Annotated in this window: 56 protein-coding genes and 1 pseudogene (2 of these 57 only partly in view); 26 read left to right on the forward strand and 31 right to left on the reverse strand. The window is 62.6% G+C overall.

The features are described from left to right. Positions 1-266 carry the beginning of a response regulator gene (locus CGZ66_RS32675; RefSeq protein ID WP_095090810.1) on the reverse strand. Its footprint begins 394 nt before the window's first position, so the window shows 266 of its 660 coding nt (coding positions 1-266); it begins with the start codon at positions 264-266; its stop codon lies beyond the left edge, outside the window. A 166-nt stretch (positions 267-432) separates the two neighbouring features. Here CGZ66_RS32675 and CGZ66_RS32680 point away from each other — a divergent pair, with 166 nt between their 5' ends. Beyond that, positions 433-699 (forward strand): PepSY domain-containing protein, encoded by a 267-nt coding sequence (locus tag CGZ66_RS32680; protein ID WP_095091693.1) that lies wholly within the window; start codon positions 433-435, stop codon positions 697-699. A 5-nt stretch (positions 700-704) separates the two neighbouring features. Continuing rightward, positions 705-1,313: a cytochrome b/b6 domain-containing protein gene (locus tag CGZ66_RS32685; RefSeq protein ID WP_095090811.1), complete on the forward strand. Its 609-nt coding sequence runs from the start codon at positions 705-707 to the stop codon at positions 1,311-1,313. A 61-nt stretch (positions 1,314-1,374) separates the two neighbouring features. Here the strand turns inward: CGZ66_RS32685 and CGZ66_RS32690 are convergent, their stop codons facing one another. Further along, on the reverse strand, positions 1,375-2,370 hold the full coding sequence (locus tag CGZ66_RS32690; RefSeq protein WP_095090812.1) for a GlxA family transcriptional regulator: 996 nt from the start codon (positions 2,368-2,370) through the stop codon (positions 1,375-1,377). 125 nt (positions 2,371-2,495) lie between these two features. On the opposite strand from CGZ66_RS32690, the gene CGZ66_RS32695 reads away from it, so the two are divergent. Continuing rightward, the gene (locus CGZ66_RS32695; protein WP_095091694.1) at positions 2,496-3,140 is read left to right on the forward strand and encodes a cysteine hydrolase family protein; all 645 of its coding nucleotides are present in this window, start codon (positions 2,496-2,498) and stop codon (positions 3,138-3,140) included. A 68-nt stretch (positions 3,141-3,208) separates the two neighbouring features. Here CGZ66_RS32695 and CGZ66_RS32700 read toward each other — a convergent pair whose 3' ends face one another. From CGZ66_RS32700 to CGZ66_RS32740, 9 genes are all read right to left on the reverse strand, one after another. Then, a complete protein-coding gene (locus CGZ66_RS32700) occupies positions 3,209-4,888 on the reverse strand; it encodes a formate--tetrahydrofolate ligase (RefSeq protein ID WP_095090813.1) in 1,680 nt (559 codons plus the stop codon). Positions 4,889-5,204: 316 nt separating this feature from the next. Then, positions 5,205-6,329 carry a DUF2333 family protein gene (locus CGZ66_RS32705; protein WP_095090814.1) on the reverse strand — a complete coding sequence of 375 codons (1,125 nt, stop codon included), beginning with the start codon at positions 6,327-6,329 and terminating at the stop codon, positions 5,205-5,207. A gap of 104 nt (positions 6,330-6,433) precedes the next feature. After that, positions 6,434-7,735 (reverse strand): DUF6638 family protein, encoded by a 1,302-nt coding sequence (locus tag CGZ66_RS32710; RefSeq protein ID WP_095090815.1) that lies wholly within the window; start codon positions 7,733-7,735, stop codon positions 6,434-6,436. Positions 7,736-7,836: 101 nt separating this feature from the next. Continuing rightward, positions 7,837-9,549: a P-loop ATPase, Sll1717 family gene (locus tag CGZ66_RS32715; RefSeq protein ID WP_095090816.1), complete on the reverse strand. Its 1,713-nt coding sequence runs from the start codon at positions 9,547-9,549 to the stop codon at positions 7,837-7,839. Between the two features lie 100 nt (positions 9,550-9,649). Beyond that, positions 9,650-11,560, reverse strand: coding sequence for an AAA family ATPase (locus tag CGZ66_RS32720; RefSeq protein ID WP_095090817.1), 1,911 nt, complete (start codon positions 11,558-11,560; stop codon positions 9,650-9,652). 24 nt (positions 11,561-11,584) lie between these two features. Beyond that, on the reverse strand, positions 11,585-12,730 hold the full coding sequence (locus CGZ66_RS32725) for a hypothetical protein (RefSeq protein WP_095090818.1): 1,146 nt from the start codon (positions 12,728-12,730) through the stop codon (positions 11,585-11,587). Positions 12,731-12,761: 31 nt separating this feature from the next. Continuing rightward, complete coding sequence (locus CGZ66_RS32730; protein ID WP_095091695.1) at positions 12,762-13,850, reverse strand: hypothetical protein; 1,089 nt, start codon at positions 13,848-13,850, stop codon at positions 12,762-12,764. 309 nt (positions 13,851-14,159) lie between these two features. Then, positions 14,160-14,549 carry a c-type cytochrome gene (locus CGZ66_RS32735; protein ID WP_095090819.1) on the reverse strand — a complete coding sequence of 130 codons (390 nt, stop codon included), beginning with the start codon at positions 14,547-14,549 and terminating at the stop codon, positions 14,160-14,162. A 189-nt stretch (positions 14,550-14,738) separates the two neighbouring features. Next, the gene (locus tag CGZ66_RS32740) at positions 14,739-15,350 is read right to left on the reverse strand and encodes a thymidine kinase (protein ID WP_095090820.1); all 612 of its coding nucleotides are present in this window, start codon (positions 15,348-15,350) and stop codon (positions 14,739-14,741) included. A gap of 259 nt (positions 15,351-15,609) precedes the next feature. Here CGZ66_RS32740 and CGZ66_RS32745 point away from each other — a divergent pair, with 259 nt between their 5' ends. The 3 genes from CGZ66_RS32745 (at position 15,610) to choV (ending at position 18,716) form a co-directional block, all read left to right on the forward strand. Beyond that, positions 15,610-16,545 (forward strand): choline ABC transporter substrate-binding protein, encoded by a 936-nt coding sequence (locus CGZ66_RS32745; RefSeq protein ID WP_095090821.1) that lies wholly within the window; start codon positions 15,610-15,612, stop codon positions 16,543-16,545. A gap of 138 nt (positions 16,546-16,683) precedes the next feature. Continuing rightward, entirely contained in the window at positions 16,684-17,538 is an 855-nt protein-coding gene (choW, locus tag CGZ66_RS32750; RefSeq protein WP_095090822.1) for a choline ABC transporter permease subunit, read from the forward strand. Continuing rightward, complete coding sequence (gene choV / locus CGZ66_RS32755; RefSeq protein ID WP_095090823.1) at positions 17,535-18,716, forward strand: choline ABC transporter ATP-binding protein; 1,182 nt, start codon at positions 17,535-17,537, stop codon at positions 18,714-18,716. The genes choW and choV overlap by 4 nt, the downstream gene beginning before the upstream one ends. Positions 18,717-18,776: 60 nt before the next feature. Here the strand turns inward: choV and CGZ66_RS32760 are convergent, their stop codons facing one another. Beyond that, complete coding sequence (locus tag CGZ66_RS32760) at positions 18,777-20,183, reverse strand: ATP-binding protein (protein WP_095090824.1); 1,407 nt, start codon at positions 20,181-20,183, stop codon at positions 18,777-18,779. Next, positions 20,180-20,896: a response regulator gene (locus tag CGZ66_RS32765; protein ID WP_095090825.1), complete on the reverse strand. Its 717-nt coding sequence runs from the start codon at positions 20,894-20,896 to the stop codon at positions 20,180-20,182. Before CGZ66_RS32765 ends, CGZ66_RS32760 begins: the two co-directional genes overlap by 4 nt. A gap of 234 nt (positions 20,897-21,130) precedes the next feature. On the opposite strand from CGZ66_RS32765, the gene CGZ66_RS32770 reads away from it, so the two are divergent. The 4 genes from CGZ66_RS32770 to clpS all read left to right on the forward strand — a co-directional run bounded on the left by CGZ66_RS32770 (position 21,131) and on the right by clpS (position 22,729). Beyond that, positions 21,131-21,433, forward strand: a complete 303-nt coding sequence (locus tag CGZ66_RS32770) for a hypothetical protein (RefSeq protein WP_095090826.1) — start codon at positions 21,131-21,133, stop codon at positions 21,431-21,433. A gap of 39 nt (positions 21,434-21,472) precedes the next feature. Beyond that, positions 21,473-21,706 (forward strand): hypothetical protein, encoded by a 234-nt coding sequence (locus CGZ66_RS32775; protein ID WP_095090827.1) that lies wholly within the window; start codon positions 21,473-21,475, stop codon positions 21,704-21,706. 214 nt (positions 21,707-21,920) lie between these two features. Beyond that, entirely contained in the window at positions 21,921-22,286 is a 366-nt protein-coding gene (locus CGZ66_RS32780; protein ID WP_095090828.1) for a hypothetical protein, read from the forward strand. Between the two features lie 137 nt (positions 22,287-22,423). After that, a complete protein-coding gene (gene clpS / locus CGZ66_RS32785) occupies positions 22,424-22,729 on the forward strand; it encodes an ATP-dependent Clp protease adapter ClpS (protein WP_095090829.1) in 306 nt (101 codons plus the stop codon). Positions 22,730-22,731: 2 nt separating this feature from the next. On the opposite strand, the gene CGZ66_RS32790 is transcribed toward clpS, so the two are convergent. The 4 genes from CGZ66_RS32790 to CGZ66_RS32805 all read right to left on the reverse strand — a co-directional run bounded on the left by CGZ66_RS32790 (position 22,732) and on the right by CGZ66_RS32805 (position 29,656). Next, positions 22,732-24,810, reverse strand: a complete 2,079-nt coding sequence (locus tag CGZ66_RS32790; RefSeq protein WP_095090830.1) for a hypothetical protein — start codon at positions 24,808-24,810, stop codon at positions 22,732-22,734. Between the two features lie 63 nt (positions 24,811-24,873). Continuing rightward, on the reverse strand, positions 24,874-27,693 hold the full coding sequence (locus tag CGZ66_RS32795; RefSeq protein ID WP_095090831.1) for a DUF4159 domain-containing protein: 2,820 nt from the start codon (positions 27,691-27,693) through the stop codon (positions 24,874-24,876). Further along, complete coding sequence (locus tag CGZ66_RS32800) at positions 27,690-28,652, reverse strand: DUF58 domain-containing protein (protein WP_095090832.1); 963 nt, start codon at positions 28,650-28,652, stop codon at positions 27,690-27,692. The genes CGZ66_RS32795 and CGZ66_RS32800 overlap by 4 nt, the downstream gene beginning before the upstream one ends. Further along, complete coding sequence (locus CGZ66_RS32805; protein WP_095090833.1) at positions 28,652-29,656, reverse strand: AAA family ATPase; 1,005 nt, start codon at positions 29,654-29,656, stop codon at positions 28,652-28,654. Before CGZ66_RS32805 ends, CGZ66_RS32800 begins: the two co-directional genes overlap by 1 nt. 157 nt (positions 29,657-29,813) lie before the next feature. On the opposite strand from CGZ66_RS32805, the gene CGZ66_RS32810 reads away from it, so the two are divergent. Genes CGZ66_RS32810 through CGZ66_RS32820 form a run of 3 tightly spaced genes read left to right on the forward strand, consistent with a single transcriptional unit; the run spans position 29,814 to position 32,337 of the window. Next, positions 29,814-30,443 carry a DUF1285 domain-containing protein gene (locus CGZ66_RS32810; protein ID WP_095090834.1) on the forward strand — a complete coding sequence of 210 codons (630 nt, stop codon included), beginning with the start codon at positions 29,814-29,816 and terminating at the stop codon, positions 30,441-30,443. Then, positions 30,443-31,075 (forward strand): CoA pyrophosphatase, encoded by a 633-nt coding sequence (locus CGZ66_RS32815; protein ID WP_095090835.1) that lies wholly within the window; start codon positions 30,443-30,445, stop codon positions 31,073-31,075. The genes CGZ66_RS32810 and CGZ66_RS32815 overlap by 1 nt, the downstream gene beginning before the upstream one ends. Further along, complete coding sequence (locus tag CGZ66_RS32820; protein WP_095090836.1) at positions 31,072-32,337, forward strand: CCA tRNA nucleotidyltransferase; 1,266 nt, start codon at positions 31,072-31,074, stop codon at positions 32,335-32,337. The genes CGZ66_RS32815 and CGZ66_RS32820 overlap by 4 nt, the downstream gene beginning before the upstream one ends. 2 nt (positions 32,338-32,339) lie before the next feature. Here CGZ66_RS32820 and CGZ66_RS32825 read toward each other — a convergent pair whose 3' ends face one another. The 3 genes from CGZ66_RS32825 to hemF form a co-directional block, all read right to left on the reverse strand. Next, the gene (locus CGZ66_RS32825) at positions 32,340-32,525 is read right to left on the reverse strand and encodes a DUF1059 domain-containing protein (RefSeq protein WP_095090837.1); all 186 of its coding nucleotides are present in this window, start codon (positions 32,523-32,525) and stop codon (positions 32,340-32,342) included. A 226-nt stretch (positions 32,526-32,751) separates the two neighbouring features. Beyond that, positions 32,752-33,012 carry a DUF1344 domain-containing protein gene (locus CGZ66_RS32830; protein WP_095091696.1) on the reverse strand — a complete coding sequence of 87 codons (261 nt, stop codon included), beginning with the start codon at positions 33,010-33,012 and terminating at the stop codon, positions 32,752-32,754. 250 nt (positions 33,013-33,262) lie between these two features. Next, the gene (gene hemF / locus CGZ66_RS32835; RefSeq protein WP_095090838.1) at positions 33,263-34,177 is read right to left on the reverse strand and encodes an oxygen-dependent coproporphyrinogen oxidase; all 915 of its coding nucleotides are present in this window, start codon (positions 34,175-34,177) and stop codon (positions 33,263-33,265) included. 124 nt (positions 34,178-34,301) lie between these two features. Here hemF and CGZ66_RS32840 point away from each other — a divergent pair, with 124 nt between their 5' ends. Then, complete coding sequence (locus tag CGZ66_RS32840) at positions 34,302-34,559, forward strand: hypothetical protein (RefSeq protein ID WP_095090839.1); 258 nt, start codon at positions 34,302-34,304, stop codon at positions 34,557-34,559. A gap of 145 nt (positions 34,560-34,704) precedes the next feature. Here the strand turns inward: CGZ66_RS32840 and soxR are convergent, their stop codons facing one another. After that, complete coding sequence (gene soxR / locus CGZ66_RS32845) at positions 34,705-35,169, reverse strand: redox-sensitive transcriptional activator SoxR (protein WP_095090840.1); 465 nt, start codon at positions 35,167-35,169, stop codon at positions 34,705-34,707. 163 nt (positions 35,170-35,332) lie between these two features. Continuing rightward, positions 35,333-35,803, reverse strand: coding sequence for a tRNA (cytidine(34)-2'-O)-methyltransferase (locus CGZ66_RS32850; RefSeq protein WP_095090841.1), 471 nt, complete (start codon positions 35,801-35,803; stop codon positions 35,333-35,335). Positions 35,804-36,087: 284 nt separating this feature from the next. Here CGZ66_RS32850 and CGZ66_RS32855 point away from each other — a divergent pair, with 284 nt between their 5' ends. Genes CGZ66_RS32855 through CGZ66_RS32875 form a run of 5 tightly spaced genes read left to right on the forward strand, consistent with a single transcriptional unit; the run spans position 36,088 to position 41,296 of the window. Further along, a complete protein-coding gene (locus CGZ66_RS32855) occupies positions 36,088-36,690 on the forward strand; it encodes a hypothetical protein (RefSeq protein WP_167392343.1) in 603 nt (200 codons plus the stop codon). 28 nt (positions 36,691-36,718) lie between these two features. Next, positions 36,719-38,602, forward strand: a complete 1,884-nt coding sequence (locus CGZ66_RS32860; RefSeq protein ID WP_095090842.1) for an ABC transporter ATP-binding protein — start codon at positions 36,719-36,721, stop codon at positions 38,600-38,602. 10 nt (positions 38,603-38,612) lie between these two features. Next, a complete protein-coding gene (locus CGZ66_RS32865) occupies positions 38,613-40,496 on the forward strand; it encodes an ABC transporter ATP-binding protein (RefSeq protein WP_095091698.1) in 1,884 nt (627 codons plus the stop codon). Positions 40,497-40,515: 19 nt separating this feature from the next. Continuing rightward, positions 40,516-40,983: a GNAT family N-acetyltransferase gene (locus CGZ66_RS32870; protein ID WP_095090843.1), complete on the forward strand. Its 468-nt coding sequence runs from the start codon at positions 40,516-40,518 to the stop codon at positions 40,981-40,983. Between the two features lies 1 nt (position 40,984). After that, on the forward strand, positions 40,985-41,296 hold the full coding sequence (locus CGZ66_RS32875; protein ID WP_095090844.1) for a DUF6665 family protein: 312 nt from the start codon (positions 40,985-40,987) through the stop codon (positions 41,294-41,296). Positions 41,297-41,353: 57 nt separating this feature from the next. Here CGZ66_RS32875 and CGZ66_RS32880 read toward each other — a convergent pair whose 3' ends face one another. Continuing rightward, a complete protein-coding gene (locus tag CGZ66_RS32880) occupies positions 41,354-41,698 on the reverse strand; it encodes a cupin domain-containing protein (RefSeq protein WP_095090845.1) in 345 nt (114 codons plus the stop codon). A 314-nt stretch (positions 41,699-42,012) separates the two neighbouring features. On the opposite strand from CGZ66_RS32880, the gene petA reads away from it, so the two are divergent. The 3 genes from petA to CGZ66_RS32895 are packed head-to-tail and all read left to right on the forward strand — an operon-like array spanning position 42,013 to position 44,777. Beyond that, a complete protein-coding gene (gene petA / locus CGZ66_RS32885) occupies positions 42,013-42,573 on the forward strand; it encodes a ubiquinol-cytochrome c reductase iron-sulfur subunit (protein WP_095090846.1) in 561 nt (186 codons plus the stop codon). A gap of 16 nt (positions 42,574-42,589) precedes the next feature. Further along, positions 42,590-43,891, forward strand: a complete 1,302-nt coding sequence (locus CGZ66_RS32890) for a cytochrome b (protein WP_095090847.1) — start codon at positions 42,590-42,592, stop codon at positions 43,889-43,891. A gap of 28 nt (positions 43,892-43,919) precedes the next feature. Further along, positions 43,920-44,777 (forward strand): cytochrome c1, encoded by an 858-nt coding sequence (locus CGZ66_RS32895; protein WP_095090848.1) that lies wholly within the window; start codon positions 43,920-43,922, stop codon positions 44,775-44,777. 193 nt (positions 44,778-44,970) lie between these two features. On the opposite strand, the gene CGZ66_RS32900 is transcribed toward CGZ66_RS32895, so the two are convergent. Next, entirely contained in the window at positions 44,971-46,341 is a 1,371-nt protein-coding gene (locus tag CGZ66_RS32900) for an IS1182 family transposase (RefSeq protein WP_095081263.1), read from the reverse strand. A 157-nt stretch (positions 46,342-46,498) separates the two neighbouring features. Between CGZ66_RS32900 and CGZ66_RS41600 the strand changes: the two are divergent. From CGZ66_RS41600 to CGZ66_RS32915, 3 genes and pseudogenes are all read left to right on the forward strand, one after another. Continuing rightward, positions 46,499-47,194: pseudogene (locus tag CGZ66_RS41600) on the forward strand (acid phosphatase). Between the two features lie 181 nt (positions 47,195-47,375). Next, positions 47,376-48,521, forward strand: a complete 1,146-nt coding sequence (locus tag CGZ66_RS32910) for an alpha-hydroxy acid oxidase (protein ID WP_167392344.1) — start codon at positions 47,376-47,378, stop codon at positions 48,519-48,521. A gap of 9 nt (positions 48,522-48,530) precedes the next feature. Continuing rightward, positions 48,531-49,076: an adenine phosphoribosyltransferase gene (locus CGZ66_RS32915; protein WP_095090850.1), complete on the forward strand. Its 546-nt coding sequence runs from the start codon at positions 48,531-48,533 to the stop codon at positions 49,074-49,076. A 44-nt stretch (positions 49,077-49,120) separates the two neighbouring features. On the opposite strand, the gene CGZ66_RS32920 is transcribed toward CGZ66_RS32915, so the two are convergent. The 7 genes from CGZ66_RS32920 to CGZ66_RS32950 all read right to left on the reverse strand — a co-directional run bounded on the left by CGZ66_RS32920 (position 49,121) and on the right by CGZ66_RS32950 (position 55,160). Continuing rightward, on the reverse strand, positions 49,121-49,591 hold the full coding sequence (locus CGZ66_RS32920; protein WP_095090851.1) for a MaoC family dehydratase: 471 nt from the start codon (positions 49,589-49,591) through the stop codon (positions 49,121-49,123). Next, on the reverse strand, positions 49,588-50,058 hold the full coding sequence (locus CGZ66_RS32925) for a MaoC family dehydratase (protein WP_095090852.1): 471 nt from the start codon (positions 50,056-50,058) through the stop codon (positions 49,588-49,590). The genes CGZ66_RS32920 and CGZ66_RS32925 overlap by 4 nt, the downstream gene beginning before the upstream one ends. 124 nt (positions 50,059-50,182) lie before the next feature. Continuing rightward, on the reverse strand, positions 50,183-51,157 hold the full coding sequence (corA, locus tag CGZ66_RS32930) for a magnesium/cobalt transporter CorA (RefSeq protein ID WP_095090853.1): 975 nt from the start codon (positions 51,155-51,157) through the stop codon (positions 50,183-50,185). 213 nt (positions 51,158-51,370) lie between these two features. Beyond that, on the reverse strand, positions 51,371-52,474 hold the full coding sequence (gene ychF / locus CGZ66_RS32935) for a redox-regulated ATPase YchF (RefSeq protein ID WP_095090854.1): 1,104 nt from the start codon (positions 52,472-52,474) through the stop codon (positions 51,371-51,373). A 98-nt stretch (positions 52,475-52,572) separates the two neighbouring features. Next, complete coding sequence (pth, locus tag CGZ66_RS32940; protein WP_095090855.1) at positions 52,573-53,295, reverse strand: aminoacyl-tRNA hydrolase; 723 nt, start codon at positions 53,293-53,295, stop codon at positions 52,573-52,575. Positions 53,296-53,318: 23 nt separating this feature from the next. Continuing rightward, positions 53,319-53,960 carry a 50S ribosomal protein L25/general stress protein Ctc gene (locus CGZ66_RS32945; RefSeq protein WP_095090856.1) on the reverse strand — a complete coding sequence of 214 codons (642 nt, stop codon included), beginning with the start codon at positions 53,958-53,960 and terminating at the stop codon, positions 53,319-53,321. 165 nt (positions 53,961-54,125) lie between these two features. After that, positions 54,126-55,160: a class I SAM-dependent methyltransferase gene (locus tag CGZ66_RS32950; RefSeq protein ID WP_095090857.1), complete on the reverse strand. Its 1,035-nt coding sequence runs from the start codon at positions 55,158-55,160 to the stop codon at positions 54,126-54,128. Between the two features lie 292 nt (positions 55,161-55,452). Here CGZ66_RS32950 and CGZ66_RS32955 point away from each other — a divergent pair, with 292 nt between their 5' ends. Further along, on the forward strand, positions 55,453-55,491 hold the start of the coding sequence (locus tag CGZ66_RS32955) for a putative bifunctional diguanylate cyclase/phosphodiesterase (RefSeq protein WP_095090858.1). 1,968 nt of this gene lie beyond the right edge of the window; the window shows 39 of its 2,007 coding nt (coding positions 1-39); its start codon is at positions 55,453-55,455; its stop codon lies off the right edge, out of view.

Genomic DNA, 55,491 nt, shown 5'->3' on the forward strand with positions numbered 1-55,491 from the left:
TCTATCCGGTCGGATAGCTGGTCGCGCGCGGTCAGGATGATGACCGGCGTATCGGTGCCTTCACGGCGCAGCGTCTTCAGGAATTCGAGCCCCTTGCCGTCCGGCAGATGGAGATCGAGCAGGACGAGTTCATAGGAGACGACATGAAGGTGATCGCCGGCATCGCCAAGCGTCGTGGTCCAGTCCACTGCATGACCGTCGGCGGCGATATGATCGCGCACCGCCTCGCCCAGCACGGGGTCGTCTTCGATCAGCAGAACGCGCACCTTGCCTCCGTGTTCAGCAACACGCCACCTTCATGCGGAACAAGGCTGACAGGAACCTGAACGAAAGCCAACTGCGGCTTTTGAGCGATACGATTCGTGTTCAGGCTGCTGTCAGGTTTCACGCTCAGGGTCCGCGACATCGGAATTGGCCGATGGAGAAAACAAGATGAAAACCTTGATCCTGACCGCGCTGGTGATGGCTGTTGCCGGACCGGCTTTCGCTGCCGACAAATGCGATGTGCCGACCGACCAGTGGCAACCACGCGAGGCGCTGCAGAAGAAGCTTGAAAGCGAAGGCTGGAAGGTTCGCAGCATCAAGACCGAGAACGGCTGCTACGAAGCCAAGGCACTCGATGCCAACGGCAAAAAGCTGGAAGCCGTGTTCAATCCCAAGACGCTCGAGTCGGTCGGCGCCGATTCCGACGACGGTTGATCGCCATGAACGCCACCGCTTCGACACGAGAAGGCTCGGTCGAGTCGACGCGAGAAGCCTCGGTCGGGTCGACACGAGAAGGCTCGGTCAGGGTCTGGAGCTCCTACGTCCGCCTCTTTCATTGGTCGCTGGTCCTGTGCGTTGCGGTGGCCTGGCTTTCCTCGGGAGAAATCATGAAGCTGCATGAACTGGCCGGCTACAGTGCGGGGGTCTTGATAGCTTCACGGCTGATCGCAGGGCTGGCGGGATCTGGTCACACACGCTTCCGTCAGTTCGTGCGTGGGCCGCGCACGGTGAGCTTGTACATAGCCGATGTGGCGCAGGGTCGCGAAAAGCGCCATCTCGGCCACAACCCTGCCGGCGGCGCCATGGTGCTGGCGCTTCTCACCTGCGTGGCGGGAATTGCGCTTACGGGCTGGATGCAGACCACCGATGCCTGGTGGGGCGTGGCCTGGGTGGAGGACACGCATAAGATCCTGGGCAATGGAATTCTCGTGCTCGTCGGGCTTCATGTCGGCGGCGTGCTGCTGGCCAGCCTGCGGCATCGTGAGAATCTGGTTCGCGCCATGCTCACCGGCCGCAAACGCGCGCCATCGCCGGGAGACGTCGCCTGACTGCCTGGATCAGGGAATACCAAAGGCGCCGCAGTGATGCGGCGCCTTTGGCCGTTCCTTCTCAGGAAGGCAGGGCGTGCGGCACTGGTTCGTCCTGACCGGCGCGCCTCGAGAACTCGCGCCGGTATTGCGCCGGCGACGTCTTGAGCCGCGCCGAAAAATGCTGGCGCAGCGACGTGGCACTGCCGAAGCCGACCTCGAAGGCCACCATGTCCATCGACTTCTCCGTTGCCTCCAGCAACCGCTGCGCCAGTTCGATCCGCTGGCTGGTCAGCCATTCGCCGAAACTGGTGCCGACCGATTTCTGAAAGCGGCGGGTGAAGGTGCGCCGGGTCAGGCCGGCGGCCTCGGCGACGCTGTCGAGGTTGTGCGTCTCGCCAAGCGTCGCGCGAACCGCGTCAAGCGCCTGGGTGAACCGGTCTGCATCAGCGCTTTTTGCCACCGGATGCTCGATGAATTGTGCCTGCCCGCCTTGCCGATGCGGCGAAAGGACAATCTGGCGGGCGAGCCGGAGTGCGGCTTCCGCGCCATAGCGGGCGCGCACGATGTGGAGACAGCAGTCGAGGCCAGCCGCGACGCCCGCCGAGGTCACGACGTCGCCATTGTCGACATAGAGCACCGTGGCATCGACCGCGATGTCGGGATGGAGCTTTTGCAGCCGCTCTGAATAGGCCCAGTGCGTCGCGGCACGGCGGCCTGAAAGCAGCCCGGCCGCGGCAATGGCGAAGGTTCCCAGACACAGGCCGACAATCAATGCGCCATGCTCGTGTGCTCTGCGCAGCGCCTCCATCAACACTGGCGCTGGCGCCTCGCCAAGATGATGCCAGCTTGGGATGATGACGATGTCGGCGCCGTCGAGCCCTTCGAGCCCATGCGGCGCGGCAACCGTCAGTCCGGCTTCGGTGTGGATCGGGCCGGCCTTGATCGCGCAGATGCGGAACTCGAAGCGCGGCAGGCCAAGCGATGTCCTGTCCTCGCCGAACACCAGGCATGGCACGGAGAGATGGAACGGGCTGATGCCGTCGAAGGCAAGGACGGCGATGATCGGGTCAGTCATGGCGCTTCCGCGAGTGGATGCGGATTGTCCCAATTCTTTCGAATGATGTCAATCGGGACACTTTCGATCGCTTGGCATGTCACCTATTTTCGATCCATCGCATTCAAGCCGGAAAGGAAGACACCATGTCTGACCCAGCCAACGCCACGCCACGTCGCGCGGTTGTCGTCGTCGACGTCCAGAACGATTATGATGGCGGCAATCTCGCCATCCAGCATCCTCCGTTCCGCGACAGCGTCGTCAATGTGGCACGCGCTATGGACGCGGCCGCCGCGGCCGGCGTCAAGGTGGTGGTAATCAAGCAACTGGCTCCCGAGACATCGCCAGTTTTCGCCAAGGGCAGCCATGGCGCCGAACTGCATCCCGAGATCGCCAAGCGCAGCCGCGACCATTATGTCGAAAAGACCATGCCAAGCGCTTTCACCGGCACCGATCTCGAAGACTGGCTGCGCGCCAACGCCATCGATACGATTACTGTCGTCGGCTACATGACGCACAATTGCGATCTGTCGACCATCATCCACGCGGTGCATATGGGCTTCGCCGTCGAGTTCCTGTCCGACGCGACGGGCTCGCTGCCCTACGCCAACAGCGCCGGTTATGCCTCGGCCGAAGAGATCCACCGCGTGGTGACGATTATCCTGCAGTCACGCTTCGCGGCGGTGCTCAAGACCACCGAATGGATCGAATGCCTGAACACGGGCGTGCTGCCCGAGCGCGATACGATCTATGCCTCCAACCAACGGGCGCTGGCGCGCAGCGCCGCGTAGCAGTATCCGCAAACGAAAAGGGCGCCGCATCGCTGCGGCGCCCTTTTCGCTGTCGAGACAGCAATATCTTAGAACAGGCCTTCGATCTGTCCTGCCTCGTTGAGGAAGATCTTTTCCGAGGATGGTGCCTTGGGCAGGCCGGGCATCGTCATGACCTCGCCGCAGATGATGACGACGAAGCCGGCACCGGCCGACAGCCTGACCTCGCGCACCGGTACGGTGTGGCCGGTCGGCGCGCCGCGCAGGTTCGGGTCGGTCGAGAAGGAGTACTGCGTCTTGGCCATGCACACCGGCAGGTGGCCGTAGCCGGCTTGCTCCCAGGCGTGCAACTGGTCGCGCACCGACTTGTCGGCGATTGCTTCCGAGCCGCGATAGATGCGCTGGACGATGGTGTTGATCTTCTCGAACAGCGGCATCGCATCGGGGTAGAGCGGCGCGAACTGCGAGGCACCGGATTCGGCCAGCGCCACCACCTTGTTGGCGAGTTCCTCGATGCCGGCCGAACCCTTGGCCCAGTGCTTGCACAGGATCGCCTCTTCACCCATCGAGGCGACATAGTCCTTCATCGCCTGGATTTCGGCGTCGGTGTCGGAATAGAAATGGTTGATGGCAACCACCGCCGGCACGCCGAATTGGCGGATGTTCTCGATGTGGCGGCCAAGGTTGGCGCAGCCCTTCTTCACCGCCTCGATGTTTTCCTTGCCGAGGTCTTCCTTCTTGACGCCGCCATTCATCTTCATGGCGCGCACGGTGGCGACGATGACGGCAGCGGCCGGCTTCAGGCCAGCCTTGCGGCACTTGATGTCGAAGAACTTTTCCGCACCGAGATCGGCACCAAAGCCGGCTTCGGTGACGACATAGTCGGCAAGCTTGAGCGCCGTCGTGGTGGCGACGACCGAGTTGCAGCCATGCGCGATGTTGGCGAACGGGCCGCCATGGACGAAGGCCGGGTTGTTCTCCAGCGTCTGCACCAGGTTGGGCTGCATGGCGTCTTTCAAGAGCACGGCCATGGCGCCGTCGGCCTTGAGGTCGCGGGCATAGACCGGCGACTTGTCGCGGCGATAGGCGACGATGATGTCGCCGAGGCGCTTCTCAAGGTCCTTCAGATCGGTCGACAGGCACAGGATGGCCATGACCTCCGAGGCGACGGTGATGTCGAAGCCGCCCTCGCGCGGAAAGCCGTTGGCGACGCCGCCGAGCGAACAGATCATCTCGCGCAGCGCGCGGTCGTTCATGTCCATGACACGGCGCCAGACGACGCGGCGGGTGTCGATGCCGAGCTCATTGCCCCAGTAGATGTGGTTGTCGATCAGCGCCGACAGAAGGTTGTGCGCCGTGGTGATGGCGTGGAAGTCGCCGGTGAAGTGGAGGTTCATGTCCTCCATCGGCACGACCTGGGCATAGCCGCCGCCGGCGGCACCGCCCTTGACGCCGAAGTTCGGGCCGAGCGAAGCCTCGCGGATGCAGACGATCGCCTTCTTGCCGATGCGGTTCAGGCCGTCGCCGAGGCCGACGGTGGTCGTCGTCTTGCCTTCGCCGGCCGGTGTCGGGTTGATGGCGGTGACGAGGATCAGCCTGCCGTCCTTGTTGCCCTTCACCGACTTGATGAACTCGGCGGAAATCTTGGCCTTGTCGTGGCCGTAGGGCAAAAGGTGTTCGGTCGGAATGCCGATCTTGGCGCCGATCTCCTGGATCTGCTTCTTCTTGGCGCCACGCGCGATCTCGATGTCGGACTTCACTTCGGCCATGACAGCTTTCCTCTGGATTGGTCGGTGGAGGGGACGGGGTTTGATCTCACTCGCATGCAGGCCGGAACCGGGGCGCGGGCATGTTTTAACCCTGTCGCTGCCGCGGCGTCAACTTGCATGCAACTATGTTTCCTATGAAGAAAATTCCTATGCGGACCGGCCGATCTTGTCATCGGATCTTCCCGGCTCCGTTGCCGCGCCGTATAGAAGCCAGAGGACGCGCCGTTCCGCCGTCTCAAAACAGCCGCACAATGCACCGAATGCGACAGAAGCGACGGCGCAAATTCGCCATCGCTTCGGCTGCGGCCGGCAAGCCTTACTGCGTCAGCACGTTGCTGATTTCGACCATGTTGGAGCGCACCCTGAGCACGTAGAAGCCCATCGTCGTCAGATGCGTCGGCAACAGCCAGCCGTCTTCGCGGCCATTGGCGATGATGAAGGGCTGGATGCGCAGCGCCGAGACGAACTGCGCGTCCATCGTGTCCCACAGGCTCTGCAGGTGCTTTTCCTTGATGACGTCGTCGAAGTCGGCCTGGGCACCCTTCATCAGGCCGTAATAGGCGTAGAGCTGGCCATAGGCGAACCAGTAGCGGTCGTCGGCGCGGAAATCGAACCAGCCGTCATTGTGGTTCTCGGCGCGCTCCTTGAGGATCGCCGACGTCGAGCCTATGTCGGATGAGATACGATCGATATATTGCTTCAGATTGTCGGCGCGGGCATCGAAGGTCGCCTGGCAGGTGGCGAGCCGGGCGTTGAAGGAGCGCAGCTTGCGCACCGCGTCGCGGTAATAGCTCGGCGTCGGCGTCTTCGGGCCGAACGGGCTCACGCCGAAATACCAGGTGTATTCGTCGAACTGCAGATTGCCGCGCGCGTCTTGCAGATCGGCATCGATCTGCGACGTGGTGCGGACGCGGCCGAGATTGTCGGCGAGTTCGGTCGCCGTGCGCCGCACCGCCTGGTTGATGCCGCGCTGGAACGAGGCCTTGTTATCCATCCACGGCGTGTGGTCCCAGTCGATGCCGAACAGGCCGAGCTTGTAGAGGATCATCGACGAGATCCAGGCATTCTGGTTGACGTTGAAGTCGGTCAGGTCGGCGGCGATCTGGGCAATACCGGAGTTGCCGCAGGTCTTGGCGGTATCCGTGCCGGAGCCGGCGGCAACCTGTTCGCCCGCGGACACGTTGCGCTTTTCGAAAGTGTAGGTGTCGGGGTAATTCGGGTTGAAATTGTTCCACCACTGGGTGGCGTAGAAGAAGTTGGCATAGAGGCCGATCAGCACCAGCAAGGCGACGCCGACCACCGCCTTGAGGATCCAGCCGCGCTGCGTGTACCAGCGCCCGGCCCACATGAACGGCCACAGGATGACGCCGATCAGGAGGCCGATGCCACGGCCGATCCACTGGAAAATCCAGGTGAAGAAGTTCACGATCGGATCGAGCATGGCGATGTCACCCCCTCAAAGCATGATGCCAAAAAGTTGCGGACTTTTGGATAACATCATGCGCCAAAACAATAAGTTAGAACGAAATGACGGTTCATTTCGTTCTAGTCAGTCAGGCCGTAGAGGCGTGTGCGAAACGCCACCTTGTCCTTCAAATATGTGGTTTTGAGAACGTCCACAACATGCGATCGCCAGGCGTCGCTGAAGCCGTCATAGTCCCTGTAGAAGCCCTGCTTGTTGAAGATGTAGCGCGAGACGAAGTCCGACGGGACGAAATCCGAGATCAGCCGGTTGGTCAGCCAGGCGTCGGGATGGTCCGGTTTGGCGCGGATCACCAGGAAGCGCTGCTGCGGGAGCACATCCTCGATCTTGAGGTAGCCGAGTTGGGCGATCTCGCGCTTGGCGGCGTTGAGGAAGGGAAAATTGCCGTCCCTGGCAATCAGGTCGGCATGGCTCTGGATCCAGGTCTGCAGCCAGACCTTGTCGACGTCGGTCAGGTTGCGGTCCGGCTCTGCGTCGCGGATCAGCGCGCGTACCACCATCTCGGCGCGATGCTCGAGATAGCCCGAGGCTTCGATCCAGGAGGCGCGAGGCAACTCGATGCGGCCAGTGGTGGCGAGGAACTTGAACACCTTGTCGGCGTCGTTGATCGAGAGATAACTGACCTGCCACGGCCGCGAGCGGCGGAAGCCAGGTGCGGCCGGATCGCCGATCACCGTCGTCATGTCGGGGTCGACGAACACGTAGAGACCGCCGAAATGGCTGGTCCAGTAGGCATTGTGGCGGAAGATCAACTGGTCCGGCACCAGCGCGTTCTCGCGGATGTCGCCGCAGATCTTGGCCAATTCCACCATGCGGGTCAGCATGGCGTTGTCGCGCCAGGCGTCGGGCTCCTGCTTCAGCCGGTCGACGAGCTTGCCGAGCTCGGCAGCCTTGCCCAGCACGTCCTCGGCCGACAGCACCTTGAACTCGACCTGGCTGATCGACAGCAGGTCCTCGATGTCGTTGACCTTGGGAACGGAATCCTCGATCTCGCCGTAGATGACGTCCTTGATGGTCAGCGCGTCGATGGCGCGCTGGTTCTTGGACATGAACTCGAACATCAGCTGCGAGGTGTTGGAGAAGGCGGTGTGCACCACCGGCAGGTCGATCTGCGACGGCGTCAGGATGATGAAGCGGCGATTGACCTCGTTGGGGTCGAGATAATCATAGTCGCCGCATTCCTCGGCCACTTCGGGCGAGAATCCGGTGCGGTCGATCTGGAAGCTCTTCAACTTCGTCGGCTTCAGACCGAACGCCGCCAGCGCCTTGTTGTAGCGCTGAATCAAATGCGGCTCGTCGACGGTCAGCAGCCGGCCATAGATCAGCTCATTGTCGCGCAGCAGGTCGGGCTTCTTGGCGGTCATGTTTCCTACTCCCTGTTCATAGGGAGATCAAAAGAACGCCGCCCAAATGGCGAACGAGAAGGGGCTGAAGCATCCAATTCAGTCATTCACCAGCTCGGCGGTCAAACTATTTGTAGTGACTTCATGAGCCCACGATGGACCACAATCATCTCTTTAAAATTCAACTCAGAGTTCGGACTCTGGTACTTGAATATGTGTATACCAACCCTTACTACATTTCCGATAACAGAAAAATAAAAAAGTGTTCTCAGAATAAAATCAGGATCTGATATCTTAACTGATCCAGTCTTTACTCTCTCAAGATACTCGCTACGAAATTCTGATATGCTCAGTATCCACTTTCTCGTCTGTGAAAATATAGACAAAACATTATCTATGTCTGGAATCAAGCCGTGCATCTCATCTATGAGCTCCTTCCTTAGATAGCCCGAGTACGCTTTGTCGGCCGCCTTAACTGTTGAAGGCGCTATCTCGCCGCCACCCATTCGAAGTTGGATATCCGCGCACTCCTTTAGATAGTTGATGTAGTCTCGTGGGCGTCCTTGCGTGCTCATGGTTATATAACGAAAAGAATCAATCTCCTTCTTTCCTTTCGAATACGTCATTGGTGACTTAGAAAAGAGAGAGTACCAAATTTTGTCGAAGTCGTCTTCATCTACAACCAAAACTTTCGAAAGACGGTAAGCCAGAAGTCTACGAATTTCCGTATCGTTCCACTCCAAAAAATTCTCTAGATCCCGCCATTTATTCTTATCGGCATCCTTTACTAGGTCGTATATGTCATCTCTTAAGAATATTACCGGAAAAAGCGCCTTGCCCTTTGCAGTCACAGATGACCTCACGTCCTGTACTGCCTTAAACAGGCTCGTCAGCAAGTCCATATAGTTGCTTTTCGAGAAACTCGCAAAAATGTCCTTATAGTCTTCGTCAAGCTCGTCAAATAAAACCAATATCTTTTGATTTGGCATATGCTTAATGACGAATGCTTCAAGATTTTCTACTTTTTCTTGAAGGGTAGCCTTTCTTTTATTCTTTAGCCAATTAGTAACGCTTATGCCTGTCCCGAGTACATTTATTCCAAAGTCTCCTGCAATCCAGCTGCCCACAATTGTCCCAAGATTGTCGCTATCTGGCGATGGGAACGCCTTTTCTATTGTTCTTTTTATCAAGGGGTCCGTGTATTGACTTCTAGCGATCGATTTGCACGCGGCTGAATATATTATCAGTTTCCAAATGGTTATATATTGGTTTGGCTTTGTGTAACTCGCGTTCTCTTGTGAGTAAAGTTCGTTAAATGGAAAATTCTTAAAAGATAATTTTGATACCAAGTTCAATCTTATGCCGTCGTGATCAGATAAGTACTGCACAAGCGCAGTTTTTCCGGTCCCCTTTCGACCTATTACATAGGCGGTTTCGCCATCAATTATACTTTTTAGCTCCGGCACCGTAAAAAAGTAACGTTTTAGGTCATCTAGTCGCGCCTCCAACTTCCAGCGAGAAATTTCATTGAGCGCCTTTTTTCTTGCTTCATCTGAAAGCTCGATGATGGGACCGATATAAGGTTCTATCGTCTTTCTTGGCGCGTCCCGCGTGTCATATTTCCTGTCCGCGGCCGGCGCGTCCTTGGCATTTGTGGCTTGCGGTTTCCCATTGATTTCCTGGATTTCAAAGGAGACGCGCGCGCCCTTCTGAAGACCGTCCCAAGGACCGTGGTACTGGGAGGAGTGCAAAAAATATCGTTGCAAAGATCCTTCGGCTTTAATGAAGCCGAAGTTCTTACCGTCGGGTAATGCGTCAATCCATCCGAAGATCATAACCGTTCAATCCTACATTCTCGGAGCTTCTCACTATAATCCTTTGCATGCCTCATTGGCGAGAAAGATGCAGCTGATGCGCCGCCGCGTGAACGGAAGTTCACGCATTCCACAGACCCTTTTTCTTCATCTCCTCCATCTCGCGTGCGGCTCGCTCGCGCAGGCGTGCGTCGCGTAGCAGTTTTTCGACCGCGGCGTCGTCGGACTTGTCTGAATAGCGGAACTCGCTGTCGGCGTAGCGGTTGATCTCCTGCATGACCATGTCCATCGAGAAGGGCCCGCGCAGTTCCTCGATCATCGCTTTCTTCTCGTCGTAGCCCTTGTGCATGAAGGCTTCCGGCTTCTCGAACCAGTCGTCGGGAAGCTCGATATCCATGGCGCGCATCTTGATGGCGTCGGTGACGTTCTTGATGGCGCGGCCGGTGAAGCGCGGCTCGGCATCCTTGATCAGGTGCAGATAGGTGCCGATATCGGCCATCGATTTCGGCGCGCCGTTCTCCTTCATGTAGCGCTCGTAGACCTTCATCAGCCCGTCTTCCTGCGGCTTCTCATGCTCCTCGTAGGCCTCGGTCACAGCGCGCTGGATCTCCTGCGCGGCGTAGAGATCGTGGTCGCCGAGCGGGATCTTGTGGTTCTTGCCGGCAAGCAGCACGAAGATGTCGATGTAGTCATCGCGCGTCTGCGGACCGTCGACCAGCCAGCGGGCGCCGGCGCGCTGGCGCAGCGCATCGTCGACATTTTCGGGATAGTTGGAGAACATGCCGAAGGAGCAGTTGCCGCGCACCACCGTGCCGGCACCGGCGAAGGCATCCATCAGCACGCCGGTGATCTCCTGCTGGCCGGCCGAGGCGCGGTCGTCTGAGCGGCGCGCCGCCACCTGGTCGATGTCGTCGATGGTGCCGAAGCCGATGACGCGCGGATTGAGCACATTGTTGATGAACTGGCGGCAGTTCTGGCCCGACTTGCCCTGGTAGGATGAAATCTGGTCGACGCCGAAATTCTCATAGGCGAAGGGATAGCCGGCAACCTGGCAGTAACCGTTGACGAGGCCGGCGATCATCTGGATCAGCGTCGTCTTGCCGGTGCCGGGCGCGCCGTCGCCGATGAAGGTGAACAGGAAGCCGCCGAGTTCGACGAAGGGGTTGAGCTCACGCTCGAAGTCGTAGGCCATCAGCATCTTGGCGAGCTTGACCGACTGGTATTTGGCGATGTGGTTGCCGACCACCTCTTCCGGCGTCTTGAAGGTCATGACCAGCGGCTTCGAGCGCTTGCCCGGCGCGACGTCGAAACCGTCGAGGGTGAAGTTATCGGCATCGATGCGGATATGCGCGTTCTCGAACGGGCCAATGCCGTCGAAGCGACCCTTGCGCGCCAACAGCCCGTCGATGGCGACGCGGGCAAAGGCGCGTGCCCTGGTCATCAGGTCGGCATCGTCGGACGAGCCCGATATCGCCTTGTCGAGGCCGGCCAGGATCGACTTCACCGCATCCTGCGGCGTGTCGAACAGGAAGTCCGGCTCCGGGATGTCGTTGGGCGCTTCGCCGTCGCTGTCGATCAGCTGGAACAGATAGGAAGCGAGGCTGAAGGCGGAGATGTAGGCCGAGGCCGACAGAAGCTTCTTGAAAGCCGAGGCCTCGTCGCCCTCGAGCGGCGCGCGGGTGTTTTTCGCTTGCAGGCTTTCGAGGTCGGAGCCTTCGGCAAAGACGTCCGATATGGCGAGTGCGATCGCCGTGCCGCGCCGGACGCGAAACAACAGAGTGTGCTGGGGGATGGTCAGCAGCTGGTCGTCGGGATGGACGGCGCCGACGGTCTTCGACAGCTCGACCTCGCGCGTGCGCCGCACCGAGCCGACCGAAACGGTCGAGACGAAGCGGCGGTTGGTTCCGGCCAGCGCCGTGCCGGACTCGCGCGAGGGGTCTTCCAGCACGACGATGCGGGTGATGAAGCTCTGCGCGGTGGCGCGGTGCTTTTCGATCGAAGCTTCCGGAATGGTGGTCAGGCCGGTATCCATGAAGAGTGCTCCGTGGTGTGACGGTCAGACGTCTGAGATGACCTGTCCGTTGGACAGGATGTGGACCTTGTAGCCGGCAAATATCTTCTGCGCCTCGCCGGCGGCGTAGAGTGCCTGGTAGGCCTCGTGCGGGATCAGCGCATGGTTTTCGTAGCTGGACACGCCCTGGCGCGCGGCTTCCAGATCATCGGTGTTGATGAAGAATTCCTGCGTCGTCTTCTCGCTCGAAAACAGCCCCTTGCGGCCGGGTTTCTCGCTCTTGGAATAGACCTCCTGGATGGTCCAGGTCAGCAGCCAGGCATTTTCCGGCTTGCGCACCTTGGCCAGCACTTCGGTGACCGTCGAATTATTGTCGGTGATCCCCGCCGAATAGAATGGGCCGAGCACGACGCGGCGCAACTGCTTGGGGTGTAGCGGCTCGAAATCCTTGTCGAGGTTGACCGCGATGGTCGCCGGCGACAGCGTGTAGGCGGAATTCTTCTCGGTGAAATCGTCGAAACGGTGGGCCAGCTCGGGGTTGAGCAGGCCATCGACCGGCAGCGGAATGTCGACCTTGTCATTGAGCTTGCCGTTGCTGTCGACGAGTTGACGCACCATCGCGTCGGAAGAATCCTCCACCGTCACCATGTAGACCAGGGGCAGGTTGGCGCTGCCGTCGAACGTCGCCCAGTGGACGAGGTAATACGGCCGCGCCGTCTTTGGATTGACCGAGACCTTGGCCGTCTGCGCCAAGGTGAAAGGGCCGAACGTATTCTCGCTTTTCACGTCCTCGAGATAGAGCCGTTCGGCCATCGACTTCTGCAGCGCCTCGGGGAATTCCTTGTGGCGCAGGATGAAGTCGGCCATTTCCTCGCGCAACTCGCCGGCCAGCGGAATGTTGGCAAGCCGCGCGTCAGCCTGGCGACGGTCGTTTTCGAGTTCGAGCAGGTTCTGGAAGACCGGGAAGCCACTTTCGGCACGCGAAATGCGGAACGTGTCCATGAAGCCCAACCGGTTGCGCCAGCAGGCAAAGGACTTGTCGAGCCGGGCGATGTATTCGGCGACGATCTTGGCGACGATGCCATGCCGGTAGAGCGGCGAGCGATCGTCGCGCATGAACACTTCAAGGCCGCTCAGTGCGGCCGTGATGGCCGAGAAATACCGTGCGGCCGCTTCGTTTTCGGGGGTCATGCCTGTGCGCTCGCGGGCAGTCCAGTCACCCCTAAGACTGCACGTAGTTTGACGCGTTGTGCTTCTTCAGCACCTCGTCGAAGCGACGGGCAAAGGCATCGTCGGCCAGCTTTTTGCGGCGCTGGATGTCGGAGCTGGCGACCATGTTCTTCTCGTGCATTTCAAGCAGGTCGCCGATGTGTTTCTGCGAGGCGGCACCAATGCCGGCCATGGTTTCCTCGGCGGTGTTGTCGACCTGGCTGCCAAGCGTGTTGATCTTGTGGGCGACGTCCTGCTGGGCTGCGGTCTTCAGCGAATCCTCCAGCGCCTTGTAGAGCACGATGCGCTGTTCGGTATCGATGGTCAGCTTGTTGATCAGCGTCGACTGCGCGGCGATCTGGTTGTTGAGCGAATCGACGAAGGTCTGGAACATCGAGGTGTAGCGTTCCAGCGTCTGGCTCTCGGCCAGCAACTCCTGCTCCTTGGCCTGCTTTTCATTGTATTCCGTCGCCAGCTTGGAGCGTTCGCCTTCGAGTTGCGTGCGGTCCTTCTGGCTGGTGGACGCGGCGATCTTGTTTTCGATGTCGAGCAGCATCGGGTTGAGCTCCTCAATGCGCTTCTGCACGGCTTCGAGGTTGGACATGGTGGTCTTGCGGCGCTCGATGACCTGCGACAGGCTGGCCTCGGAGGTCTTGTAGCGCTGGTCGAGGACTTCCTTCTGCGCCTTCAGGATGCCGACAATGGTGTCGGACTTGGCCAACAGTTCCTGCAGGTTGCCGGCCAGCGACATGTTGCGGACGCGATCGGTGCGCATGCGCTGCTTGCTCTGGCTGGAGAACATGCCGACGAAGTTTTCCCAGCCGGTGTAGTTCTTCATGCTTTCGAATTCGGCGCCGAAGACGTTGGTGGCGTCCTCCAGACCGATGATCAGGTCGGCGATGTTGCCTTCCATCACCTTCTGCTGTTTCAGCACGTCCTCGATGCGGGCGTTCTCGATGTCGAAATTGGCATCGCCGATCTTCTTGTCGGCGGTGGCCAGCGTATCAAGCACGGTGCCGGACTGCTCGATCTTGGTGCGCATGTCCTGCACGACCTGCTTGGTCTTGGCAATCTCGGCATCGAAATTCTGCAATGTCGCCATTGGGGCCTCCCGCTTCGGCATCACGTCGCTGGTCGCGAACAGCGGCGAATATATGTGGGGCATCCGGGGATTGAAAGACGCAAGACAAGACCCGCGCCGAAAACAAAAGAATTCGCCACGGTCTTGAAAGGTAGTGAAGGCGTGGTCATGGCGTGATTAGCTTGCAGTCAAGCGTAGTTCAACTGTCATTGAACTACTGTGCCGGCAAAGCAGTCAATCTCCGCCAGCACGGACGCTCTGGAATTCCAGTTGCAGGCGTAACATATCCGGCGAGGCCGGGCGTCGTCAGGCGACGCAGCCGGCGGTTGCTCAGGGCTTGGGATCGGCCTTCAGATAGGCAATGACATTGGCGATATCGTCGTCATTGTTCAGGCCCGCGAACATCATCTTGTTGCCGGGCACCTTGAGCCGAGGCGCCTTGAGATATTCGGCGAGGTTGGCTTCATCCCAGACCAGGCCGCCGGCACCGGCGCTCTTCATCGCCTCGGAGTAGTGACCAAGGAAGCTCTCGGCACTGCCGGCGGTGCGTCCAACGACGCCCAGCAGATGCGGGCCGACCTTGTCGCGGTCGGTGGTCGCGTCATGGCAGGAGATGCACCGGTTGAAGACATGCTTGCCCAGTGCCGGGTCACCGCCAGCCTGAGCGGCAAGCGCGGTGGCAAGGAGAAGAATGCTGGCAGACGAAGCGGCTCGAAACATGGCTGACCCCCGGAGAGCTCTGGCTGGCGGTCTTATAGGACCGAGGCCTTAACAAACGCTGCATTGTCGTGGGATTGGGAGGCCTGCCCGGATCTCGCCGCACCGGGCCGGGGCCTTTGTTGTTACGCATGTCGTTGGTTCCAAAACCGCTGCGCACTTTGGGGCGACATGCATTGGGCCGTTGCCCTATCAGGCTTGGGTGAAGCCGATGAAATCGTCGGGTGCGGCGCGGCCCATCTCTTCCTCCCAGTGGCGGCGGCAGAGCGACACATAGACGTCCTTGCCGATCGCCACCTGCTCGCCCTGACGTGCCACCTTGCCGTCGGGGCCGAGGCGCACCACCATCGTCGCCTTGCGGCCGCAGCGGCAGATGGTGCGCACCTCGCGCAAATCGTCGGCAATGGCCAGCAGCGCGCGCGAACCGGAAAACAGCTTGCCCTGGAAATCGGTGCGCAGGCCGTAGCACATGACCGGGATGTTCAGCCGGTCGGCGATGCGGGCGAGCTGCCAGACCTGCTCCTCCTCGAGGAACTGCGCCTCGTCGACGAAGACGCAATGCACGGTCGAATGCTCATGATGATCGGCGACGCGGGCGAACAGATCATCACCGTCACGGAACATCTCGGCTTCCGTCTCCAGGCCGATGCGCGACGAGATCAGGCCGCTGTCGCCCTTTCGGTAGTGGCCGGCGACGAACAGCATCGTGCGCATGCCGCGCTCGCGATAGTTGTACGACGCCTGCAACAGCATCGTCGTCTTGCCGGCGTTCATCGTCGCATAGTGGAAGTAGAGCTTGGCCATGCCGCCCTTTTAAGCCGACTTGTCCCGGCGCGGGGAGGGGGCGCCGCCGCATTCCCCCAAAAAACGACCCCCGCTCCCAAAAAACGACAGCCGCGCAGTGCAAAAGCAGGAAGCGTGTCGCTGATTGGCCAGCCTGCGCCGTTGATCGTGATTGCCTTAATGCTTGAAACCACACCAGAATGGTGTTTGGCTGACGAAACAAGGCGGGCAGAGAAACCGTAACTTCGCTTCGCCTAAGAATCGCAATGGGAGAATATCTATGTCGCGCATGAATTCCTTCGTCGCCGGCCTCGGCCTGGCGGCTCTGTTGTCTACGAGCGCTGCCTTCGCCGGCGATCCGGCAAGCTGCAAGGCGGTGCGTCTTTCGGATGTCGGCTGGACCGATATCCAGGCGACGACCGGTGTCGCTTCCGTCCTGCTGACCGCGCTCGGCTACGAGCCGCAGACGATCCAGCTGTCGGTGCCGGTGACCATGGCGTCGCTGAAGAACAAGGATCTTGATGTCTTCCTCGGCAACTGGATGCCGTCGATGACCAACGACATCAAGGATTACACCGCCGACGGCTCTGTCGAGACCATAAGCACGAACCTGACCGGCGCCGGCTACGGCATCGTCGTGCCGACCTATGTCGCGGATGCCGGCGTCAAGTCGCTGACCGATATCGGCAAGTTCAAGGACAAGTTCAACGGCAAGATCTACGGCATCGAGGCCGGCAATGACGGCAACCGCATCATCCTCGACATGATCAAGAACCCGAAGGACAATCTCGAAGGCTTCGAGCTGGTCGAATCCTCGGAAGCCGGCATGCTGACGCAGGCCGAGCAGTCGATGAAGAACAATGAGTGGATCGCCTTCCTCGGCTGGACGCCGCATCCGGTGATGGGCGCCATGAAGATCACCTATCTCGACGGCATGGGCGACAGCGGCTTCGGTGCTGCCACCGTGTTTACCAATGTGCGCAAGGGCTACACCACGGAGTGCCCGAATGCAGGCAAGTTCATCGCCAATCTGAAGTTCAATCTGGACATGGAAGGCCAGATGATGGACGCGATCCTCAAGGGCGGCGATGCCAACACGGTGGCGAGCGACTGGCTGAAGAAGAATCCCGGCGCGGTTGCGCCCTGGATCGCCGGCGTCACCACCTTCGATGGCGGCGACGCGGCGGCGGCGATCAAGACCGCGCTCGGAAGCTGAGCCGACTGTGATTTCGGCGTGACCGAAATAAAGGGCAGCCATTCTGGAAAAGGCTGCCCTTTTTCATATCCTGTGACAAGATGACGTTGCGACATCAGAGGCCGAGGGCAGGGCGGTCTCCTGCATGAGAGGGGCGATATGGATCCGATTTCGAAATTCATGGTCGATCACAAGATTCCGATCGGCGCCTGGGGAAAGGCGTTCTTCGGCTTCCTCACCGACAATTTCGACACTGTCTTCAGGGCCTTTTCGAATGGCCTCAATTTCCTGCTAGACGGGTTGGTCGACATCCTGCTGCTGGTGCCGCCGGTGCTGCTGGCGCTTGTCATCGCCGCCATCGCCTGGCTGCTGCAGCGCTCGAGGCCGCTTGCCATCGGAGTCTTCCTCGGCCTGATCTTCATCATCAACCAGAACCTGTGGAAGCAGACGGTGCAGACGCTGGTGCTCGTGGTGGCTGCTGCTGCGATGGCCATGGCCATCGGGGTGCCGCTCGGCATCTGGGCCGCGCACAAGCCGAAGGTCTACCGCATCATGCTGCCGGTGCTCGACCTGATGCAGACGCTGCCGACCTTCGTCTACCTGATCCCGGTGCTGACGCTGTTCGGTCTCGGCAACGCGCCCGGCCTCATCGTCACCATCATCTTCGTCATCCCGACCGCGGTCAGGCTCACCCATCTCGGCGTCGTCTCGGTACCGAAGTCGATCGTCGAGGCAGGCGAAGCGTTCGGCGCCACCAAGAGCCAGCTGTTGTGGAAGGTGGAACTGCCCTCGGCGCTGCCAACCATCATGGCCGGTCTGACGCAATCGATCATGCTGTCGCTGTCGATGGTGGTGTTCGCGGCGCTGATCGGCGCCGGCGGCCTCGGCACTGAAATCAACAGGGCGCTCGGCTCGCGCCGCATCGACCTCGGGCTTGAGGCGGGCCTGGCCATCGTTGTCCTCGCCATCGTGCTTGACCGGATGACCCGCATTGCCGTTGGAGGCAAGAAATGACCGTCGCCGTCGATTTCAGAAACGTCGATATCGTCTTCGGCGCCGACCAGGCCGGATCTCTGGCAATGATTGACGCTGGAGCCACCCGCGCCGAGATCCTCGAAAAGACCGGCAATGTGCTGGGTTGCGCAGGCGCCAGTCTGACCGTGAACGAGGGCGAGATTTCCGTGCTGATGGGCCTGTCCGGTTCGGGCAAGTCGACATTGTTGAGGGCCGTGAACCGGCTGAACGTGGTGTCGCGCGGTCAGGTGCTTGTCAAGGACGGCGACAAGACCGTCGACGTCGTCACCTGCGATGAGGTGACGTTGAGAAGGCTGCGGCAGAAGCAGGTAGCTATGGTGTTCCAGCAGTTCGGCCTGCTGCCCTGGCGCACGGTCGAGGAGAATGTCGGCCTCGGCCTCGAACTCGCCGGTGTTCCGGAAGCCGAGCGCAAGGAGCGCGTCAAAAAGCAGTTGGAGCTCGTTCATCTCGACCAGTGGTCGAAGAAATACGCGCATGAGCTTTCGGGCGGCATGCAGCAGCGCGTCGGCCTGGCCCGTGCCTTCGCCACAGAGGCGCCGATCCTGCTGATGGACGAACCGTTCTCGGCGCTCGACCCGCTGATCCGCACGAAGCTGCAGGACGAATTGCTGCAGCTGCAGGCCGAGTTGAAGAAGACCATTATCTTCGTCAGCCACGACCTCGAGGAGGCGCTGAAGATCGGCAGCCACATCACGATCATGGAAGGCGGCCGCATCGTGCAGACCGGTGCGCCGGAAGACATCGTGCTGCGGCCGGCCAACGACTATGTCCGCGACTTCATCGCCAATGTGAACCCGCTGTCGGTGCTGACCGCCTGGAACGTGATGCGCGACCGTCGCGACCTGGAGCACGGTGACAATGGCTGGGTGTGGCTCGACCGGCGCAAGACGACGCGCTTCAAGATAGACGACCACGGGCTGGTGGCGGCGGCCGAACGCGACGGCAAGCCGGCGGTGTGGGTATCATGCGCCGATGTCGAGGGTCAGTCGGAGGAAGCGGCGCAAGTGTTCTGGGCCAACCCCGGCACCTCGCTGAAAACCGTGATGCTGGCCATGCATCGCTCGCAGACCGCACCCGTGGCGCTGTTCGACGACCAGTCGCGCTTTGTCGGCGCCATCGGCATCCGCGACGTGCTGAGCGCGGTGCTGCGGCGGTAGCGCCAGGCTTCGGCTGCGGCCTTCGCTGCAGCGAAGGCTGCCTGGTGGTTCCAGATCGCCCTACGCCGCCAGCGGCAGGCGCAGTTGCGTCAGCAGGCCACCGCCCGGGTTGTTGGACAGGCTGATCTCTCCGCCGGCGGCCCGCGCGATGTTGCGGGCAATGGTCAGGCCGAGACCGAGACCGCCGGTCTGGCGGTTGCGGGATTGTTCGAGGCGTACGAACGAGCCGAACACGGCGTCGATCTGCGCCTGCGGTATGCCCGGCCCTTCGTCGCGGATGGTGAGCAGGATCATGTTCTCCGAGCGGCGCAGGCTGATATGCGCCTTCTTGCCATAGGTGATCGCGTTCTGCATCAGATTGGTGACGCAACGCCTGAGCGCGACCGGCCGTGCCATGCAAATCAGGCCACGCGAGCGGGTGTCGTCATCGAACGAGATGTCGTCATAGCTGTCGGCGATCGACTCTACGAGCGACCAGAAGTCAATGCGTTCGCTCTTTTCCTCGGTCACCTCGAAGGTGGCGAAGTCGATCACCGAGCTGGCGATGCTCTCGACATCGGCGAGATCGTGCGCCAGCGCCTCGCGAACCGCCGATTTGCGCAAGAGTTCCAGGCGCAGGCGCATCCGTGTCATCGGCGTGCGCAGATCATGCGCCAGCGCCGCCGCCAGATGTTCGCGGTCCTCTACATATTCGCGCAACCTGGCCTGCATGGCGTTGATCGCCTTGGCGGCGGCACGCACCTCGCGGCTGCCGCTTTCGGCGATCGGCGGGCTCTTCAGGTCCTTGCCGATCCGGTTCACCGCGGTTTCCATCATCCGGTAGGGCGCCGTCAGCCGGCGCAGCGACCAGATCGACATGATCACCACCAGTCCGGCGATCAGCGAATAGAGCGGCAGGCTGTCGAAGCTCAGGATCGGACCGACGGGCGTGTTCGGCTCGGTGAAGTTCAACCATTGGCCGTCGGCGAAACGCAGCGACGCCGTCAACTTGTCGCTCTGGGCGAAGTCGGCGGCCAGCACCAGGAGGTCACGCTCGACCTGGCCGATATCGGGTCCCGGCGCCATGCCGGTGGCGTCGTCGGCCTCGCGCGTCGCCGGGTCGCGCCGCACCCGCGCATCGGTGATGCCGAATTTCGACAGCCGGCCGACGAGGATGTCTTCAAGTTCCGCCAGTTCGTCGTCGCCGGCAATCGACGAGGTGACTGCCGGCGTGTCCGAGACGGTGAGCGCGTAGGTGGAATTGAACAAGCCGGTCGCCGTCGCCTTGCGTTGCTCAGGCGTGGCGTCATGCATGAGCTGCACCAGCGAGTAAGCGCGGTCGTTGAGCCGGTAGAGGTCGACCTCGTCATTGGCGGCGGCGCGGTCGCGCGACACGATGTAGAGGGTCGCGACCTGGCTGATCAGCAGGCCGGCGATGACGATCAGCAGCACCCAGACAGGCAAGGTCTGCGGCAGGAAACGTCTCATTCGGAGGTCGTCTCGGGCAGGAACTGGTAGCCGCCGCTGCGCACGGTCAGGATCAGCTTGGGCGTCTTCGGGTCGTCTTCCATCTTGCGCCGCAGCCGGCTGACCAGGATGTCGATGCTGCGGTCGAAGGAATAGTCGCTGTCGCCGCCGGACAGTTCGATGAGCTGGTCGCGCGTCAGCACGCGCTGCGCGCTCTTGACGAAGGTCTGCAGCAGGTTGAATTCCGCCATGGTCAGCTCGACCCTGACATCGTCGGGGGCGATCAGCCGACGTCGCGAACAGTCCATCGTCCAGCCGGCGAAGCGGTAGATCTGCTTGGTGGTGGCGCGCTTTGGCTCGGCGGCGCCGTTGCGCCGCAGCACGGCGCGGATGCGCGCCAGAAGCTCGCGCGGGTCGAATGGTTTGGGCACATAGTCATCGGCGCCCATCTCCAGGCCGACCACGCGGTCCGTGGTCTCGGTGACGGCGGTCAGCATGATGATCGGTGTCGAGTACTGGGCGCGAAGGTCGCGGCACAGTTCCAGCCCGCTCTTGCCGGGCAGCATCACGTCGAGGACGATGAGGTCCACCTGGGCGCGGCGCAGGATGGCCTCCATCTCGGTGCCGTCTGCGGCAACCGAGGTGTGCAGGCCCCGCTTCTGGAAGAATTCCTGCAGCAGGTCGCGGATGCCCTTGTCGTCGTCGACGATCAGTATGTGTGCGTCGGATTTCACAGCAGCCCTGTCATTGTTTGATTGCCAAGCCGTTCTGTCGCAACCCACACGATAGAATTCAGGCCATATGTTGGCCAGTGGTGATGATGCGCCCACACCGACTTTCCCAGACACAATCCAGAAACAAAATTCTACAGTTCAGAAAAACTCCTGAAAAAATACAAAGGCATAACTGGTCTCGTGGCGGTCAGGTCATCGGCTGCGACGCTAGTCTCGGGGTTTACGGATAAACCGATGCCAAGGTTGTCGATCAGTTTGTTGGGTGCGTTGCTGGGCATTTGCCTGGTTACTGCCGCTATCGAACAATCGGACGCAAAGGTGACGCCCACCACCCGGAGCGAACGGTGCGCCAATCTCAGCCACCAATTTGATGAAGCCCTCGAAACCCATGCCGCGGCAACGCAGGTCACCGCGGCAAAGGCACTTCAGAGAAAGGGTAACCGGTACTGCGCCGCCAAGAAACAGGCACAGGGCATCCGGATGCTCGCCAACGCTTTGAAGCTGCTTGGAGTGACGCCGAACGACCCGGTTCAGTGACGCTCGAAAACTCGACCCGCTAAAAAAGGAAGTGAAGCCATGAAGAAGTCCATCCTCTCCGCAACCGGTCTCGCCGTCGCTCTCGCCTTCGCGATGCCGGCTCTCGGTAACGCCGCTGCCACCACGACCGCTGCTCCGGCTGCTTCGACGACCACCACCGCTCCGGCTACTGCCGCCCCGGCCAAGACTGCCCCGAAGAAGGTCGTCAAGAAGACCAAGAAGCACAAGAAGGCTCCGACGAAGGCCGTCAAGAAGGACGCCCCGAAGGCTTAATCCAGATCGGGCATAACTTGCCCGTCTGCGACAAGGCCGTTCCAGTTGTTTTTCGGCTGGGGCGGCCTTCTTCCTGTCCGACCGCTGAAAGCCCTGATATCGGCGATGTAGCGGACGGTTAGCCTACCGATGTTTGGCCGAAGCCTCGCGCCGGCAGCTTCCGCCCCGACCGACTTTAACCCGTTTGCAATGCCGGCAATGTAGGACAATCCGCATGAAGAAGCGGCTTTCGTCCACTCTGCGTTCGTTGGTGGTTGGCGGTCTGGTCGCCACCGGTGCCGCCAGGGTGCTGATCCTGCTCACCGCCAGCCCGGTGCCCGATCCGGCCAGCGGACGCACCGAGCCTTCGCTGTTCGCACCGGAGATTTCCACCAACTGGGACTACATCACGCCGGCACAGACCTGGGTGCTGATCTTGCTCACCGGCACAACGCTGATCTGCGTCGTCGCGTGGCCGATCGCGGCATGGCTGGAACGCCGGGCGGATGCGGGCGGAAACCGCCTTCGGTCCGATATGCCGTCCGTCACAGCCGCGCGGCAGATTCCCGGCCGCCGCATCTTCGGCCGCCAGGACCGTTGAACGGCAACCGAGAGTTCCCACATAGTCGTCAATGGCGGCGCCCTCCGGACCGGCTTTGCGCGTCAATCAAAATGGACGGTTGAATTCGCTGGTGTCAGAATGCGGGCCAGGTCGCTTGCGCAAAATTGTCGGTTCCGATGCCTGAAATCACCACAAAACCGCGTACCGAGGTCAAGCCGCAGACCGAGCGGCCAAAGCTCTACAAGGTCATCCTCATCAATGACGATTTCACGCCGCGCGAATTCGTGGTGACGGTGCTGAAGGGCGAGTTCAAGCTCAGCGAAGACCAGGCGCACAGGATCATGATCACCGCGCACCGGCGCGGCGTCTGCGTTGTTGCCGTCTTCACCAAGGATGTCGCCGAGACCAAGGCGACACGGGCGACCGATGCCGGCAAGGCCAAGGGCTATCCGCTGCTGTTCACGACCGAGCCGGAAGAGTAGCCCTACCGCCCCTCGCGGTACCACATCGAACCCATCGCCAGAAGCAGCAGGCCGAGACCGAGGAAGCCGCCGAACAGCGGTACGCGCGAGACCGCCTTGAGCACGCTGTCGTCAGTCGTGCGCAGGCCGATCCAATCGCTGCCGGTGGCCTGACCGGAAGAGCGCACCGGCACGATGGAGGGCAGCGTAATGTCACTGCCAAGGGCCGTGGATGACGCCAGTCGCCGCACGCTGCCGCCGGTGGCTTCCGCCGGCGTTCTCAGCCGGTTCTCCGTGGAAATGACATCGGCGAATTCCGGCGCGTTGACCGGCCCGACATGGGCGAGCGCTGTGAGGTCGCCATTGGCGACCTGGTAGAGGCCAATCTCGCTGGTCTCGACGCTGCCGAGGAAGACGCCGGGATCGGATTTGTCGAGCTTGACGGTCAAGGTCTTGCCGGACGGGGTGATGATCTGCGCCGGGCCGGGAGCATCGGCCATGGTCTGGCGGCGGATTTCCAGCACCATGCCGCGACCGTCGGCGGTCAGCCGCTCCTCCTCGAGATCGGGCTCCTTCATCAGCCAGTGCGCGATGCGCCGGTAGAGCTGGACATGCGGGCCGCCACCCTCGAAGCCGCGGGCCCACAGCCAGCCCTGGTCGGACAGAAGCATGCCGACGCGGCCCTCTCCCTTGCGGTCGAGCAAGAGCAGGGGCCGGTTGTCGGCGCCCTTCATCACCACTTCGCCTTCGGGATTCTGCACGCCGATGGTGCGGAACCAGCGGCTCCAGTGCGGCGGCTCGGTGGCCGAACCGTCGAGCCCGCGCGTCACCGGGTGGCGCTGGCCGAGGTCGGTGAGGCGCGGATAGAAGGCCTTGTCGACCACCTCGCCGGTCGGCATCGCCGGCAGGGCCGACATCAGCGGCGTGCGCGCGATCGAGCTTTCGCCAGCATATTCGGGGCCGGCCGCGATCAGCAGCGCGCCGCCCTTTTCGACATATTCGGAGATGTAGTCGTAGTAGAGGATCGGCAGCACATCGCGGTGCTGGTAGCGGTCGAAGATGATGAGATCGAAATCCTTGATCTTCTCGACGAACAGTTCGCGGGTCGGGAAGGCAATCAGGGACAACTCGTTGATCGGCGTGCCGTCCTGCTTTTCCGGCGGCCGCAAAATGGTGAAATGAACGAGATCGACCGAGGCGTCGGATTTCAAGAGATTGCGCCAGGTACGCTCGCCGGCATGCGGCTCGCCGGAGACGAGCAGCACGCGCAGGTTTTCGCGAATGCCATCGATGAGCGCGATGGCGCGGTTGTTGGTGTCGGTCAGTTCGCCCGGCTCGCGGTCGATGGCGAGCTCGACGATGTTGCGGCCAGCGCCCGGAATGGTCACCTGCAGCGGCATGGCCTGGCCGACGGTGGCATGTTCGACCGCGACCTGCTCGCCATTGACCGAGACGCGCACTTCGACCGGGCTGGTCTCGTTTTCCGTCGAGATGACGCGGTAGGTCATGTCGAGCGGCTTGCCGACAAGCCCGAAGCGCGGTGCGTTCTCGAAGCGGATGCGGCGATCCTTCTCGTGATCGTTGCCGGTGATCAGGGCATGCAGCGGCGCGTTGAAATCGGGGCTGCCCGCGGGCGCGTCATGCACCTCGCCATCGGTGATCATGATGGCGCCGCCAATGCGCGACGGCGGCACGTCGCGGAAAGCGCCTTCGAGCGCGCCGAACAGCCGTGTCTCGGTGCGCTCCTCGGCGGCTTGCGATTTGCCGGCCTCGACGACTCGCACATCGAACTGCTTGAAGCGGCCAAGACGCTGCTGCAGCCCGGCCAGTGCCTCGTCGGTCTGCCTAGTGCGGTCGCCGATATCCTGGCTCTGGCTGCGGTCGACGACGAGGGCGACGACGCTTTTCAGCGGCTCGCGTTCCTCGTTGAGGAACACCGGATTGAACAGGGCGGCGGCGAGTGCCAGCAGGGCGACGAAGCGGAAAACGGCACCGCGCTGGCGAAACCACAGGCCTATGAGCGCCAGCAGCGCCAGCGGCACCAGCACCAGAGCCAGCAGGGGCCAGGAGATCAGCGGCTCGAGGGAGATCGACCAGTTCATGAATTAGCCTCCCCCTTGTGGGGAGGGCAATTCCGCGTTGGGAACGCAACAAAGCACGTCATCCTACTGCCCCAGCCGTTCGAGCAGTATGGGCACATGCACCTGGTCGGATTTGTAGTTGCCGGTCAGCATGTACATCATGATGTTGACGCCGGCGCGCAGCGCGTAGATGCGCTGCATCGGGTCCGCCGGCACGGTCGGCAGCAGCGGATCGCCATTCTCGTCGACCGCCCAGGCGCCGGCGAAATCATTGGCGGTGATCATGATCGGCGAGACGCCGTCGCCGGTGCGCACCGGCCGGTTCTCCGCATTGCTGGCGTCGAGCGAGGCCTCGACCCAGAGCGGGCTGCCACTGAAGCGGCCGGGAAATTCGGGCAGGATGAAGAAGGATTTGGTCAGCACGTGGTCGGATGGCACCGGCTCCAGCGGCGGCACGTTGAGGTTGCCGAGGATGTCGCGCAGCCGCTCCGTCGCCGGGCTGGTCGAATCGGCGCCGATGCCGTTGGCGAACTGGTCGCGCGTGTCGAACAGCACCGTGCCGCCCTGCTGCATATAGGCGTCGATGCGGGCGATCGCGGCCTGGCTCGGCATCGGTGCGGCCGGATCGATCGGCCAGTAGATCAAGGGATAGAACGACAGCTCGTCCTTCGCGATGTCGACGCCGGCCGGCGCGCCGGGTTCCAGCGCCGTCTTCTCGACCAGGAAGCGGGTCAGGCCTTCGAGCCCGGCGCGGCTGATCGAATCGTCGCCCGGCACGCCGGTCAGCACATAGGCGATGCGGGTCTTCGATATGGCCTCGATAGCGACCTCGTCGCCCGGTTTGGCGTCGTCGGCGCGGGCAGGATCGGCATGGCCAAACAGCGCGCCGATCGCAATCAGGATCGCGGCGGTGGTGGCCACGCCACCGGCACGGCGCGGCCGGCGGGCAAACAGGCCGCCCATCCAGAACACCGCCAGCGTGTCGAGCAGCATCAGCACCAGAGCGGCGGCGACCAGCGCGCCCTTCAGATTGCGCGATTCGTCAAAGGCGTACTGGATCGATGTGACCGGAACGGTGATTTGTGGGCGCGCCAGCGGCGCCAGCTTGCTTGCGGCATCGAGCAAATTGTGGGCGAAGACGCCGGTCTCGGAGCCGTAGAGCCCGGGCGGGTTCTCGAAGGTCACCGCCAGCGCGGGACCCGGCACCAGCGGCCGTGCATCCGGCGTGGGCGGCACCAGCGAGCCGTCGGCTGATATCATGCGGTAGGGCGCCAGCGAGGTGGCCGCGGCTTCGGCGTTGGCGATCGCCGCGCCCTGGTTGCGCGACAACTGCACGATGCGGCGCAGCATCTCGACGAAACTGCCCGAGATCGGCAGGTTCGACCAGGTCGCCTCGGGCGTGACGTGGAACAGCACCAGCGTGCCCTTGCCTTTCTTCAGTCCGGTGACCAGCGGCGTGCCGTCGGCGAGTGCGGCCCAGGTGCGCTCGACAATGTCGGGCGTCGGCTCGGCCAGGACCTGCCTGGTGACGGTGACTTCCGTCGGCGGCGCAAGATCGGCGTACGGACCGGCCTTGGGGAATTCGGTGACCGGTTGCGGTGACGTCCATGACAGGGCGCCGCCGAGCGAACGCTCGCCGGTGCGCAGGCGGACCGGCAGCAGGTCGTCGTCGTTGCCGGCGGCGGCCAGCCGCGAGCCGGCGAAACGCACCAGCGTGCCGCCATTGTCGACCCAGTCGACCAGCCTTTGCCGAACCTGTGCGGGAATGGTGCCGATGTCGGCCATGACGATCATCGCCGGCTTCTGGTCGAGGATCTGCGGGATGGCGTCGGCGAGGTCGGCGCTGGAGGGTTCGACGAGATCGGCGAAGGGCTGCAGCGCGCGCCTGATGTAGTAGAGCGGCGACAAAAGCGGCTGCGCCTGGTCGGCCTCGGCCTGCGACAGCAGCCCGACGCGGCGGCGCTTGGAGCTTTCGTCAAGGACGCGCACAGCACCGGCCTGGCGCTCGCCGTCGAGCGCGATCGAGGCAAAGTCGTTGCGCAGCTCGAACGGCACCGCCATGGTGCCGGTGGCGGTGGTTTCGCCAGGGGAAAAGGTCAGCGTCGCATCGGCGATGCGGCGGCCCTTGTCGTCGAAAGCGCCGGCGGTGACTTGTGCCGGTGCCGGGTCGCCCGGCGCGCGGATGGCGGTCAGCGCAAAGCCGTCGACCTGGTTGTCGGCGGTGGTCAGGCCGGTCAGCGACAGCCGGTCTGAACTGGCCCACACGACACGGGCGGCATTTTTCGACAACAGCGTGTTGAAGGCGGCCTCGTCGCCCTTCGCTGCCAGGCCGTCGGCAAGCACGGCGACGCTGGCGCCGGGCAAGGTGTCCAGCACCCCGGCGACGCGGGCATAGACGGCGGGCCGGTCGGTCGGGATCGGCCGTGGCTTGGCGGCACGCAGCCGGTCGAGGGCGGCGGCGGCATCGAACGGGCCGATTTCCGAATTGGGCTTTTCGGCGGTGAAGGCGACGATGACCGGCACGCCGTTTGAGCCAGCGTCTTTGATCAGCCGCTCGGCGGTGGCGACGCGCTTGTTCCAGTCGGCGGCACTTGCCCAGTCATTGTCGATGACCAACGCAAGGGCCGCGCCCTCGGCCGGCAGTTTTTCGCGCGGGTTGAACACCGGCTCGGCAAGGGCGGCGACAATGAGCGCCGCCATAAAGAGCCTGAGCAGCGTCAGCCACCACGGGCTCTGCTGCGGCGTTTCCTCGCGCTTCAACACACGCGCCAGGATCTTCAGCGGCGGGAAGATCTCGGTTTGCGGCTTGGGCGGCGTCAGCCGCAACAGCCACCAGATCACCGGCAGCGCCAGCAGGCCCCACAGCACCATGGGGGCGCCAAAGGAGAGCGGCAGCCAGCTCATGCGACGGCCTTCCCGGCGCGACCGCCACTGGCCAGCCCGGCATGGCCGCTTGCGGCCAGCCCGGCATAACCGCCGTCGGCGGTCATCGCCATGTGCAGGCGCACCAGCGCATCGGAAGCCAGCCGATCGGTGTGGTTGACGGTAAAGCTCCAGCCGAGCCGCTTGCACCAGGCAGCCAGTTCGTGGCGGCGGGCGGTGTAGAGCAGGCGGTATTCACCTCCCAGCATTTCAGCGCGGCCGGCGGTCAGCTTGTCGCCGGTCTCGGGATCGGTGAATTCGGTGCGGCCGGCATAGGGGAAGGTTTCCTCGGCCGGGTCGGCGACCTCAATCAGATGCGCGCGCACGCCATGGCGGGCGAGCACATCGAGCCACGCCATCGTCTCCTCGACCGGATCGAGGAAGTCGCTGGCGATGACGATGTCGCAGAAGCGGCGGATGTCGGACAGGTCGGGTTTTGCAGGCAACTCGCCGGCGTGCATGAGTTGGGCGGCAATGCGCTCGGCGCCGTTGCGGGCGGTAAACGGATCGGTGAGGCCGGGCCAGGCGATGCGCTCGCCACTGCGCGACAACAGCTCGGCCATCGCCAGAGTCAGCACCAGCGCGCGCGATTGCTTGGACACGCTGGCGCCGGTCGATTTGTAGAGCATCGACGGCGACGGGTCGGCCCACAGCCACACCGTATGGGCGGCTTCCCATTCGCGGTCGCGCACATAGGTGTGGTCGTCGCGGGCCGAGCGGCGCCAGTCGATGCGCGAGGCATCGCCTTCGACATAGGGCCGGAACTGCCAGAAATTCTCCCCGATGCCGCGCTTGCGGCGGCCATGCCAGCCGGCGATCACGGTGTTGACAATGCGGCGCGCCTCGACCAGCAGGTCAGGCACAAGCGAGGCTCGCAACCGGCCACGAGCGAGCGCGTCGCGCGTCGCTGCCGGAGCCTGGACCTCGCCGATGCGCGCCATCAAATCCCCTTCACCAGCTTCGCCACCACGTCGCGCACGCTGGTGCCTTCGGCGCGGGCGGCGAAGGTCAGCGCCATGCGATGCTGCAACACCGGCTCGGCCAGCGCACGGACATCATCGATGGAGGGCGCCAGCCGCCCATCGTAAAGCGCGCGCGCCCTTGTGCACAGCATCAGCGCCTGGCTGGCGCGCGGGCCGGGGCCCCAGGCGACATGCTTGTCGGTCTCGACATTGCCCTGGCCGGGGCGCGCCGAGCGCACCAGCGTCAGGATCGCCTCGACGACGCTTTCCGGCACCGGCATGCGGCGGATCAGCGTCTGGATCTCCTTCAGCCGCACCGGGTTCAGCACGTTCTGCGCCTTGGCGTCCTCGATGCCGGTGGTTTCCAACAGGATGCGGCGCTCGGCCTCGATTTCGGGGTAAAGGATGTCGACCTGCATCAGGAAGCGGTCGAGCTGGGCCTCGGGCAAGGGATAGGTGCCTTCCTGCTCCAGCGGGTTCTGCGTCGCCAGCACATGGAAGGGCGCCGGCAGGTCGTGGCGGGCGCCGGCAATGGTGACGTGGTATTCCTGCATCGCCTGCAGCAGCGCCGACTGGGTGCGCGGCGAGGCACGGTTGATCTCGTCGGCCATCAAAAGCTGGGCGAAGATCGGCCCGGAGATGAAACGGAAGGAACGCTTGCCGAACTCGTCCTGCTCCATCACCTCGGAGCCGAGGATATCGGACGGCATCAGGTCGGGCGTGAACTGGATGCGGCGTGAATCGAGGCCGAGCACGACGCCCAGCGTCTCGACCAGCTTGGTCTTGGCGAGGCCCGGCACGCCGACCAGCAGCGCATGACCGCCGGCCAGCAGCGCCACCAGCGTGCGCTCGACGACGCTCTCCTGGCCGAAGATGACCCGGCCGACCCCGTCGCGGATCCTGGAGATGTCGGCAAGCGCCTTCTCGGCCTCGGCGATCATGTCCGTTTCGCTCATTGGGCTTTCCTTGACCATCACGCTCATGCAGCTTCGATCCCTTTGGTTGGAGATACCATGGTTGGAAATACCGGCACGCACCATAGCATAGGTTGCCGCGATTCGGCCTCGCGTGGCGCCTATGTCAAAACTTAAATCACAGACTTAGGCTGACAAGCGGAACAACAGTGACTATTTCGTGACCATGACGGAACACTCCGAACATCGCCAACAAAGCCTTACGACCGCCACCGAGGCGCGCGGTCTCGAGGCGCTGATTTCGCGCGCGGCCCGCGCCGGCAAGGGCGCGGCGCCGGTCGAGCGCTGGAATCCCGACTTCTGCGGCGATCTCGACATGGAAATCAAGGCTGACGGCACCTGGTTCTATCTCGGCACGCCGATCGGACGCATGCCGCTGGTGCAGCTCTTCTCCTCGGTGCTGCGCAAGGACGCGGACGGCAGGACCTATCTGGTGACACCGGTGGAACGGGTCGGCATCCGCGTCGCCGACGCGCCGTTCATCGCCGTTGAGATGGATGTTTCGGGCACCGGCGACGCGCAGATCATCACCTTTCGCACCAATGTCGGCGATGTCGTCGAAGCCGGACCGGAACGGCCGCTGCGCTTTGTCGACGAGAGCGAGACCGGTGGCCTGAAACCCTATGTGCTGGTGCGCGGCCGGCTGGAAGCGCTGGTTGCGCGGCCGGTGATGTATGAGCTGGTCGGACATGGCGAGGAGATCGAGATCGGCGGCAAGACCATGTTCGCTGTGCGTTCGAACGGTGCGGTGTTTGCGATCATGCCGGCGGACCAGTTGAAGCGGCTGAGCGCGTGATGGACCAGATGTCAACGGCGCCGTTTTCCGCAGTGGACTTTCGCGCGCGCTTTGCGGCACAGCCGGATGCGCATGCCGGCGACGACTATGGCGACCATCGCTTCAATCCAGGCCATCCACGCCTCAACCATGGCAAGCCGCTGCGCAATGCCGCAGTGCTGATCCCTGTGGTCGATCATGAGGGCGAAGCCACGGTTCTGTTGACCAAACGGGCCGAAAGGCTGCGCAACCATTCGGGGCAGGTGGCCTTTCCCGGCGGCACCATCGATGCGACCGATGCCAGTCCGGAAGCGGCGGCTGTGCGCGAGACCTTCGAGGAAATCGGCCTTGCTCAGGATCGCATCGAGATCATCGGCCGCATGCCCGACTACGTAGCCGGCAGCGGCTACCGCATCGCGCCGGTGCTGGGCATCGTGCGGTCCGGTTTCCGGCTCAGCTTGAATGCCGACGAGGTCGATGCCGCCTTCGAAGTGCCGCTGCGTTTCCTGATGGACCCGGCCAACCACAAGCGCGACAGCCGCATGTGGAACGATCTCGAATGGTTCTTCTACGACATGCCCTATGGCGACCGGCGCATCTGGGGCGTCACCGCCGGCATTATCCGTACGCTCTACGAAAGGCTCTATGCGTGAATGTCTCTATCGCGGGCCGGGCCGAGTGGCTCGGCGACAAGCATCTGCAGCGCCTGCTTGCCGCATTGGCGCAAAGCGGCGAAGAGGCGCGTGTTGCCGGTGGCGCGGTACGCAACACGCTGATGGGCCAGCCGGTTGCCGACATCGACATCGCCACCACGTGTCTGCCGCAGGAAACCATCCGCCGCGCCGAGGCGGAAGGCTTCAAGGCGGTTCCGACCGGCATCGAGCATGGGACGATCACCGTGGTTGCCGGCGGCAAGCCATATGAGATCACCACCTTACGCGCCGATGTCGAGACCGATGGCCGTCGCGCCAAGGTGTCGTTCGGGAGCGACTGGAAGCTCGACGCCGAGCGGCGCGACTTCACCATCAACGCGCTCTATGCCGAGGCCGATGGCACGGTGATCGACCTGGTCGGCGGCATCGCCGACATCGAGGCGCGCCGGTTGCGCTTCATCGGCGATCCGGAAGCGCGCATCCGCGAGGATTATCTGCGCATCCTGCGCTTCTTCCGCTTCTTCGCCTGGTACGGCGATGGCCGGCCGGATGCCGAGGGGCTGAAAGCCTGTGCCCGGCTGAAGGAAGGGCTGGCCCAGCTTTCGGCCGAGCGCATCTGGTCGGAACTGAAGAAGCTTCTGTCGGCGCCCGATCCTTCGCGGGCGTTGCTCTGGATGCGGCAGGCCGGCGTGTTGACCGCCGCGCTGCCGGAAAGCGAGAAATGGGGCATCGACGCGATCCATGCGCTGACCAAGGCCGAGAAGGATCTGGACTGGGCACCTGACCCGCTGCTCAGGCTGGAAGCGATGGTGCCGCCGGATGCCGCGCGCATGAAGACGCTCGCCGAGCGGCTCAAATTTTCGACCGCCGAAGCGGATCGCCTGCGCCACTGGGCGTTGGCCACCGCCGCCGAGCCGAAGACGACGGAGGGCGAGTTGGCAAAGCGGCTCTATCGTGGCGACCGGCAAGGGTTTGTCGATCGCCTGCGGCTGTCGCTTGCGGCAGCGCGGATGCGCGCTATCCAGGACAATGACGCGTTGCTCGAAGCCGGTGGCTTTTCGCGCCTGCTTGCCTTCGCCCTGAAATGGGAAAAGCCGTTGTTTCCGCTAAAGGGCGCCGATCTGACGCGGCTCGGCGCAACTCCAGGGCCCAAGCTTGGCGAAATCCTCAAGAACCTTGAGACGGAATGGGTCGAAGAGGGGTTTTCTCCCGATCGCGGCGCGCTGCTTGAACGCGCCGCGGAAGCCTTGAAAGCAGGCTGAAGTCACGCAGCGTCGCGGGTCTTCTCGATGCGCGAGCGGATCGCCTCGATCATCGTCTCGCGGATGACCGCCTCGCCATGGGTCTCGCGCATGTGCTCTACAGCACGGCGCATGACCTCGGCCTCCTCGTCGGCACGCGTGTGCCAGTCACAGCCGGGCACGAGCGACCCGCAGTGAAATTGTTTCATGGGATTTCTCCTTTTCCTCCGCGGAGCCTGAGGCTCCGATAGTTTTCGGCTCATGGTCCAAATCCAGGATGGGAACTTGGGCCGCGAGCGGGGGAACAGCATAACACAGATGGGGCGGCATTGGTCGCAGTCAACGGCGAAAAGGCGGAGCAGCGCTGCTCCGCCCTCTTACGCTACCCCGAAACAGGACCAGAGATCGTCTCGTCCCGCTGTGGCAGGCAGGCTGTCACTTTGCGATCTTGACGGCCTCGGCAACCTTGTTCTTGCCGCTCATCTCCCATGAGACGCGAACCTTTTCACCGACCTGAAGGCCAGGATCCTTGAAGGTCTTGGGAAGCGTAAAAGACGATCCGTCATCGAGGACAAGGCTCATGGCCGTTGCGTCAAATGTCTTGATCGTTCCGGTGGTGTGCTTGACGGCGGCGAATGCCACCGAACCGGAAGCGAGAAGGGCAGCGGCGGCCGCCGAAACAATGATCTTGCGCACTGCGAGGTACTCCTGGAAAAGGCGGGTATCCTTTTTGACGAAGATGTCCCGCATCGTCTGGGCCGTCCGGTCGCGTCGGGTCGCGGCTCGCTTTGTTTTGCTCTCAGGCGACCCGGCGCAGGAAATAGGCCAGCTTTTTCAATCGCCTATTAGACGAAAAAGAAATCTTTCGGGGTGCTGTATGCCACATTCCATGCCCATTTCGAGCAAATGGGACATCAATGCGGCTCACATCGCGCTCACCATTTTGTTACGGCCAGCGGACCTCGGGCGGCAGGCTGGAGAGGATCGAGGCGACATTGCCGCCGGTCTTCAGTCCGAAGATGGTGCCGCGATCGTGAAGCAGGTTGAACTCGACATAGCGGCCACGCCGGATGAGCTGTTCGTCGCGGTCGCCATCGGTCCAGTTCTCATTGAAGTTGGCGCGCACGAGGTGGCCGTAGACGACGAGAAAAGATCGTCCGACATCCTGGACGAAGTTGAAATCGGCGTTCCAGCCGCCTTTGTCCTCGCCCGAATGCAGCCAGTCGAAGAAGATGCCGCCGGTGCCGCGCGGCTCGTTGCGATGCGGCAGATAGAAATACTCGTCGCACCAGGCCTTGAATTTCGGATAGTCGGCGACCTCGGGGCTTTTCTCGCAAGCGAACTGCATGGCCCGGTGGAAGGCGATGGTGTCGGGATCGTCCTGGGTGCGCCGGCGGTCGAGCACCGGCGTCAAATCGGCGCCGCCGCCGAACCATTGGCTAGACGTGACGACCATGCGGGTGTTCATGTGCACGGCCGGAACGTTGGGGTTCCAGGGGTGCGCGATCAGCGAAATGCCGCTGGCCCAGAAGCGCGGGTCTTCCTCGGCGCCGGGCATCTGCTTCCTGAATTCGGGTGAGAACTCGCCATAGACCGTCGAGGTGTGGACGCCGACCTTCTCGAAGACGCGGCCGTGCATCATCGACATGGTGCCGCCGCCGCCGCGGCCCTCGTCACGCTCCCATGGCGTCTTTTCGAAACGGCCCGGCGACCACGAGGCCAGCGGGCCGCCAAGATCCTGCTCGATCTGCTCGAAGGCGCCACAGATGCGTTCTCGCAGCGCCTCGAACCACAGGCGCGCCTTCATCTTCTTCTGTTCGATGTCGGCGGGCAGGCCTGCCGGTATTTCAGGTCGTTCCAAGTGCCGTCTCCGGTTGCGAGGGGCGAGTCCCTACAAATGACTCGTCTTTTGCCGGCGCGATCCCTAATCTCTTAGGGGCAAGGGTCAAGTGTCCAAGCGTCATTAAGGTGCAAGGAGTTGTTTCGTGCGCACCCCGGCAAGACCACCACTGGATGGCCTGAAGAAAAGGCTCGACCAAAGCCGGACCGAGCGCACGCGCATGCCACGCGACGGGTTTTTGCGCGAGACCTTCGTGCTGCCGCGCTCCGATGCGCGCCTCAAGGCCAAGGAATGGTTCGAGCGCTTTCCCAAGCAGGCCTACTGGACCGAGATCGAAAGCTGGTTCGAGCGACCGGGCGACCTGATCGAATTCACCATCAGGCGGCTGCCGGCGGCGGATTAGGATTTCCTCGCCCCGTTTACGGAGGGTGAGCGGTCAGTTCGCGTAAATGCGAGGGCCGCTGGATGCCCAGCCCTTCGCAGACTCAGGGCGTTCGACGCTCGAAAAGCCAAGCAGTTGGCTTTTCGTTCGCTACGCGAACCGCTTCTCACCCCCGTGAACGGGGAGAAGGGGGAGCCACCAGCCTTCTCGCCCCCGTGCCTTCCCTTGACAGGCGATCCCCCTTGTTCCTGAGCGGGCATTTGTCGATCGACATGCAGCCGCAGCCGATACAGTCGGTCAGCCCGTCGCGCAGTTTCTTCAACTGGGCGATCTTGTGATCGAGCCCGTCGCGCCAGGCGGTCGACAAAAGGTTCCAGTCGTCGCGGGTCGGCGTGCGGCCCTCGGGCAGCGATGCCAGTGCGGCACCGATCTCGCCCAGTGAGATGCCGACCTCCTGCGCCACCTTGATGATCGCCACGCGCCGCAGCACGTCGCGGCCGTAGCGGCGCTGGTTGCCCGACGTGCGGTGGCTGCGGATCAGGCCGCGCGCCTCATAGAAATGCAGCGCTGACACCGCCACCCCGCTGCGCATCGCCACCTGGCCGACCGTCAATTCCGTTATTGGTGCCATCCTTACTTTCCCGCCTCGATTTTATCGCTTGACCTCAAGTTAAGTTGAGCTTGTAGCAAGAAACCCCGGATGTGCAAATGAGGAGAGAGCGATGTGCGCCTGGGTCAAATTGATGGGCGGCTGCGAGCCGCTGGACCGGTTCACCATTCCACGGAGAACTGCTCTATCTCCCGACGCATCCGAGTTGCCGGACGGCTTCGCCGGCCACCATGGCGACGGACAGTGCTACGTTGATGCTGCGCGCGGCGCCCTGCATGGGGATGGTCAGCCGCGCATCTGCCGCTTGATGGACAGCATCCGGCACGCCTGCGGATTCGCGGCCGAACAAAAGGATGTCGCCACTGGCGAAGGCAAAGCTCGTGTAGGGAATCGCGGCCTTGGTCGACAGAAGTACCAGCCGGCGGGCGCCGGCCCTGCGCCAGTCCTCGAAGGCGTGCCAATCGACATGCCGGGTCAGATCAGCCATTTCGAGGTAATCCATGCCGGCTCGCTTCAGTGCCCGGTCGGAGATCGGAAAGCCGGCCGGTTCGATGATATCGACGCCAAGTCCGAGGCAAGCGGCGAAGCGCAGGATTGTGCCGGTGTTGCCGGCGATATCAGGCTGGTAGAGCGCGATGCGGAGACGGTCGTTCATTTCCGCATCCTTCTAATAAGTGGCAGATCGGCCACAGCCGGCTCGCGGTTTTGGAAATTCCTAGATCTGCGGATGGCCATTTTCTGCGAAGTCGGGTATGTCAGGCCCATTGTCAACCCGAACCGATGGAGGGGTAATTCATGATGACCATGCACATCCAGCGCCCCTCTCGTGGGCTTGCACGCCCCACGGCGGTTTCGGTACGACGGTTCTCCTGACTCTCTAAGACTTGATCGCACCGATTCCCGCCGAAACGCTTTTTCGGCTCTCGAAGGAATCCTGCGATGTTTTTCAAACTGTCAAAGGGGCTGAACGCCCCGCCTGAAGCTGTCCAGACCGACACTTGTCGTGTCCAGACTGACGCTCGCCGTCATGTCCAGACCGACGACTACCGTCGTGTCCAGACCAACGCAATCCGTGCCTCCGGCCGAATGCCGGCGGACGATATTGCTTCACCTTTCTATCTCTATTTTCACACGGAGAACGGACCGATGTTCGATCCCTACAGAATACCTGGCTCGAGGAGCCTGCACGACCAGAAAATGGCAACCTGGGCGCTGCTGATCGGCGAAACCTATTCGTCGGCGGTGCATGCCGAAGTCCGCCGCCGGCCTCATCGCGGCATGCTGCCGGATGTCGATTTCTCGCACGCGGTTCCCGACCCGAGCCGGCCGTCGCTGGTGCGCCGGATCATCCGGCTGATCCGGCCGGGGCCGAAGCTCCGGGTTGTCGACACCGCGCCGTCAGGATCGACAAGCACGGCTGTCGGCGAAAAGCCTGCTAGCCCCTATATAGCGCGAAGCAGGACCGATGGCTCGGACGATTCCGAGCCATCGGTCCTTGACGCCAAGCGGTCTGGCGACTTCGTACGTTCCCACGCCGCGTGAGCGGAAAACAGATTTGTGAGCATGACTTATGTTGTTCGGCTGGTTTGAAAAAAGGCTCGATCCGTTCCCGGCAGCGGAACCGGTCGAGCCGCCCAAGACGCTGGTTGCTTTCTGCGTGCATTACACACGCGGGGCCTGGCCCTACATCCTTCTTGACGCGGTGCTGGTGACGGCCATCGCCATCGCCGAAGTGTGGATGTTCGGCTTCCTCGGCCGCATCGTCGACTGGCTGTCGGGGCAGAATCGCGAAACCTTCCTGCAGACGGAAGCCTGGAAGCTCGCCGGTATGGCGTTCATCGTGCTGTTCGCGCTGCCGGGCACGGTGTGGCTCCATTCGCTGCTCAACCAGCAGACGCTGATGGGCAACTACCCCATGCGCATACGTTGGCAGGTGCACCGCTACCTGCTCAAGCAATCGATGAGCTTCTACCAGGACGAGTTCGCCGGCCGCATCGCCACCAAGCTGATGCAGACGGCGCTCGCCGTGCGCGAATGCGTCATCAAGCTGATCGATGTGCTGAACTACGTCATCGTCTATTTCCTCGGCATGCTGTTCATCGTCGGCTCGGCCGACTGGCGGCTGGCAACGCCGCTTGTCGTCTGGCTCGTCGGCTATGTCCTGCTGCTGCGCTATTTCATTCCGCGGCTGGGCAAGGTCGGCGAAGAACAGGCCAATGCCCGATCGACCATGACCGGCCGCGTCGTCGACAGCTACAGCAACATCCAGACCGTCAAGCTGTTCAGCCATGCCCGCCGCGAAGCATCCTTCGCCAAGGAGAGCATGGCCGGCTTCCTTGAGACGGTCTACCGGTCGATGCGGCTGGTGACGGTGCTCTATGGCGTCCTCTATATCCTGAACGCGCTGCTGCTGTTCTCCGTCACCGCGCTGTCGCTATGGCTGTGGCTGGGGCAGGCGGTGACGATCGGTGCGGTCGCCGTGGTCATCGGGCTGGTGCTCCGGATGTGGGGCATGTCGCAGTGGATCATGTGGGAAATGTCGGGCCTGTTCGAGAACATCGGCACGGTGCAGGACGGCATCGCCTCGATCTCGTTGCCGCGCCTGGTCGAGGACCGGCCGGGGGCCAAGGACATCGCCGTCACCAGGGGCGAGATCCGCTTCGACGACATCCGTTTCCACTATGGCAAGCAGAAAGGTGTCATCGAGGGCCTGTCGCTGACGGTGAAGCCGGGGGAGAAGGTCGGCATTGTCGGCCGCTCGGGCGCCGGCAAGTCGACGCTGGTCAACCTCCTGCTGCGCTTCTACGACCTGGAAGCTGGCCGGATTCTGATCGACGGCCAGGAGATCGCCGGCGTGACGCAGGATTCGCTGCGCGCCCAGATCGGCATGGTCACGCAGGACACCTCCCTGCTGCATCGTTCGGTGCGTGAAAACATCCTCTATGGCCGGCCTGACGCCAGCGACGAATTGCTCGTCGAGGCGGCGCGGCGCGCCGAGGCGCTGGACTTCATCTCCGGGCTTTCGGATGCCAAGGACCGCAAGGGATTCGACGCCCATGTCGGCGATCGCGGCGTCAAATTGTCCGGCGGCCAGCGGCAACGCATCGCCATTGCTCGCGTTATGTTGAAGGACGCACCTATACTTATCCTTGACGAGGCGACGTCCGCGCTCGATTCCGAGGCTGAAGCGGCCATCCAGGAGAATCTCTACAAGCTCATGCAAGGCAAGACCGTCATCGCCATCGCGCACCGGCTGTCGACCATCGCGGCGATGGACAGGCTGGTGGTGATGGACAGGGGCCACGTCATCGAGGAAGGTTCGCACGAGGAACTCGTCGCCCGGGGCGGGCTCTACGCGCAGCTCTGGCAGCGTCAGTCGGGAGGGTTCCTGCTCGACGATGGCCCGGCCGATGCCGCCAATGACGCACGTGCAAAGGGGCAAGCCGCAGAATGATGGCCGCCGCATGATGACAGCCGTCTATCGCTGGTTCGAGAACTGGGTCTATCCGTTCAGGGAGCCGGCGAATCTCCGGCCACCGACGAGCGTCGGCGGTTTTCTCTGGCACTATGTCGGCCAGGCGAAATTCGCCTTTTTCGCCATGCTGCTCATCGGCGGCATCGCACCGCTGGTCGAAGCCGGCCTGTTCTACTTCGTCGGACGGCTGGTCGACATTCTCGACCAGCTTCCCGGCGAGCGCAGCTGGCACGCGCTGTGGAATGCCGCCGGCCCCGAACTGCTGTTCATGATCGCAGTGGTGCTGGTCATCCGCACCATCGTCGTCGGCCTGTCGGCGCTGGTCGACGAACAGACAATCACGCCCGGCTTCTACAATTTGGTGCGCTGGCAGGCGCACCGGTACGTGTCGCGCCAGTCCTACGCCTTCTTCCAGAACGATTTCGCCGGCCGCATCGCCACCAAGGTCTGGCAGGCGGGCCAAGCCACCGGCGACCTGATGGAAAGCTTCATCGAGGTCATCTGGTTCATGATCGTCTATACGGTGACGACGCTGGCGCTGGTCGCCGGGCTGGACCTCAGGCTGGCGGTGCTGGTGGTGATCTGGATTTCCGCCTTCGGCTGGCTGGCCAAGCTCTATCTGCCGGCAATCCGCAAGCACGCCGAGGAAACCGCCGAAGCCGGCTCGATGATCACCGGCCGCATCGTCGATTCCTATTCCAACGTGCAGACGCTGAAACTGTTCTCGGCCGATGGCGACGACCGCTATATCAAGAACGGCTTCGACATCTATCTCGACGCGCTGCGCCCTTTCACCCGCCGGCTGACCGGCGTGCGCATGGCGCTGACGACGCTGTCGGGCATCATGATCACGACGATCGGTTGCTTTGCCGTCTATCTGTGGCTCGAAGGCTCGATCACCGTCGGCGCGGTCGCCTTCACGCTGTCGCTGGTGCTGCGGCTCAACATGCTGCTCGGCCGGGTGATGATGCAGCTCAACGGCATATTGAGGAATCTCGGTGTGCTGGAAAACTCCAAGGCGCTGGTCTCGCAGCCGCTCGGCCTCACCGATGCGCCCGGCGCGAAAGAACTCGTGGTGGCCGGTGGGCGCATCGAGGTCAAGAATGTCGAGTTCCACTACGGCAAGGGGTTCGGCGTGCTCAACGGCATCGACCTTGTCGTGCGGCCGGGTGAGAAGGTCGGGCTGGTTGGACCCTCCGGCGCCGGCAAGACGACGCTCGCCAATCTGATCCTGCGGCTCTACGATCTGGAAAGCGGATCCATCACCATCGATGGCCAGGACGTTGCCGGTGTGACGCAGAATTCGCTGCGTGCCAATATCGGTGTCGTCAGCCAGGACACGGCACTGTTCCACCGTTCGCTGCGCGACAACATCAAGCTCGGCATGCCTGACGCGACCGATGCCGAGGTGATCGCGGCAGCCAGGAAGGCCGAGGCGCACGAGTTCATCGTGGGCCTTCGCGACAACCGGGACCGTGCCGGCTACGAGGCCTTTGTCGGCGAGCGCGGCGCCAAACTGTCGGGCGGCCAGCGCCAGCGCGTGGCAATAGCCCGCGTCTTCCTCAAGGACGCGCCGATCCTGATCCTCGACGAGGCGACGTCGGCGCTGGACTCGGACATCGAGGCGGCGATCCAGGAGAATCTGGCGCTGCTGATGGAGGACAAGACTGTCATCGCCATCGCCCACCGGCTGTCGACCATCGCCGCGCTCGACCGGCTGGTGGTGCTCGACGGCGGCCGCATCGTCGAACAAGGCACGCATGACGAACTGGTGGCACTCGACGGGCTCTATGCGCGGCTGTGGACGCGGCAGTCCGGCGGCTTCCTCTATCACGAGGAAAGCGTGCTCGAAGAGACACGACCGGCGGAATAAGGGGGCGGCGGAGTGAGGCATGGGTGGACCGGCGGAGGTCGGCTATGTGCTCAAGCGGCTCCGGCCAACCACGCCGGCCTTCGACGCGCTGAAGGAGGCGAGCCGGCTGGAGGGCTACTGGATGCTGGTGCGCCTGGCGGATGGCTGGGCGAGCGGCCGCAACAAGTTCCTGAAGCGGGGCGAGGCGCTGTACGGCACATGGCACGGCCGCGACCTCGCTGGCGTGTGCGGGCTGAACATCGATCCTTATTTCGGGGCCAGGGACCAGGGCCGGGTCCGGCACCTGTTCGTCGGCGCGCGTCACCGCCGCACCGGCCTTGGCCGCATGATGGTCGAGACCGTCATCGACAGGGCGCGTCAGCATTTTGCCGCGCTGAACACCCGTGCGCCGCAAGAAGCCTTCGCGTTCTATGAGCGGCTTGGCTTCCAGCCGGTGATAGGCGAAGAATTCGTCACACACCGCATGATTTTTGGGAAAGGAGGTTGAAATGTCGCTGCGTCCGCCATCTCATCTCGCCGGCACCACAGCTGCCGAAGCCGCCTTCGACGCGCTCGGCCATGAAATCCTCGCCGAGAAGGCGGCAGCACTCGGCCGCGCCGGCCAGCGGGTCGAGGAAACGCTGGCGAGGCTGCGCGACAATGGCGATGAGAACCTGCGTCCCCGTCTCCTCAAGGAGGCCGCAGAGGCGGTGCACGGCTATTTCATCCAGCGCGAACTGTGCGGATTGCGAAAGCATGACGCCGTCATCCGCGAATACAACATCCCGAAGGCGGTTCTGGTCAGGCTCGGCGCGAAGTAGCTCCTTTGTTCGACCATGATCTCCGGGGAAGACTGGTTCCCGCTATCGGGATCATGGTCATTCCAGCCATTCGGTGATGAAGGTGCCGTTCTCGTGGATGTCGGTGGTTTCCAGAGGGCCCGGTCCGAGATTGGTGAATTTGTGCGGCGTGTTGGGTGGAACGATCACGATCTGGCCGGCAAAGGCCTCGATCTCCTGGTCGCCGACCGTGAACAGGCCGGTGCCCTGGCGGATGATGAAGATCTCTGCGTAGGGATGCGTGTGGAGCCGGGGGCCGCCGCCGACATCAGGCAGATAGTTGAAGATCAGGCAGGACCTGGAGCCGTAGGCGCCGCATTGCAGCTCGCCCTTCCAGCCATCGGAGCGAACGGCCCATGTGTCGCGGTCTATGACGTGTGCCATGGTGGCGAAGATAGACCGGGCCGGTGTCCGGTGTCGAGGTGGAGGTGAACCCCGGAATTGCGGTTGTTTCCCTGTTGTTTAGCGATCCTCAGTGGCCATTCGGCGTCGCGCTGCCAGGCGGCGGATTTTGTCCCCGCGACAATCTGCCCTTGTGCCTTCACCCGTCTGGACAAAAACGGGCTTCACGCATAAACCGAAGTCCAAATGCCGGAGGAATTCGCAAGCCTGTTCGCCATGCGCTGTCGGGTTGGCGCAATTGAGCGGGGAACAAGGCTCAGCCACCGGCGCGGAATAGGCGAAAGGATCAGGCACCCGTGAGCGCAACCGACACCCAGGATCCCAACCGTCGTGATTTTCTCTATGTCGCCACCGGCATGGCCGCGGTGGTCGGCGCGGGTGCCCTCGCATGGCCGTTCATCGACCAGATGCGCCCTGACGCCTCGACACTGGCGTTGGCTTCCGTCGAGGTCGACGTCGCTTCACTGACCCCTGGCATGTCGCTGATCGTCAAATGGCGTGGCAAGCCTGTCGTGGTCCGCAACCGCACCGAGCAGGAGATGAAGGACGGCGAGGCGGTCAAGCTGGCAGACCTCAAGGATCCGATCGCCCGCAACGCGAACCTTCCGGCCGACGCGCCGGCGACCGACGCCAACCGCACCACGCCCGGCAAGGAAGCCTGGATGGTGATGGTCCAGGTCTGCACGCATCTGGGCTGCATTCCGCTCGGCCAGGAAGGCGAATTCGGCGGCTGGTTCTGCCCGTGCCACGGTTCGCAATACGACACGGCCGGCCGCATTCGCAAAGGCCCGGCGCCCGAGAACATGGCAGTGCCGGTATTCAAGTTCATTTCCGATACCAAGATCCTTATCGGTTGAGGCAGGGGATATTTCGATGAGCGAGGGACACTCGACCTATACGCCCAAGACCGGTATCGAACGCTGGTTCGACGCCCGCATGCCGCTGCCGCGGATGGTCTATGACAGTTTCATCGCCTATCCGGTGCCGCGCAACCTGAACTATGCGTGGACCTTCGGCGGTATCCTGGCGATCATGCTGGTGTCGCAGATCCTGACCGGCATCGTGCTGGCCATGCACTTTGCGGCCGACACCAGTCTCGCCTTCGATTCGGTCGAGAAGATCATGCGCGACGTGAATTCGGGCTGGCTGTTGCGCTATCTCCATGCCACGGGCGCCTCGTTCTTCTTTATGGCCGTTTATGTCCACATCTTCCGTGGCCTTTATTACGGCTCCTACAAGGCGCCGCGCGAGCTGCTGTGGATCCTCGGCTGTATCATCTACCTCCTGATGATGGCGACGGCCTTCATGGGGTATGTGCTGCCGTGGGGCCAGATGAGCTTCTGGGGCGCCACCGTCATCACAGGCTTCTTCAGCGCAATCCCGCTGGTCGGCGAATGGATCCAGCAACTGTTGCTCGGCGGCTTCGCCGTCGACAACCCGACACTGAACCGCTTCTTTGCGCTGCACTACCTCTTGCCGTTCATGATCGCCGGCGTCGTCGTGCTGCATGTCTGGGCGCTGCATGTCGTCGGCCAGTCGAATCCGACCGGCATCGAGGTCAAGTCGAAGACCGACACCGTCGCCTTCACCCCTTACGCGACAATCAAGGACGCGTTCGGCATGATCGTGTTCCTGTTCTTCTTCGCCTATTTCGTCTTCTACATTCCGAATTTCCTTATGGCGCCCGACAATTATATCGTGGCCAATCCGCTGAAGACACCGGCGCATATCGTGCCTGAATGGTACTTCCTGCCGTTCTACGCGATCCTGCGCGCCATCACGTTCAACATCGGGCCGATCAATTCCAAGCTCGGCGGCGTGATCTGCATGTTCGGCGCCATCGTCATGCTGTTCCTGGTGCCATGGCTTGACACCTCGAAGGTGCGGTCGGCGGTGTACCGGCCCTGGTACAAGCTGTTCTTCTGGCTGTTCGTGGCCGATGCCATCCTGCTCGGCTGGCTGGGCTCGCAGCCGGCGGAAGGCAGCTACGTGTTCATGGCGCAGATGGCGACACTGTTCTACTTCGCCTTCTTCCTGGTCGCGCTGCCGGTGCTCGGCCTGATCGAGACGCCGCGGCGGCTGCCGAATTCGATCACCGAAGCGGTGCTCGAGAAGAACAAGGGTGGCGGTCATCATCCTGCGGGGGCTACGGCCGCGCCGGAAACCAAGGGCTGAGCGGGTAGAGAATCTAAGGGGATTTGGCATGAAGAAGATTCTCACCTCGCTGGCGTTGCTTGGCCTCGTGGTTGTTGGCACCGGGGCGATCGCCGCCGAGGAGGCACACAACGCGGCCGCACCGACGCATTTCCCGATCAACGAGCCGAAGGAGATGGACTGGAGCTTCGCCGGGCCGTTCGGCACCTACGACAAGGCGCAGCTGCAGCGCGGCCTGAAGGTCTACAAGGAAGTCTGTTCGGCCTGCCATTCGATGAATTTGGTGGCGTTCCGCACGCTGTCGGACCTCGGCTATTCGGACGCGCAGATCAAGACGCTGGCGGCCGAGTACACCATCCATGACGGCCCGAACGACGCCGGCGACATGTTCGACCGCCCCGGCAAGCCGTCCGACCACTTCCCGCCGCCATTCGCCAACGAGGAAGCCGCCGCTGCCTCGAATGGCGGTGCCGCTCCGCCCGACATGTCGCTGCTGGCCAAGGCGCGCGGCGTCGAGCGCGGCTTCCCGCGCTTCGTCTTCGATATCTTCACGCAGTATGCCCAGGGCGGCCCCGACTACATCCATTCGCTGCTGACGGGCTACGACCAGACGCCGCCGGCCGGAATGGTCATCCCGGAGGGCACCCACTACAATCCGTACTTCATGTCAGGCGTGTCGCTGAAGATGCCCAAGCCGCTGTCCGACGGCCAGGTGACCTATGACGACGGCGCGCCGCAGACCATCGACCAGTATTCCCGCGACGTCTCTGCCTTCCTGATGTGGGCGGCCGAGCCGCATATGGAAGACCGCAAGAAGACCGGCTTCCGCGTGCTGGTGTTCCTGCTTTTGTTCGGCGCGCTGGTCTATCTCACCAAGCGCAAGGTGTGGGAAGGCGTGGCGCACTGAACCGCGCACAGCCACACGATCAAAAAAGGGCGCTGTCAGCGGTCTGAGGGCGCCGAAAGGCGCCCTCAGACTGCTGACAAACCCCGTCTATTTTAGGCGGGGTTTTGTTTTATGCGACTGAACGGGTTAGCGATTTCGTTGTCAGGACAATTTGACAGGAGGTTGCAGGACGGGGACCCGTGGTTCGCTGGCCTCAGGCGATGCCTGGTTTTGGCTTTGGCCACAGGCAAAGGGCGATTTTCTTGATGTTCTGGGCGGCGGCTGCAATCAGGCACTGGCAGGCGACGCGAACGTGACTTCGGAAGCGGGCGTAGCGGTGGCCATGCAGTTGCTTGGCGTCCGCGAAGGAGCGCTCGACGGTCTCCTTGCGGCGGCGGTAGATAAGCTTGCCCCAGCCGGTGAGGCGATTGGCGTCGATGCGCTCTCGCGCATCTTGCCAGACATGGCGGGTGATGGTGCGTGTCGCGGCGGCGTTGGTCGTGCAGGAGGCCAGCAGCGGGCAGGTTTGGCAAATGGCCGGGTCGCTCTTGTATTGGCGGTAGCCGTTGCGATCGGTGGTGGCGTAGCTGAGAAGCTGGCCCTGTGGGCAGCGATAGCCATCCAGATCCGGCTCATAAGCGAAGGCGGTTTTCCTCATCATGCCGGGCTTGGGTGGTGTTGGATTGCGATAGCCGGTGACGCCGAGGATGTCGCGGTCCTCCAATCCCTTGGCGATGCCAGCGGTTGCGTATCCCGCATCGAGCCCAACCGCCCCCACTTGGAAGCCGAAGCGTTGGCGCTGTCGGTCGAGGCGTGAGAGATAGACGATCGAGTCATGCACGTTGGCCGGCGTGGCATGGGTGTCGGTGATGATGGCATGGGCGGCGTCCACCGTGCGGTGGTCGAGATAGAAGAAGCCCTTCGGCTTGCCGTCGCGCACCATGTAGCCGCTGTCGGGGTCGGTACGCGACACCTTGGTCTGCTTCTCGGCGGGCTGGCGTTCCTTCTCCTTCAACGGCTTCTTGCCATGTTGGACCCGGTCCTCCTCGATCGCGGCGTCCAGCGCTTCCCAGTAGTCGGCGCGCGACTTGGCCACCACCGCAAGGTCGAAGCGGTTCTTGTTGGCGCTGGCCTTCAGATGCGTACTGTCGGTGTAGAGCACTGTGCCGTCGACAAGCCCATGCCGGATCGCCTGCTCGACGATCCTGTCGAAGATACCCTGCGCGATGGTCTCATCCTGATAGCGCCGGCGTCGGTTCTGCGACAGCGTCGAGGCGTCGAACACCTTGTCCGTCAGCTTCAGCCGCAGGAACCAGCGATAGGCGACGTTGACCTCGATCTCGCGCACCAACTGGCGTTCCGAGCGAACCCCAAACAGGTAGCCGATGAACAGCGCCTTGAACATCAAGGTCGGGTCGAGCGGCGGCCGGCCATTGTCGGCGCAGTACAGCGGCGCGGTCAGATCGTGGATGAACGAAAAGTCGATCGCGCGCTCGATCTTGCGCAACAGATGATCAGCCGGAACAAGCTGATCCAACGTTACCATCTCAAGCGCGGTCTGTTCGGGGGCGGGTCGCTTCAACATGACCCAGTGAATCAAAAACCCCCAGCAAAAGCCAGGGGTTTGTCAGCAGTCTGAGGGCGCCGAAAGGCGCCCTTTTGTGTTTGGGGAGGCCTGTGGTGTCACATGGCCGTCACCGCATCTGGCGATCCTGTGCCGCTCTCATCGAAGGATCGCACCCATGAAAAGATACGCATCGCTCGCGGCAGGCCTCTTGCTGTTCATCGTCGGCTCGGCCGCGCAAGCGGAAGACGCCCAGCCCTTCATCACCAACAAGAATGTCGACCTGACGATGATCCTGCCGCCACCGCCCGCGAACGATTCGGCGCAGACCAAGGCCGAACTTGGCGAGGTGCTGACGCTGCAGGTGACGCGCACGCCCGAAATGGTGGCCAGCGCTGTTGCCGACGCCGAGGAGAATGTCTGGCGCTTCGCCAATGTCATGGGGCCGAAGTTCAACAAGGAAACGCTGCCGAAATTCAGTGCTTTCTTCGATCGCGTGGTGGCCACCGAAGGCGCCGTTGTCGATCCGGCCAAGGATATCTGGAAGCGCCCGCGTCCGCACCAGCTCAGCGACCTCGTCAAGCCCGCCGTCAAGCTGTCCAGCTCCGGTTCGTAGCCTTCCGGCCACGCCACCGTCGGCACCATGATGGGCATCATCCTGTCCGACATGGTTCCGGAAAAGCGCGCCGAGATCATGGCGCGCGCGGCTGAATACGCCCACAATCGTGAGGTCGGCGGCATCCACTATGCGTCCGACGTCGAGATGGGCAAGATTTCCGGCAGCGTGATCGCCGCCGTCCTGCTCAACCGGGACGACTTCAAGGCCGAATACGACGTGGCCAAGGCCGAGCTTCGTTCCGATCTCGGCATGTAATCTTTCGCCGGCTGCCGGTTTTCGACGAAAGGGGCGCTTCGGGCGCCCCTTTTTGTGCGCGCGGTTGTAGCTCGTGAGCCAGCTCGGCAATTAGGCCGTTGGCACGGAGACAACAGGTTGATATTCGACGCACCAAACGGTGGCGAAGCGATTGCCACGATTTGACGTCTGGAAATCAATGATGCGGCTCATCGACTGTCACAATTTTTCCGACTTCCGCCGCATGGCGCAACGGCGGCTGCCGGGGCCGATCTTCGACTACATCGACGGCGCGGCGGACGACGAGGTCACCTATCGCCGCAACACCGAAAGCTTCGAGACCTGCGACCTGGTTCCCAACGTCCTGCGCGGCGTCAGCGAAATCGACATGTCGGTGACCGTGATGGGCCAGAAGCTGGCGATGCCGGTCTATTGCTCGCCGACCGCCTTGCAGCGGTTGTTCCACCATCAGGGCGAGCGCGCGGTCGCCAAGGCCGCCGCCAAATACGGCACGATGTTCGGCGTCTCCTCGCTTGGCACCGTCAGCCTCGAGGAGGCGCGCGGGATCAGCAGCGGCCCGCAGGTCTACCAGTTCTATTTCCACCGGGATCGCGGCCTCAACCGGGCGATGATGCAGCGGGCAAAGGAGGTTGGCGTCGAAGTGATGATGCTGACAGTCGACAGCATCACCGGGGGAAACCGCGAGCGCGACAAACGCACCGGCTTTGCCATCCCCTTCAAGCTCAACCTGGCCGGAATGCTGCAGTTCGCGATCAAGCCGGCCTGGGCAATCAATTATTTCACCCATGAGGGGTTCAAGCTGCCGCAGCTGGACGAGCATGTCGACATGGGCGGCGGCACCATGTCGATCAGCCGTTACTTCACCGAAATGCTCGACCCGTCGATGACGTGGGACGATGTCGCAGAGATGGTCAGGCTGTGGTCGGGTCCGTTCTGCCTCAAGGGCGTCATGTCGGTGGAGGACGCCAAACGCGCCGTCGAGATCGGATGCAGCGGCATCGTGCTGTCGAACCATGGCGGCCGGCAGCTGGATGGCTCGCGAGCGGCGTTCGACCAGCTTGCCGAGATCGTCGACGCGGTCGGCGACAAGATCGACGTCATCATGGATGGCGGCGTGCAGCGTGGCACGCATGTGCTGAAGGCGCTGTCGCTCGGCGCCAAGGCGGTCGGCGTCGGCCGCTACTATCTGTTCCCGCTCGCGGCGGCCGGCCAGCCGGGCGTCGAACGGGCGCTCGAACAGATGCGGGTCGAGATCGAGCGCGGCATGAAGCTGATGGGCTGCAGTTCGATCGAACAATTGTCGCGCAAGAATCTCCGTTTCAGGTAATCTCGACCCATGAAATCCTCCCTCGAAGACTCACTGCTTGCCGCGATCCGTACCATTCCGGATTATCCCAAGCCCGGCATCCTGTTTCGCGACATCACCACGCTGCTCGGCAATGCGCGCGCCTTCCGCCGCGCCATCGACGAGCTGGTGCATCCCTATGCCGGCCAGAAGATCGACAAGATCGCCGGCATCGAGGCGCGGGGTTTCATCCTTGGCGGCGCCGTCGCCCATCAGCTCTCGGCCGGTTTCGTGCCGATCCGCAAGAAGGGCAAGCTGCCTTTCGAGACCGTGCGCGTCGCCTACAGCCTTGAATACGGGCTGGACGAGATGGAGATGCACAAGGACGGCGTTTCTCCTGGCGAGAAGGTGATCCTCGTCGACGATCTGATCGCCACGGGCGGCACCGCGGAAGCGGCGGTCAAGCTGCTGCGGCAGATCGGCGCCGACATCCTTGCCGCCTGCTTCGTCATCGACCTGCCGGATCTCGGCGGCCGCGCCAAGCTCGAAGCGCTCGGCGTGCCGGTGAGGACGCTGATCGGGTTTGAAGGGCATTGATCGGCGCTTCCTACCTTCTCCGACAGGGGAGAAGGGAAAGGGAGCTACTCCACCTTCACCAGCACGGCGCTTTCGAACTCCAGCACCTTGTCGCCGGCCGAATCGAAGGCCTCGCAACGCAACGCCAGCAGCCGCCAGCCGGGGCGTGACGCGATTGGGCGGTGGGAAAGTGCCGTACGCGTGAAGGTGATCGTTTGCCCGGCATAGACCGGCTTCAGCCATTTCAGGTTCTTAAAGCCAGGCGAGGGGCCGAATTCCGGCACCGGGCCAGGGCCGCTCCACGCAGCGATCTCGGCGTCCATGCTGCTTGCCAGATTGAGTTTCATCCACGTCGCGGCCGTGTGCCAGCCCGACGCGCAGAGCCCGCCGAGCACGCTCTTCTTGGCTGCTTCCTCGTCGATATGGAAAATCTGCGGGTCGTATTTCCTGGCGAACGCCTTGATCGCCTCTGGCTCGAATGTGTGCGAGCCGAGCGTAACGGTGGTGCCGATGCGGAAGAATTCGTCCAATGTCATGCTGCGCTCCCGGCAGCGTCGCGCGTGAGGAACATGACGGAGTTTTCGAGCTCGAAGACGCTTTCGCCGCGCTGGTTGAGCAGTTCGCTGCGCATGGTGACGAAGCCGAGCTGCGGCTTCGACCGCGACAGGCGCTTGGTGAGAACCACCAGGCTTCCTGTCAGCGTGTCACCGGCCAGCACCGGCTTCTTCCATTTCACCTGATCGACGCCAGGCGATCCCTGGCAGGTGGAGTCGAGCAGGAAAGCATCGCACAGCATGCGCATGAACATGGCTGAGGTATGCCAGCCCGAAGCGGAGAGGCCGCCGAGGATGCTCGCCTTGCCGGCGTCCTCATTGAGATGCATGGGCTGCGCGTCGAATTCGCTGGCGAATTCGATGATTTCGGCGGCGCTCACTTGCTTGCTGCCGAGGTCGAACAAGGCGCCCTCGACGAAATCCTCATAGGCCCAGGTTTTTGCGGTCATGGTCTGGAATCCGGTTCATAGACCCACGATTTCGGATCGGGGTTTCCGGATGCAGGCAGGGCGCCGTTTGGTCAAGAGATTTCTATAGCGCCACGTCGTGGCCGCATGGCCCTTGGCGGACGGGTCAAAGCCAGCCGCGGCGGCGGAAATACCAGAAGGGCAGGATCGCCGACAGGATCATCAGGCCAATCGCGAAGGGATAGCCGAGCTGCCATTTGAGCTCGGGGATGATGTCGAAATTCATGCCATAGATCGAAGCCACCAGCGTCGGCGGCAGGAAGATGACGGCGGCGACCGAGAAGATCTTAATGATGGCGTTCTGCTCGATCGAGATCATGCCGAGCGTGGCATCGAGCAGGAAGCTGATCTTCTGGGACAGGAACGTGGCGTGGTCGGCGAGCGACAGCACATCGCGCGACAGCGTCTTGATGCGCGCCTTGGTGTCCTTGCTCATCTTGGTCCGGGTCGAGGCGTGGGCGAAGAAACCGGCCAGGCGCTGCAGCGAGATCAGGCTGTCGCGGATCGAGGAGGCGATGTCCTCCTTGCGGCCGATGGCTTTCAGGAGTTCCTGGAAATCGCGATTGCGCTTGGAAACCTTGGTCGACCTCGCCTCGAAGATATCGCGCGAAATCGCCTCGATGTCGCGGCCGGCGCGCTCCAGGATATCGGCGAGGCGATCGACGATCGCCTCCAGCAACCCGATGAGGATGGTGTCGCCGCTGGTGCAGCCGGTCGCCACCTTTTCAGCGCGCTGCGGAAAGGTCTTGAATGCCTTCGGTTCGTGATAGCGCACGGTGATCAGCCGGGAGCCGGCGAGCACAAAGGTGACCGGCGACATCAGGGGATCGTCAACCTCGGTCTGGGCGGGCAGGGTGGCGGTCATGAAGTAGGCTCCGTCCTCGACATAGAGGCGGCTCGAAATCTCGATCTCCTCCATCTCCTCGCGCGTCGGAATGGCGACGCCGAGCCAGCTTTCGATCGCCACTTCCTCTTCCCTGGTCGGGTTGAGCAGGTCGGCCCAGACGACGTTCTCGCCGTTTGCCAGGAGATCGTCGATGACGCGCAGGCGGTCATTGTCCACGACGAAGGCCTTGATCATCGCCGGGTCTCCCTTGTTGGGGCCAAAGGGTGCGTTCGGATTGAAGCTCGTGTCGGATGGCACGGCGGTCCGGCGCGTGCACCTGCCGCTTAGTCCTGTGGCGTGACAAAATCAAGACAAGCAACTGGCGGGCGAATGACTCCGGCGGCTGCGAAGAACTCTTAGAGATGCCGGTACCGGAAGGGCTTGCCGCCAGGCGTGATCTTCACAAAATCAGGTGTTGAACTTGAACAGCAGGACGTCGCCATCCTGGACGACATATTCCTTGCCTTCGTCGCGCGCCTTGCCGGCTTCCTTGGCCGCCACTTCGCCGCCCAGCGTGATGAAGTCGTTGTACGCGATGGTCTGGGCGCGGATGAAGCCGCGCTCGAAATCGGTGTGGATGACGCCGGCGGCCTGCGGCGCCTTGGCGCCCTTGTGCACGGTCCAGGCGCGCGTTTCCTTGGGACCGGCGGTGAAATAGGTGATCAGCTGCAACAGCTCGTAGCCGGCGCGGATGACCTTGTTCAGGCCGGGTTCGTCGAGGCCGAGCGAGGACAGGAATTCCATCTCCTCCTCGTCCGACAGCTGGGCGACTTCCGCTTCGATCGCGGCCGAGATCACCACTGTGCTGGCGCCTTGCGCGGTGGCCATCTTTTCCACGGCCCTTGTGTGCTCGTTGCCGGTGGCGGCATCGGCCTCGGCGACATTGCAGACATAGAGCACGGGATGCGAGGTCAGAAGGTTCAGCCCCTGCAGGATGCGCAGGTCGTCCGCCGAAATACCCTTGAGCAGGATGCGGGTCGGCTTGCCGGCCTGCAGCAGCTCGAGCGCCGCCTCCATCAGCGGCAGCACGGTCGTCGCTTCCTTGTCCTTGCTGCCGGCGCGCTTGCGGATCTGCACGATGCGCCGCTCGAGGCTGTCGAGATCGGCGAGCATCAGCTCGGTCTCGACCGTCTCGGCGTCGGCGACGGGGTCGATGCGGCCCTCGACATGGGTGATGTCGTCATCCTCGAAGCAGCGCAGCACGTGCACGATTGCGTCGACCTCGCGGATGTTGGCGAGGAACTGGTTGCCCAGGCCTTCGCCCTTCGAGGCGCCGCGCACCAGGCCGGCAATGTCGACGAAGGAGATGCGGGTCGGGATGATCTCCTTCGACTTGGCGATCGCCGCGATCTTCTGCAGGCGCGGATCGGGCACCGCCACCTCGCCGGTGTTCGGTTCGATGGTGCAGAACGGATAGTTGGCGGCCTGCGCCGCCGCCGTCCTGGTCAGCGCGTTGAAAAGCGTCGACTTGCCGACATTGGGCAAGCCAACGATGCCGCATTTGAAACCCATTTTGTCCGGTCCTATCGGGAAATCGAAATTTGATCAGGGCTATGGGCGATAGGGGTGATCAACGTCAAGCCCTGTAACGCCGCACGCTCCTGCGGCGTTCACTCCTTGCCGAAGAGTTTCTTCAGCATCGCGGCCATCGGGCCGCTTTCCGGCAGCTTGACCGCCGGCTGCTGCGGGCGAGCCTGGCGGACGTGACTTTGCTGCTTGGGCGCCGGCTGCTTTGGCGCCGGCTTTTCCGGCTCCGGCGCGGCCTTGCCCTGGATGGCGAGGCTGGCCTTGTTCATGAAGCCGGATTCGTCGCCCTTGACGATCATGGCGGCGTTGTCGGCGATCGCGTCGAGCAGCGGTTCCAGCCATTCGCGGTCGACCTTGGCGAAATCGCCGAGCACGTGATGCTGGACCATTTCCTTGACGCCGGGATGGCCGACGCCGATGCGCACGCGGCGATAGGCGTTGCCGACATGGCCGTCGATCGAGCGGATGCCGTTATGGCCGCCGGCGCCGCCGCCGGTCTTGATGCGCAGCTTGCCCTCGGCAAGGTCGATCTCGTCGTAGAAGACGGTGAGCGCGGAAAGCTCGAGCTTGTAGAAGCGCAGCGCTTCGCCGACCGACTGGCCGGACAGGTTCATGAAGGTCTGCGGCTTGATCAGGACGATCTTTTCGCCGCCAAGCGTGCCTTCGCTAATCAGGCCCTGGAATTTCTTCGACCAGGGCGAAAAGGAATGGCGGCGGGCGATTGCGTCCGCCGCCATGAAGCCGACATTGTGCCGGTTGTTGGCGTATTTCGCGCCCGGATTGCCGAGACCTGCAAACAGCAGCATCGCCTGCTCCGGGCGTGAAAGAGTTACTTCTCTTCGGCGGCAGGGGCCGCTTCAGGGGTCGCCACTTCAGCGGTGGCTTCCGTCTCCGGCTTCATCGCCGACGAACCGGCAATGGTCGCGATGGTGAAGTCGCGGTCGGAGATGACAGGCTTCACACCAGCCGGCAGCTTGACCGCCGAGATGTGGATCGAGTCGCCGATGTCGGCGCCGGTGAGATCGACGGTGATGAATTCCGGGATCGCATTGGCCGGGCAGTGGAACTCGACTTCGTGACGCACGATGTTGAGCACGCCGCCGCGCTTGATGCCGGGCGACTTGTCCTCGTTGATGAAGTGGACAGGCACGTCGACATTGACCTCGGTGTCCTTGCCGATGCGCAGGAAGTCGACATGGACAGGGAAATCCTTGACCGGGTCGAGTTGGAAGTCCTTCGGCAGGACCTGGATCTTCTTGCCGTCGACATCGATCGTGGCGATCGTGGTCAGAAACCCGCCGCCATGGATCTTGTAGTAGATGTCCTTGTAGGTGAGCGCGATGGCCAGGGGAGGCTGCTTGTCACCATAAATTACTGCAGGCACTTTACCGTTGCGGCGAACTGCACGGGCGGACCCCTTACCGACCTGTTCGCGTGCTTCGGCCTTGAGCTCGTAAGTGTCGTGGCTCATGGCATTTCCTTTCGGTTTGTTCTGGAGCGTTCGCGGCCGGCAACGTGCTTGGCCGTAAACGTCGAAAGCCGCCGGGTGAGGCGGCTTTCCGCCGCGTTGCCTCCAAGGGTGTCTACGCGGGTGGCGGCTCTATAGCGGAAGGTGGCCGGAGGTGCAAGCCAAAGGCTAGCCGCGCTTTTCGATGACGGCGTACAGCACGTTGCGGTTCTCGCCAAAGAACACCTTGGCCTCGACGGTGTTGCGGTCGACGCTGGCATTGACGATGTTCCACATGGCGACTTCCGAGCGCAGCAGCAACACCCAGTCCATGAACGTCTCGCGGTACCCGGCGTCAGGATTGCCCTCCGCGTAGTTGGCGAACAGGAATGTCCCGTTCGGCTTCAACATCTGCAGGCAGGTCTTCGTGAGTTTCACGGCAACGTTGTGCGCAAGGTAGTCGTAAAGGCCTGAGGCGTAGATCAAGTCGAACTGGCCCAGCTTGTGGCCCCTCGTGAGCACGGTGCGCACCGAGCCGTCGATGGCTTCGATCGCGGTGCCCTGGAAGTCGCGCGAAATCAATCCAACGCTCTGGGGATCCTGATCGAGCGCAACCCAGCGCTTGAGACGGCCCTCCGCCAGGGCGACTGAGCGATTGGCCTCACGCAAATGGCCGGCCGCGATCGCCAGGACCTCGGTTTGCGGTCCGTTCTTGGCCGCAGCCTCGTCGACATATCGGGTCAAAAGATCGCGTCGTTCCCGTGCCGCGACGCACGACGGCACGTCCTGGGTATGGGTATAGAGCGCCTTGCCGGTCTCCGAGGCGTTTGCCACGCTCTCGGCCACGTGCGGATCACAATAGATGTAGTCGAGCAACTCCGCGTCGCCAGAATACCCCCTGGGCTTGCTGAAGGACCACCGTGTCAGGGGATCCTCGAGAAAATACTCCAGGACCGGGTGGCCCTGCACCACCGGTATCAATGCTTGCCAAACGTCGGGATGCACCTTGGAACGCGTCGCGTTGAGGTGCGACATCAGGCGACGAATGATCTCGGCAGGGTCTTTTCGTTGTTCGATTTGCTGCTGTGTCGCGCTGAGAATGAGCGCCAGCTCCGCGCGAGCGTTTTCGAACTCTTCGCCATGATGCTCGATCGTTCCTCGACGGAGACTGCTGGCGATCATCTTGGCAGTAATCAGGCTTTTGCCATCAAACACGGTTTGCAACCCATCACTCCATAGTTAACAGTCAGTTAACTTATTGCGTAGAATGCTCCATTTGCCAATGGCGGGTAGGGCGCATTTTATCGGTATGATTAATTTCCCGCAAACCATGTTCATTCGTTAGGCCGCTTCTGAGGCCGATTCCTCGTTCGAGTTAACGGAAACTTGTCTTGCTCGATTGCATTTGTTGGCCCGGCGTCGCAATCGCGTCGCGTCCAAGGAGCCGGCCTGCGTGAGGGCAGAAGCTAGAGATGAGTTCGGCGTACAAGATCCCCTTCAGACGGGGTTCGTTGTGATGGACGAACGCGTGGCATCCGTATTTGCCGATGCGGCT

Source organism: Mesorhizobium sophorae (genome assembly GCF_002270415.1).
Classification (GTDB): Bacteria; Pseudomonadota; Alphaproteobacteria; order Rhizobiales; family Rhizobiaceae; genus Mesorhizobium; species Mesorhizobium sophorae.

Excerpts from the sequence above, each read along its gene's own strand:
- CGZ66_RS32915 (WP_095090850.1), top strand. The coding sequence starts at position 48,531 with ATGAAATCCTCCCTCGAAGACTCACTGCTTGCCGCGATCCGTACCATT.
- CGZ66_RS32735 (WP_095090819.1), bottom strand. The coding sequence starts at position 14,549 with ATGTTTCGAGCCGCTTCGTCTGCCAGCATTCTTCTCCTTGCCACCGCG.
- CGZ66_RS32710 (WP_095090815.1), bottom strand. The coding sequence starts at position 7,735 with ATGACCGCCAAGAAGCCCGACCTGCTGCGCGACAATGAGCTGATCTAT.
- CGZ66_RS32805 (WP_095090833.1), bottom strand. The coding sequence starts at position 29,656 with ATGAGCGTGATGGTCAAGGAAAGCCCAATGAGCGAAACGGACATGATC.
- CGZ66_RS32770 (WP_095090826.1), top strand. The coding sequence starts at position 21,131 with ATGCCAAGGTTGTCGATCAGTTTGTTGGGTGCGTTGCTGGGCATTTGC.
- clpS (WP_095090829.1), top strand. The coding sequence starts at position 22,424 with ATGCCTGAAATCACCACAAAACCGCGTACCGAGGTCAAGCCGCAGACC.
- CGZ66_RS32900 (WP_095081263.1), bottom strand. The coding sequence starts at position 46,341 with ATGTTGAAGCGACCCGCCCCCGAACAGACCGCGCTTGAGATGGTAACG.
- CGZ66_RS32795 (WP_095090831.1), bottom strand. The coding sequence starts at position 27,693 with ATGAGCTGGCTGCCGCTCTCCTTTGGCGCCCCCATGGTGCTGTGGGGC.
- corA (WP_095090853.1), bottom strand. The coding sequence starts at position 51,157 with ATGATCAAGGCCTTCGTCGTGGACAATGACCGCCTGCGCGTCATCGAC.
- CGZ66_RS32890 (WP_095090847.1), top strand. The coding sequence starts at position 42,590 with ATGAGCGAGGGACACTCGACCTATACGCCCAAGACCGGTATCGAACGC.
- CGZ66_RS32800 (WP_095090832.1), bottom strand. The coding sequence starts at position 28,652 with ATGGCGCGCATCGGCGAGGTCCAGGCTCCGGCAGCGACGCGCGACGCG.
- CGZ66_RS32705 (WP_095090814.1), bottom strand. The coding sequence starts at position 6,329 with ATGCTCGATCCGATCGTGAACTTCTTCACCTGGATTTTCCAGTGGATC.
- CGZ66_RS32730 (WP_095091695.1), bottom strand. The coding sequence starts at position 13,850 with ATGGCGACATTGCAGAATTTCGATGCCGAGATTGCCAAGACCAAGCAG.
- CGZ66_RS32875 (WP_095090844.1), top strand. The coding sequence starts at position 40,985 with ATGTCGCTGCGTCCGCCATCTCATCTCGCCGGCACCACAGCTGCCGAA.
- CGZ66_RS32740 (WP_095090820.1), bottom strand. The coding sequence starts at position 15,350 with ATGGCCAAGCTCTACTTCCACTATGCGACGATGAACGCCGGCAAGACG.
- CGZ66_RS32945 (WP_095090856.1), bottom strand. The coding sequence starts at position 53,960 with ATGAGCCACGACACTTACGAGCTCAAGGCCGAAGCACGCGAACAGGTC.
- CGZ66_RS32855 (WP_167392343.1), top strand. The coding sequence starts at position 36,088 with ATGTTTTTCAAACTGTCAAAGGGGCTGAACGCCCCGCCTGAAGCTGTC.
- CGZ66_RS32790 (WP_095090830.1), bottom strand. The coding sequence starts at position 24,810 with ATGAACTGGTCGATCTCCCTCGAGCCGCTGATCTCCTGGCCCCTGCTG.
- pth (WP_095090855.1), bottom strand. The coding sequence starts at position 53,295 with ATGCTGCTGTTTGCAGGTCTCGGCAATCCGGGCGCGAAATACGCCAAC.
- CGZ66_RS32700 (WP_095090813.1), bottom strand. The coding sequence starts at position 4,888 with ATGGCCGAAGTGAAGTCCGACATCGAGATCGCGCGTGGCGCCAAGAAG.
- CGZ66_RS32715 (WP_095090816.1), bottom strand. The coding sequence starts at position 9,549 with ATGATCTTCGGATGGATTGACGCATTACCCGACGGTAAGAACTTCGGC.
- CGZ66_RS32860 (WP_095090842.1), top strand. The coding sequence starts at position 36,719 with ATGTTGTTCGGCTGGTTTGAAAAAAGGCTCGATCCGTTCCCGGCAGCG.
- CGZ66_RS32850 (WP_095090841.1), bottom strand. The coding sequence starts at position 35,803 with ATGAACGACCGTCTCCGCATCGCGCTCTACCAGCCTGATATCGCCGGC.
- CGZ66_RS32825 (WP_095090837.1), bottom strand. The coding sequence starts at position 32,525 with ATGAAACAATTTCACTGCGGGTCGCTCGTGCCCGGCTGTGACTGGCAC.
- CGZ66_RS32815 (WP_095090835.1), top strand. The coding sequence starts at position 30,443 with ATGGACCAGATGTCAACGGCGCCGTTTTCCGCAGTGGACTTTCGCGCG.
- CGZ66_RS32910 (WP_167392344.1), top strand. The coding sequence starts at position 47,376 with ATGCGGCTCATCGACTGTCACAATTTTTCCGACTTCCGCCGCATGGCG.
- CGZ66_RS32775 (WP_095090827.1), top strand. The coding sequence starts at position 21,473 with ATGAAGAAGTCCATCCTCTCCGCAACCGGTCTCGCCGTCGCTCTCGCC.
- CGZ66_RS32760 (WP_095090824.1), bottom strand. The coding sequence starts at position 20,183 with ATGAGACGTTTCCTGCCGCAGACCTTGCCTGTCTGGGTGCTGCTGATC.
- CGZ66_RS32690 (WP_095090812.1), bottom strand. The coding sequence starts at position 2,370 with ATGACTGACCCGATCATCGCCGTCCTTGCCTTCGACGGCATCAGCCCG.
- choV (WP_095090823.1), top strand. The coding sequence starts at position 17,535 with ATGACCGTCGCCGTCGATTTCAGAAACGTCGATATCGTCTTCGGCGCC.
- CGZ66_RS32725 (WP_095090818.1), bottom strand. The coding sequence starts at position 12,730 with ATGACCCCCGAAAACGAAGCGGCCGCACGGTATTTCTCGGCCATCACG.
- choW (WP_095090822.1), top strand. The coding sequence starts at position 16,684 with ATGGATCCGATTTCGAAATTCATGGTCGATCACAAGATTCCGATCGGC.
- CGZ66_RS32895 (WP_095090848.1), top strand. The coding sequence starts at position 43,920 with ATGAAGAAGATTCTCACCTCGCTGGCGTTGCTTGGCCTCGTGGTTGTT.
- ychF (WP_095090854.1), bottom strand. The coding sequence starts at position 52,474 with ATGGGTTTCAAATGCGGCATCGTTGGCTTGCCCAATGTCGGCAAGTCG.
- CGZ66_RS32745 (WP_095090821.1), top strand. The coding sequence starts at position 15,610 with ATGTCGCGCATGAATTCCTTCGTCGCCGGCCTCGGCCTGGCGGCTCTG.
- CGZ66_RS32695 (WP_095091694.1), top strand. The coding sequence starts at position 2,496 with ATGTCTGACCCAGCCAACGCCACGCCACGTCGCGCGGTTGTCGTCGTC.
- CGZ66_RS32920 (WP_095090851.1), bottom strand. The coding sequence starts at position 49,591 with ATGACATTGGACGAATTCTTCCGCATCGGCACCACCGTTACGCTCGGC.
- CGZ66_RS32870 (WP_095090843.1), top strand. The coding sequence starts at position 40,516 with ATGGGTGGACCGGCGGAGGTCGGCTATGTGCTCAAGCGGCTCCGGCCA.
- CGZ66_RS32680 (WP_095091693.1), top strand. The coding sequence starts at position 433 with ATGAAAACCTTGATCCTGACCGCGCTGGTGATGGCTGTTGCCGGACCG.
- CGZ66_RS32865 (WP_095091698.1), top strand. The coding sequence starts at position 38,613 with ATGATGACAGCCGTCTATCGCTGGTTCGAGAACTGGGTCTATCCGTTC.
- CGZ66_RS32880 (WP_095090845.1), bottom strand. The coding sequence starts at position 41,698 with ATGGCACACGTCATAGACCGCGACACATGGGCCGTTCGCTCCGATGGC.
- CGZ66_RS32780 (WP_095090828.1), top strand. The coding sequence starts at position 21,921 with ATGAAGAAGCGGCTTTCGTCCACTCTGCGTTCGTTGGTGGTTGGCGGT.
- CGZ66_RS32720 (WP_095090817.1), bottom strand. The coding sequence starts at position 11,560 with ATGGATACCGGCCTGACCACCATTCCGGAAGCTTCGATCGAAAAGCAC.
- CGZ66_RS32685 (WP_095090811.1), top strand. The coding sequence starts at position 705 with ATGAACGCCACCGCTTCGACACGAGAAGGCTCGGTCGAGTCGACGCGA.
- CGZ66_RS32810 (WP_095090834.1), top strand. The coding sequence starts at position 29,814 with ATGACGGAACACTCCGAACATCGCCAACAAAGCCTTACGACCGCCACC.
- CGZ66_RS32925 (WP_095090852.1), bottom strand. The coding sequence starts at position 50,058 with ATGACCGCAAAAACCTGGGCCTATGAGGATTTCGTCGAGGGCGCCTTG.
- soxR (WP_095090840.1), bottom strand. The coding sequence starts at position 35,169 with ATGGCACCAATAACGGAATTGACGGTCGGCCAGGTGGCGATGCGCAGC.